Consider the following 43062-nt stretch of genomic DNA (forward strand, 5'->3'; position numbering starts at 1 on the left):
ACATTATATTTGGACGCCCTGCAGGCATGGTTGACATGACGAAGGCTGGAGCCTTCCTGGACGTCACGAATGAGACTTTTGTTAAAAGGGTCGACCCAGCCTATATTCCAAATGTCACTTATGAAGGCAAGGTATACGGTTTGCCGATTGACTTGATGACGAATGCCGTCATTTACAACAAGGATTTATTTAAAGAGGCAGGCGTTGAGGTGCCGAAAACCTATTCGGAGCTACTGAAGGCTGCGGAGACGCTGCAATCCAAAGGGATTACGCCATTTGCAGCCTCATGGAAGGATGGAGCTTCCTACATGAGCTTTATGTGGCCGGACATGTGGGGGACGCTGCTCGTGAACAACCCAGATTATGCGAGCAAAATTATAGCTGGCGAAAAAAGCTTCTCGGACGTTGCTGGCTATAAAGACTTCCTGCAGCGCGTAAACCAGCTTAGCGCCTATGCGAACAGCGACGCGAAAGATATTGATTATGACCGTTCCCTGCAATATTTTGCACAAGGCAAAGCAGCGATGGATATTATGGGCAGCTTTGCGATTGGCAGCATTCGCAGTTACAATCCAAGTGGCAATTTCGGAGTGTTTATGTACCCGGCGACTGATAATCCAGAAGACAACTACATGACGTATTCCACGGATGACACATGGATGATCGGGGCCAAGTCGGCGAATGTCGAGCTGGCGAAAAAATTCTTTGATTTTATGGCCTCCGATGAGGGAGCGCAAATTTGGGCGGATGGCGTACAGACCATCAGTACGATATCCAAAGATATTAAACCAGCGCAGCAGGACCCGATCTCGGCTGAGTTCCAAGCCGTTTTCCAATCCGGAAAAATTGTCAACAATCAGGTGAAGCCGCTTTGGTACGGCCAATATGACGATACATGGCAAAAAGTGATGACCTTCTTCCTCGTTACCGACCCTGCCGAGCGCAATGTGGATGAGACGATTAAGAAGCTGGATGATGGCTTTGCAAAAATCAATAAAATGAATTAACAGCTCTAGCTTTTCGGCGCTTGAATCGTATAGGGGCGCCGAAAAGCTCTACATTCTTATTAAAGATTTGGCGGTGAGTGGATGAAGAGACTATACAAAAACAACCTCGTAACCTTTACGTTCCTGATTCCGGCTCTTTTATTTTTTTCTTTAGTTGTCATTTTCCCCTTTTTCCGCGGGCTGAACATTGCGTTTACCAATTGGGATGGCATCAGCCCAACCTATGACTATGTTGGCTTGCGCAACCTCAAGCTGCTGTTCAGCGACACCGATGCTATCGAGCCGATTAAAAATACGTTGTTTTTCGCTTTTTCAACGACAATTCTCGTGAACGTATTGGGTCTTTTGCTAGCCGTGGCGCTCAATACCAAATTCAAAGGGGTCAACCTGTTAAAGACGTTTATTTTTATGCCGATGGTCATCAGCCTTGTGTTGGCCTCCATTATTTGGCGCTATATTTACAGTGATATTTATCCGATTTTATTCCACACCGATAGCGGTCTGCTTGGCAATCCTTCAACTGCCATGCTGGGCATTGTCATCATTGCTGTTTGGAAAGAGGTAGGTCTTGCGATGGTCATCTATTATGCGGGCCTGCAAACCATTCCCAAAGACATGTATGAATCGGCCCGCATTGATGGCGCTGGCATCGTACAGCAGTTCCGCAGCATTACAATCCCATTGCTGATGCCTGCCTTTACGTATTGCATTCCTTTGTGGCTCGGTACGGGGTTGAGGCAATTTGATTATTCGATGGTTGCGACAAAAGGTGGTCCAGGAACGTCTTCCCAGACGATGGCTATGTATGTCTACAATTACGAATTCCCTTATTTCAAGGCAGGCTACGGGCAGATGTCCGCCATTGTGCTTTTCGCGTTCATTCTCTTTATTACCGTTCTCGTTACCGGCTATTTCCGCAGAAGGGAGGTGGAATATTGAACACATCGCGAGCAACCAAGCGCTCTAAGTGGGTGGAACGAATTCGCATTGCTATCCTTTATGCAATCGGCCTGCTGTTCTTGTTCCCCTTCTATATCGCAATCGTCTATTCCATTAAGACGCCGATGGAGACGGCCGAAAGTCCGCTCAGCTTTCCCAAGCACATTTCCTGGAGCAATTATGCGGATGCCATTGAAGCCTCCAACTTTTTCCTTGCGCTGCGCAACAGTGTGGTGACAACGTCGGCGACGGTTGCTCTGACGATTCTCGTCTGCTCCATGGGAGCCTACGTCATTGCCCGAAACAATAACCGCTTTTATACGTTTTTCTATTATTTATTTATGTCGAGCATTATGCTGCCGTTTCAGGTGCTGATGTTTCCACTGTACAAAACCTGGGCGGACCTTCATATTTTGAATACGCTGCCGGGGCTCATCACCTCGTTGACGGGCGTGCAAATCGGTTATTTTTGCTTCCTTTATGTCGGCTTTATCAAGACGGTTCCGAGGGAGCTGGAGGAGTCGGCTTTGCTGGACGGAGCTTCACGGTATCGTACGTTTTTTAGTATTATTTTTCCGCTGCTGAAGCCTATTAACATGACGATCATCGTACTTAGCGCCCTGGGGGCGTGGAACGATTTTGTTGTTTCTATGGTGCTTGTGCAGAAAAAAGCGGTTTCCACGCTGCCGCTCGTGCAATTCCAGTTTTTCGGCGAATATACGTCTCAGGTGAATATGGCATTCGCAGCTATTATCCTGTCCATGATTCCTATTATGATCTTCTACGGATTCGCTCAGCGCTATATTATTGGCGGCGTAACGGCGGGCGCGGTAAAAGGCTAACGACGAAATGAGGCTCACAACGATGAAAGATGCAGCTAATCCAGTAAATAAACAGCTTTTTCCTAATCCCTTTATCGAACAAAGAGCGGACCCGTGGATTTACCGGCATTCGGACGGATATTATTATTTTACAGCATCCGTGCCTGAATTCGACCGAATTGAGCTGCGCAGGGCAAAGGGGCTGACGGAGCTTGCCGAAAGTACGCCAGTCGTTGTATGGACGAAGCCAGGCATTGGGCTAATGAGCGCTTTAATCTGGGCACCGGAAATTCATTTTATTGAAGAAAAATGGTATATCTATTTTGCGGCGGCGCCTTCCGAGGAAATCGTTGACGGCTTATTCAACCATCGCATGTTTGTCCTTGAAAATGCTTCGTCCAATCCGCTGGAAGGCAATTGGACGGAGAAGGGAAAAATCCATACCGCCTGGGACACGTTCGCGCTTGATGCGACCAGCTTCTCTCATAAGGGCAAGCAGTATCTGGTATGGGCGCAGAAAGCGCCGCATATTGCAGGCAATTCCAATTTGTATATTTCAGAGCTGGAAAATCCTTGGACGCTGCGCGGCGAGCAGGTGCTTCTGACGAAGCCGGAGCTTTCATGGGAAATCATAGGCTTCAAGGTGAACGAAGGGCCAGCCGTGCTAGCGCGAAACGGCAAGCTGTTTATCACCTATTCCGCAAGCGCAACGGATCATCATTATTGCATGGGACTTCTGACAGCAAATGCGGACTGTGATCCGCTTGATGCGGCTGCTTGGAGCAAATCGCCACAGCCGGTGTTTCAGACGAGCGAGCAGACAGGGCAATACGGACCTGGACATAGCTGCTTCACGGTTGCGGAGGACGGGCTGGAGAATGTACTTGTCTATCATGCGCGGAGCTATAAGGAGATTGTGGGCAATCCACTGTATGACCCCAATCGCCATGCCAGAATAAAAAAAATCGACTGGGATGAGGATGGGAATCCGGTATTCGGTGAACCGGAAGCTGACGATCCTTCCTAATGCCTCTGTCATGATCAAAAAATGAAGTTAGCTAGGGAGTGTCTTCAAACAGGGCGATTCACAAACGATGATAGGGCAAAAGCGGCTTATCCGTCTAGAACGGCTGGAATCACGCTATCAATCCCTCGTTTAGTGGTTTAGCGGTTTGAAGACACTTCTTGTTTTTTTGATTGCGGAATGGAGCGATAGGTTTTGGCGCGGCGACCAGTTTCAACCCTTTATTGACGAATGGCAGATAGTTGTGATTAAATTGTTTCAAGGGAAACAATTTACACGAGGTTTCGGAATTTAATTCTCTTTCTATAGTTGGATTGTTTCCTTCGAAACAAAATTTCTGGAGCGAAAAATAAAATGAAGGAGGGCATTTCAATGAGCATTGCAGTTACGATTCGGGAAAGACGGAGCATTCGGCAGTTTAACGATAAACCGATTGCGACGGAGCTGCTTCTCCAATTGTTAAATGATGCCGTGTGGGCACCTAATCATGGATTGCGGGAGCCTTGGCGCTTTATTGCAGCCCAGCGTATGGAGGCCAAAGCCAGGATGGTCGATCTCATGATGGAATCGATGTCCCATCTGAAGCGCCTTAAGCTGATGCCAGGAAAGATGAAGCAAATGATGTCGCAGCATTACAGCAAAACCCCGGCCTTTTTAATTGTTGTGATGAAAGCAGACAAAGATGCCCATAATCAGGAGGAGGATTTTGCGGCTGTCAGCTGCCTTATCCAAAATTTTCAACTGCTCGCTTGGGAGCAAGGGATTGGGATGGTTTGGTCGACGCTTGAATGTATCCATTCTCCGTTGTTTTGTGAAGGCATCGGCGTCAAGCCGGGAGAGCGAATAGTCGGTATACTGCATATGGGCTATTATGATAAAATTCCGAAAGCGAAGACCCGGACACCTGCTGAAAAGAAACTAACCGTTCTGTAATCTGCTGCTGCGGGACATTTTTTATTGGTCAAATTGTTTCCTTTGAAACAATTTATGCGTTATACTGAAAGGAGTGAAGCTAAAAAGGATGGGTTACGCGTGGAAAAACATCAAATGAACAAGCAATATGTTTATGAAATGCTGATAAAGCTGCTGCATCAGCAGGAGCAGTTTGAGCAGGAGGAAGGTAGCTTGTTTTTACAGGAGCTGCGCAAAAGCATTGAATTCGATACGCCGCTTAATATGACGGAGATTCATGTGGTAGCCTGCATCGGGCAGCATGAGCCGCTTAATTTGACGGCAATTGCTGATAAAATGGCACTGAGCAAAGGAAATATCTCCAAGGTGACGAATCGCCTTCTCAAAAACGGCTGGGTACGTAGGACACAATTAAACGACAACAAAAAGGAAGTTTTTTTTCGTCTGACCTCGCCGGGCAAGCAGCTGTATGCCATTCATGAAGAGATACATGATAAGGCGCAAGCGCAATTTATGGGGATTTTGCATGCCTATAGCGAGGCCGAGCTTGAAGTGGTCAAGCGGTTTCTGCTGGATTTGATCGGTTTTTATGAGCAAAGCATTGCAAAGATAACGGAGCAAACCTGATGAATAATCGATGGAAAGGTGTGATGAAAGATGCATTATGGCGTAATTGTGGTAGGAGGTGGACCGGTCGGCTTGATGGTAGCCTCTGAACTGGCATTAGCTAATGTAAAAGTGTGCTTGCTGGAGCGTTTGAAGGAAACTACGCCTTATTCCCGTGCATTAACGATTCATCCCCGCACATTGGAGATTTTAGATATGCGAGGCATGACGCCGGAACTGCTGGAGAGGGGGAGGCCGATTCCAAGAGGGCATTTTGCCGGCCTCCCAACGCCGTTGGATTTTTCGATTTTGGATTCAGCCTCGAACTATACATTATTTCTGGCGCAAAGTGAAACCGAGAAGCTGCTGGAGGAACGGGCAAAAGTGCTAGGGGTAGCTATTTTCCGGGAAACGGAAGTGAAATCGATCCGCCAGCACGACGAAGGTGTTGAAGTGACGGCGATAGGAGCGGAAGGGGAATATAGGCTGACTTCTGAATACGCTGTGGGCGCTGATGGCGGGGGGAGCCTTGTCCGCAAACAACTGGGGATCGCATTTCTAGGAACGGATGCTACTTTTACCTGTATGCTTGGAGACGTCAAACTGCCCGATCTTGAGCCAGGCAAAACCGTATCCCAATTTACGGAGCAGGGCGGCATCATGATTGTACCTGTGACTAAGCACATTTACCGGGTTATTGTGTTTGATACCGAGCGGATGGCGATTCCTAAAGATGAACCAGTAACACTGGATGAACTGAAGTCCAGCATGCTGCGTGTTTATGGACAAGATTTTGGTATTCGAGAAGCGCAGTGGCTCTCGCGATTCGGCAATGCAACTCGCCAGGCTGAGCATTTTAGCAAAAACCGGGTTTTCCTGGCCGGAGATGCGGCGCATATTCATCTCCCAGCAGGAGGGCAGGGGATGAATGTCGGTTTGCAGGAGGCTGTGAATTTGGGCTGGAAGCTGGCTGCCAAGCTGAATGGCTGGGCCCCGGACTGGCTTTTGGATAGCTATCATGAGGAACGTTACCCTGTCAGCACGGCGCTGCTCCGCAATACCGAAGCGCAGGCTCTATTAATTAGACAGCTTCCGGGCGTAATGGAATTAAGAAAGCTAATGTCATCCCTTCTGCAAATTCCCGAAGCCAATGCGTTGCTGTCTGACCAAATTTCAGCCTTTAATGTGGGCTATGCGCCCGACCCGCACTCTCCGCCGCATGCCCTGAATGGACGCCGATTCTCGGAGCTTACGTTGAGGCTGGAGAGCGGCTCTCTTCTGAAATCTTATAAGCTCATGCATGCTGGCTCCTATGTATTGCTACACCTTGCGGGTGATCCCCAATTTGGCGAGCTAGTCGACTGGGAGAAATATGGGCATGTGGAAGGCGTGCAAGCTTCTATAGCAGAAGCGGCTACCGATTGGGAAAATGTCCATACGGCATTGATTCGCCCAGATGGCTATATTGCGTGGGCGATTGACCGTACAGAAACGGCGCCGCTGGAGGCGGTCAATGCAGGACTTGCCCGCTGGTGTGAGCCTGGTTAAGTAATCATTGAATGGCTTGTCTAATTCCCCTGTCTCGCTGCCGAGATAGGGGTTATTTGATTTTTCTATCGTTATATCAATTAATTTTATAATTCCGATAAGATTAGTTGACTTTAAAAAAATCGACTTGTATAATGCATAAAAAGGTTGAAACATCCTGAATTTTACATGGAATGAGATTCCTTTTTATTTCTAGCATTTGGGGAGGAAACCTTGTTGAAAAAAGTAAAGATAACAATCGCCCTATTTTCGGTCCTTTTATTATTAGCAGGCTGCACAAGCGCAAAGCAGAGCTCGGGTACGACGCCCGCTTCAGCTGAAAGCTCTAGTGCCCCTTCAGAGAGCCTGGCGCCAGAAGCAAGTCCTTCACCACTGAAGGTGCTTAATTTGGGGAAAGATGTGGAGCTTGCGTCGATGGATTCCGCCATTGCGACAGACGGGCTGTCCTTCGAAGTGATTGCCGCTACAACAGAAGGCTTGTATACGATTGATGAGGATCGCGTGCCCCAACTGGCTTTAGCTGCAAAGGTAGATTTGAGCGAGGACGGCCTCCATTATACGTTTACGCTGCGAGATGCGAAGTGGTCCAATGGCACTCCGGTTACAGCGCATGATTTTGAATATGCATGGAAGCGCCTTGTTAATCCGGAAACGGCTAGTGAATACAGCTTCATCGCAGGAGTAGCCGGTTTGAAAAATGCCGATGCCATCATTGCCGGCGAGAAAAGCTTCGACGAGCTTGGCGTAAAGGCTGTTGATGACAAGACGCTGACGGTGGAGCTTGAACGCCCCATTCCTTTCTTTAACTCTATAATCGCCTTTCCTTCTTTCTTTCCTGTAAATGAAGCCTTCTTGAAGGAGAAAGGCACGGAATATGCATTGACTCCAGAAGCGCTGCTGGCCAATGGCCCGTTCAAGCTGAAGACATGGGAGGTCGGCGGAACAACCTTTTATTTGGAAAAAAATAACGAATACTATGATGCAGCCAGTGTAAAGCTGGATGGCCTGAACTATAAAATTATTAAAGATACCCAGCAATCTGTCCTTGCCTACGAAAATGGAGACATCGATTACGTCGCCCTCTCTGGCGAACAAATTGCAAACTATCAGCAAAGTTCGGAATACCATAGCGTGCTGACAGGCTTCTTATGGTATTTGTCACCGAATCAGAAGGTTCCCGGTCTTGAAAATGTCAATTTGCGCAAGGCGCTCTCGCTTGCTTATGACAAAACAGCGGTCGTGGATGAAATATTGAAGGATGGCTCCATCGTAGCTGATTTTGCCGTTCCGCAGCTTCTGGCGACCGGGCCGGATGGGAAGGACTTCCGGGAAACGGCAGGCAGCTATCCATCAGGCAATAAAGAAGAAGCACTGAAATATTGGGAAAAAGCGAAAGCCGAGCTTGGCATTGATGCCATTGAGCTGGAGCTGCTGTTTGAGGATACGGAATCCGCGACGCTGGTGTCGCAGTTCATTCAGTCAGAAATTGAGACAGCGCTGCCTGGCGTAACCTTCGCGCTCAAGTCCCAGCCGAAGAAAAATCGCGTCGAGCTGATGTACAACGGCGAATATGAAGTGGGCCTGACCAGATGGGGGCCAGATTATAACGATCCGATGACCTATTTGGCGATGTGGACGACGGACAATCCGAACAATTTTGGCAAATGGAGCGAGAAAGCCTATGATGAGCTCGCGGATCGGGTGAGCAGAGGCGATCTGGCCAGCAAGCCTGAGGAACGGTGGGAAGCGTTAAAGCAGCTGGAAGCGAAAGTGCTGGAGGAAGCGGTTATTTTCCCTGTGTATCAGAAGGGCAACGCCATTTTAATTAAACCGGAGGTAACCGGTATTAATCTTGGCGCTATAGGTGGCAGTATTTCTTACAAATTAGCTGACAAACAATAACGGGCTGTTTCCTTGAAGGGCCGGATCGCAGAAGCGGAAGTTCAAGCAGCTGTGATCCGGCATTTCATCGCGAAACGATAGCTTTGCCGCCAGAGGACGGCGACAGCCGTTTACGCTTGAGAGGTGAAACGATTGAGAAACTATGTGTTAAAAAGATTAGGCTTAGCCGTTGTGACTTTGCTCGTTATTTTGCTGATGCTCTTCCTTATGCTGGAGCTTATGCCGGGCTCGCCGTTTAACGATGAGAAAATCACCCAGGCGCAGCGGGCCGTGCTGGATGCCAAATATGGCCTGGATCAGCCCGTGTTTAATCGCTTTGTCCATTATATTAAAGCGATGCTGAGCGGTGATTTCGGAGTTTCCTATGTCATTCAGAAAAATATGCCGATTTCCGCCATGCTGGAGGCGCGCCTGCCTGTATCCATACAAATCGGGTTTCAGGCCGTGCTGCTGGGAACGGCGATTGGATTGCTTCTCGGCATTGTAGCCGCTCTTAAGCACAATAGCTTTGCCGACAGCCTGACGACTTTTGTTTCGGTCATTGGTGTCAGCTTTCCCTCTTATGTATTTGCCCTTGCCTTGTCGTATTTTTTGGGATGGAAGCTCAAGTGGTTTCCGCTCTTATATAGCTCTGCATCGCCGTTTGTGTCTACCGTGCTGCCAACGATTGCCCTTTCGATGTTTACGATTGCGACCGTTGCCCGTTTTACTCGCTCTGAAATGATTGAAGTGCTTAGCTCAGAATACATACGGCTATCGGAGAGCAAGGGAGTGGGAAGCGTGAGGCTGATTATTGTTCATGCGCTGCGTAATGCGCTCATTCCCATTATTACGGTGCTGGCGCCGCTCGTTGTCGCTTTAATGACCGGCAGTCTCGTTATTGAGCAGATTTTCGCCATTCCCGGCATCGGCAGTTTGCTCGTGACGGCGATTCAAATCAATGACTACAACGTCATCATCGCCGTATCCTTCCTTTACAGCATGATGTTTATTGCGATTATGCTGGCTGTAGATATTTTATATGGCGTCATCGATCCGCGCATTCGTTTGGCGAAGGGGGAGAAGCATGGGTAATCCGGTTCAATCTTATACAGGTACAGGTGGCGACTTCGAACTTGCTGGCAATAGCGAGCGCGCGCAAATCGATTATACCTATACAAGCCAATCGTATGGGAGGGACGCTTTTCTGCGGTTTAAGGCGAATAAAGGTGCGGTTATTGGCCTAGTCATTATTATTATCATTTCTTTTTTCGCCGCCTTCGGGCCGATGATGAATGAGCACACGTATAAATCAATCCATATTAAGCATAAAAGCTTGCCTCCGCGCATTGAAGGCTTGGATACCTTTTTTATTTTTAATGGAGTAGCCCATGGGGTTCATGTGTACGAGGAGAAAGGGCTGACCGATGTTTATTATATTTTCGGCACCGATACGTTGGGGCGCGATTTATGGACCCGTACCTGGGAGGGGACGCGCATTTCCTTGTACATTGCGGTAATTGCCGTTGCAGTAGATATGATGATCGGCATGTGTTATGGCCTTGTTTCCGGTTATTTTGGCCGTTCGGTTGACAATGTCATGCAGCGATTTATTGAAATTTTAAGTGGCATCCCGAATTTGGTCATTGTGACGCTGCTCATTGTCGTGCTAAAGCCGGGGTTTGTAACGATAACGCTCGCCTTAATGATTACAGGCTGGATTGGGATGAGCCGGGTAGCACGGGCGCAAATTTTAAAGCTGAAGGAACAGGAGTTTGTGCTCGCGTCCCGAACGCTCGGGGCGGGTCATTTCCGTATTATTTTCAAAGATATTTTACCGAATATTTTCGGGCAAATCATTATTATGTCGATGTTTTCAGTTCCTAGCGCGATCTTTACCGAAGCTTTTCTGGCGTTTATCGGTCTGGGCATTCCTCAGCCCATGGCGTCATTAGGCTCGCTCATTAGCGAAAGCTTCAAGTCGATGACGATTTATCCGTATATGATTGTCGCCCCGGTCGTTGTACTGGCGCTGCTGATGCTGAGCTTCAATCTGCTCGCAGACGGGCTGCGCGATGCGCTTGATCCGAAAATGAAAGAAAGCTAGGAGGGGGAAGCAGATGAGCGAAACGGTGCTTTCAATCCGTAATTTATCGATCTCGTTTCAAACGGCGAGTGGGCTCGTAAATGCCATACGCGGAGTGGATCTTGAATTGCGCAAAGGGGAAACGGTCGCGATTGTTGGGGAATCTGGCAGCGGAAAGTCCGTTACGGTAAAGGCAATCATGCGAATCTTGAGCAGCAATGGGCAAATTAATGCCGGCTCTATCCTATTTCACTATGAGGATAATGGCAAGCGTGTGACCCAGGATCTGCTTAAGCTGTCACAAAAGGAAATGCGCTCGCAAATCAATGGCAGGCGAATCGCCATGGTGTTTCAAGATCCGATGACGTCGCTGAATCCGACGATGACTGTCGGCAACCAAATTATGGAAAGCATATTCATCCATTTGAAAAAAAACCGCTTCGAAGCGCGCAAGCGGGCGCTGGAACTGCTGCATCTCGTTGGTATAAGCGATCCTGAGAAGCGGATGAAATGCTACCCGCATCAGCTGTCCGGCGGCATGCGTCAGCGTGTCGTCATAGCGATTATGCTCGCCTGCGACCCGGAGGTGCTCATTTGCGATGAGCCAACGACGGCGCTTGATGTGACGATTCAGGCTAAAATTTTAGAGCTGATCAAAACGATTCAAGCGAAAACGGGCATTTCGGTCATCTATATCACGCATGATTTAGGCGTCGTTGCGAAGGTAGCCGACTATGTGACGGTCATGTACGCGGGAAAAATGATTGAGCGGGGGACGGTGGAAGAAATTTTTTACGATCCTCGCCACCCATATACATGGGGGCTGCTTTCCTCAATGCCGGACATGGGTTCGCCGAATGAAAAGCTGTACACGATTCCCGGCAGTCCGCCGAATTTGCTTCATCCCATTACTGGGGATGCGTTCGCACCGCGAAATGTCCATGCGCTAAACATTGATTTTAAGCTGGAGCCGCCCATGTTTAAAGTTACGGACACGCATTATGCGGCGACCTGGCTGCTGCATGAGAATGCGCCGAAGATCGAAATGTCAGAGACGCTGAAAGCAAGATTGGGCAAGGTGGCGAAGGAGGTGGGGAGCGAGTGGGAAGAGAAACCATCTTACGAGTTGCTGATCTGAAGCAGCATTTTAGAGTAAGCAAGCATTATACAGTGAAGGCGGTAAATGGGGTTTCCTTTGACATCCATAAAGGGGAAACCTATGGGCTCGTAGGAGAGTCAGGCAGCGGCAAGTCGACGATTGGGCGAACGATTATTCGGCTGTATGAGCCAACGGCGGGCGCGATTGCTTTTCAAGGTGCGGATATTTCCGGGACGCTGAGGGAGAAGGAGCAGACGCTGCTGCGCACCAAGATGCAGATGATTTTTCAAGATCCGATGGCCTCGCTTAATCCGCGGAAAAAAGTAATCGACATTATTGCGCAGGGGCTGGACATTCATAAGCTGTACCGAACGAAGCAGGAGCGCCAAGAGAAGGTAGAGCGCATACTCGAAAAAGTAGGGCTGTCGCGCGAGCATGCAAACCGTTATCCGCACCAGTTTTCGGGCGGACAGCGGCAGCGCATAGGCATAGCCCGGGCACTTATTATGGAGCCGGGGCTTATTATCGCCGATGAGGCGATCAGCGCCCTCGATGTGTCGATTCAGGCGCAGGTTGTGAATTTGCTTAAGAGCATTCAAGAGGAAACAAACACAGCCTTTTTGTTCATTTCCCATGATTTATCGATGGTCAGATATATTTCTGATCGAATCGGTGTGCTGCATTTAGGCTATTTAGTCGAGACGGGAACGACGGAGGATATTTTCGAGCGCCCCGTACATCCGTATACGAAGTCGCTGTTGTCGGCGATTCCCCATGCCAATCCGTTGAAGGAAAAAACGAGAGTCACCCTCTCCTACGACTATGCAAGCAGCGGGATCGATTATGCGAGAGGGACGGAGCAGGCCGTTTCGGCGACTCACAGCGTGCTTGCTACCGAGGAGGATTTTTCATTGTGGATCGGCAGATAAATGAATGCAAGCGGCATGCGATAAAAGGGGCTGGCAGCATAGTTAGCAATGAGATGTTTGTTGTTTTTATGGTTTGCTAATGGTTGTATGTTTTTTGTGCTCAATCGGTTAGCGTTTGCTAATTCTCGGTTGCTTACAGCTGTTATCCCCTTAGCTCAGAAGAGCCGCATGTGCAGGTTAACACGTCTTACCCCTCGTAATTAACCTCTTCTTTGTTCATTTTTGTTGTTGGGAGGCAGGCTGTTGGTATCTCCAGCCGCAGCCTTCAAGCTTTCTGAGCTAAGGGGATAATGGCCCAAAGCGCCGCGAAGCATGTATCTATGCTGGAAGGGAGAAAGGGAGTTGTCTATTAAACAACTCCCACATTTAATTACAATTGAAAAGGCGAATTTTATGTTTCATCTATGCGCATTGGATTCGGTATTTCCACGTATAAGGGCGTTTCGCCGCGCTGGTGAAAACGGCTGAGCAGATTTGCCTTTGCCGGGAGCGTAGCGCTGGTTAATAAATCTTGAATAAGATTGTGCAAAAGCGCATGGGAGGATGCTTGCTTGATTTCTTGCAGCACGTCGCTTGCGATCGCCCAGTACACCTGCTCTTCCTGACCGCTATAATACGAAATTCGTGCAATTAGATGGGAGAGATGGTTAACGAAAAAATAATATTTTAAGCGATGGCGCGCCTGCTCCTCGGAATAGAGGACAGGGCTGTCTTCCCGCAGCAAGGTGTTAATCCAGCCCCGCTGCTTGGCCAATTCAACGTAAATGCTAATGCCCTCAAGATCTCTAACATAAAAAGTGCTGGGCATGCCTTGGTGCAAGCGGAGCATCGCATTTTGCACATGCGCTTCCAGGCTTATGCCCGTTTCCGCGTATAAATGCAGCAGCGGCTTCATCGACAAGTGCAAATATTGGCGCAGCCAATTTGTCCAGTCAGGCTGCAAATGACTCCGTCGTATACTCCTCTCGAATAGCATCAATCGCCCTTGAGGCGTCAAGCGTTCGCAGCAGCTGCTCGGGCGTATTCTCACGAATGAAATTCGTAATCCGAATGTGCAGCGACAGCTTGTAAAAGCAAGCTTGCTCCGGGTTCCATACCGTTCGCACAGATGAGGTCGGGTATACGAGTGGCCCGGTATCCCCTAAATCTACAAGCATTCCTTGCTCCAGCAATTTTTGCACAGGCGCAAGGCTGCGTACATATTCTGCCTGCCAAGGATGGCAAGGCAGAAGCCTATAATCGCCGCTCGCCGCGCCAAGCTTCGCTTCGGCTGCCGCTTTCATCGCAGGCGGAATCCACGCGAAGTGCTTCTCATTCGATTGTTCGCCAAGCCAATCCTCTGCAATATATTCAGCTGCCGCAGCAAAGCAGTGAAGCGTGAAGGCGGCGCCGAATTCTGGCGAATAAGCCTGTGAATCGTTATCGGTGAAGCCTTGCAGGCTTTTTGGAGTCGGATGAAAGGGATGTCCGCAAAGTAGCGCCTGCTCCAAATAGCGGAAATCAAGGAGCCGCTCCCCTTGTTCGCGCTCCTGCTCAGCGGCATAAGCCAAATAGTGATTTAAACGCTGCTGGCTGTTATGAATAAGGGCTTTCAGCTCCGCCCGTTTTTGCGATTTAGACGCTGAGTCTGCCTGGGCGAAGCAAATTTCATCCAGCACAAGCTGAATCACTTCGGCGAACGAGTTTTTTTCCACTGCTGTGCTTCTTTTGTATAAAAGTGCTCCCCAAACACATGGTGGCCGCCCGCAGACAAATGCAGAACAGTTCCATAGATTCCAAGCTTCGTGTGCGGGAGCCAAATGACTTTCGTTATTTCAGGATGAAAAAAGGAAACATCGCTAGGCTCGAATTGCCCCGATTCGCGAAGATAGGCATTTAACAAGCGGCTGATGCTTTCTTTTTCCGAGAGCTGAACGGATGGGCTAGATAAAGTAACTTGGTTTATTTGAGCTTGCGGCATGTTGGATTAGCTCCTTTCAAACGCTGATTTATTGGGCGGAAAAATGTTTTTGCTGCCGAATATGGGCAGCGGGAAACCAGACAAGCATAGAGGCGAGCAGCATGAAGCCTCCCATCACCAAAAAGACAGAGGACAGGCCTAGCTGAGCGCCAATAAAGACACCGATGGTTGGCCCGGAAATTTGTCCTGCCATGAGGAGGCTGTTTGTTGCCCCGATTTTAACGCCTCTGTCATGGTCGGATGAGGTTTTGAGGACAGAAAGCATGACGGTTTGCAATAATGCACTGTAAAAAAAGCCTTGCAGAAAACGGACAATAAAAAGCCAGATCAAGCCAAAAGGCAGCGTCTGTGCGATGATGCAAAGGGCGCATAGTAGCCCGGCTGCGGTGAAATTGCGTGCGGGCCGATAGAAGAAATTGTCACGGTTTTACGAAAGGTCGGTGCTAAACCGAATGCCGTTGCGTTCTTCGAAGACGAATCAGCTCTATTTATTTTCATCCTTGCGGAAACGGAAGTTTCCCGTTCATCAAGGAGCAGGCAGCCATCGGATAGGCGTGCATGTGCTGTGTTTTATTTTAGAAGGCGAAGCAAGCCTCTTAATAGATGGCGTATTGTGCAGAATTCGCCCCTTCGAGCTGTATTTATTAGTGCCGGGAATGATCATTGATGTTCCGGACCGCTGCAGCCTGATTACGTATTACGGTCTTTTTTTCCAGCCTGTGATGCTCGTGAAGGAAGGCAAAAAGTTTGAAGGGGTAAAAGCATTATCGCTGTCTGGCGCTTTTTTGCCGGGCCATATTGCTATTCGCCAGCCGCAGCAGGTGCTTCAACGATTGCTGCATATGTATGACCAAAGCAAAGGAGCAGCGAGGGCGGATGCTTTTTCCTTGCGGCTGTTGTTAGAAGAATTTATTAGCTTTATTATTGCAAATGCACCGGAGCAGCGTGAAGCGAGCGATGAGCGAATTGAGCGCAGCATTATTTATATGAAAGAAAACTATATGGGAAAAATAAGCATTGACCATTTGGCTGAGGCTGCCGAAATGACGACAACCACTTACTCCCGCCTTTTTCGCAAAATGAAGGTTGCAAGCCCTATTGAATATTTAAATCAAATCCGGATGGATAAGGCGAAGCAAATACTCGATCAGGAAGATCGGCGCGTGAAGGAAGTGGCTGATTTCGTCGGCTTTCGCAGTGAGTTTTATTTTAGCCGCATGTTTCAGCGTTTAGTCGGCGTATCGCCAACCGTTTATATGAAGCGCGGAACGATGAAAATCGCGGTCGCTTCTTCACTTGGCTTTCACGAGCATTTGCAGTCCATCGGCATCGAGCCTGTATGCGTCGTCGATTTGTTTCAATATCCAGGGATAGGGGAACAGGCGTATAGCAAACAGTTGATTGAGCAGCTTAGCGAGCTAAAGCGTTCCAAGTGCGATTTAATTATTGCAGATCATTACCATTTGCATCTTAAGGACAGCTTTAAGCAAATCGCAACTCCGTATTTTCTCGATTTTTCCGTGTGGGATTGGAAACGAAACTTTGTGAAAATTGCCGAGCTTGTAAACCGGGAGCGTGAAGCCGAAGCGGTGCTGACCCGTCTGGATTTGAGCATTGAAGATGCCAAACGGCTACTGCACCATTCGATGGGCGAGGAACGTATTACGATTATGCAGGTTAGTCACCGGGCGGTTGGCATTCAAGGAAAAACAGCCCATCCACTCAATGAACTCATTTATAAAGAGCTTGCTCTAAAGCCGGGTGGACAAGTGCCTGAAGAGATGTGGAGGCTGGAAATTCCGCCGGAAGCGTTGCCTGTGCTGGACACCGAGCATTTGTTTATTCAGAAGCATCATGTGCTGGCAGGCAGCGAGGAAATATTCAAGCGGATGACACAAACAGCCGCGTGGCAGGAGACAGGTGCCATTCAAGAGGGAAATATACATGCGATTCCTAACTGGTTCGTAATGAGCTGGACACCATTAGGGAGGCAGCATATTATAAAAAAGCTCATTGATTTGCTGGCTAAATAGCCGATCAATGAGCTTTTTTTCGTGTATATATTAGTGGGATTCCGATTTCAAGCGGCGGCCGCTTATGCTTACAACCGCAGCAGCGGCAAGCAATAATAAGGCGCATATGCTGTACATAACGGAGTAGGATAAATGATCGGCGACTGGCCCCATCGCCATGTTGCCGAGCACAACGCCGAGGTCGGACATGGCAATAAATAAGCCAATGAGCGTATTTCGGGAGGCGGCTGGCAGCACAAAGGTCAAATAGGTCATTAAGGTTGGATAAAGCAGAGCCATGCCAAGCCCGATTAATCCGGCTGCCACATACATATAGGCGGCTCCCCAATGGATGGACAAGGCTAGCAGCTCGGTACCTATCGTCATACACAGCAGCAAACTAATCGTTAAGCCCGCAGGCCACTTGCCATCGGAGGGCAGCTTTGTCCGCAGTGCAAAGCGGGAAATGACGATGATGCCAGCCTGAATCATGAGATAAATGCCGGCATCGCCGACCCCACTTTGCTTCGTATACAGGGCAACAAAGGTGACGACAGCACCGAAGCCAATAGAAGCAATGAGCATGGCCGAGCTGCACACGAGAAAAGCCCGATTGCTCCATAATTGGTTAAGCTGCGCCAGTGTAGAGCTTGTCTTCACACCAGTGCTAGAACTGCCCAAGCGGGAAGGAAGGGGGGAACTATACCCCACAAAGCCTGCTGTAACGCCAATAATAAGCAGGATAGCTGCGAAAGAGTACAGTTCGCCCCAATTCCATAAATAAAGGGCAGCCATAGGCAGGACAACGGTTGGCAGCATGCCAGCTAACAAATACAGCGACAGTCCTTGCGAACGCTCCTTTTCAGGCAGCGTATCGACAATACCCATTTGCAGCGCCAAGGAAAAAAAGGCGGTCGTCACGCCCTGCAGCGCACGCAGCAGAAAATACCATTCCAGGCCGAGAAGCGCGTACAATGCCAAAATAATAAAGTTTGCGAGCAATAATAAACGCAGCACAAACTGTGGGCCAAAACGGGCGACCACATTGCCTGCCCAGGGCCGAAGCAGCATGCTGGTAAGCATATAAGCGCCCATCATCATGCCAATTTCGGCATTGCTTGCTCCTTCGGCTTTCCCACGAAGTGGAACAACGATATTAATAATCGGATTCGCGCTGAAAAATAAAAAGGTAACAATATAAAGCCGCATAAAAGGCGGGGATACGGATACAGCTATGCTTTTGCCCATTTTACGGATTCAGTTCGAGCCCTTCAAAAGGATGATCCCAACGGCTGGCGGGAAATTTGAAGTTTTTCAAGTTTTTCTGGTAAACGACGGTTTGTTTAATATAAGAGATTGGCAAAATAACCGACTGTTCATTCAATGTTTTTAAAATGGATGTATACAACTGCTGGCGTTCCGCTTCGTCCGTGGAAGCGAGTGCGGTGACAATTTGCTGATCCAGTTCCGCCTTCATGGGGAGGCTGCTATGTGCTTCCGATATACCGAAGCCCGGCTCCCTGACCGAATTAATAAGCGTATGCGGATCATAAGGCACGCCATAATTGAACCAGAAGTGGATGTCAAAGGTGCCTTCCCGCAAGCGCTGAGGAATCATCGCGAGTTCAACAGCATTGAGGTTCAGCTTGACTCCAATTTCGGCCCACCCGGATTGAATCGTTTCGGCCATCGCTTTCTGGATCAGATCGCCCTTATCGTACATTAACTCAAGCTCGAGCTGCTGGCCGTCTTTTTCCCTTACCGTTTTACCAGCTTCGAGCTTCCACCCGGCTTCATCCAAATAGGCATTTGCTTTCGCCACATCGTAACCGATAGGCTCAAAGTCGATATTGGAATAAGGATAGTTTTTGGATAAAATGTTGTTGGCAGCTTCCTCAACGCCACCCGTTACGCCATCTACCATGGTTGCTTTGTCAAAGCCTTGCTGAAGCGCAAGGCGCACCCGGTGGTCAGCCAGCTTGTCGTTTAGCGTATTGAGCAGCAGGCTTCTTGTGCCAACAGGCTCGGATAGCCCAGTCTCATATTTGCCTGAATCCTTTAATTGCTGGAAAGCGTCCATACTGATTGCGCCCTCGCCAAAAATCAGATCCAGCTCACCTTTCTCGAAAGCGAGAACCCGTGTTTCACCATCCGGTATAATTTTGACTGTTATTTTGTCGAGCTTCGGCATTTCTCCCCAGTAATTCGGATTTCTGGTGAAAACCGCATATTCATCTTTCTTATAATCAGCGAGCTGCCAAGGTCCGGTGCCGATCGGCTGCTTGATATCTTTCGTCGTATCTCCGTCATCCGGGAACCCGGCTTCGGCGAGAAAACGGAAAGGCCGCACAATCGCCAAATCCTGCAAGGTTGGATAGTAGGGAGAGGTCAGCGTTATTTTAAACGTAAATTCATCGACAGCTTCCGTTTTTTCAAGCACTTTGACGAGTCCAATCCAGCTGTGGACGCTTTTGTTAAGCATGATTGCATCAAAGTTTTTCTGGACAATGGCTGCGTTAAACGGCGTTCCATCCGCGAATTTAACATCTTGGCGGAGCTTGAACGTATATTCCTTGCCATCGGTTGAAATGACCCATGACTCAGCCAGCAGCGGTTTAAGCTCTCCGCCTTCGTTGTAGCTGACCAATGGCTCATAGAGCATGGACTGTGCAAATAATTGCGATGGATAGTAGACATGAGGATTAAGCGGACCTATATCTCTTAGCCAAGCAACGGTAATCGCTTGTTCCTGCGGTGCGGCTGTGCTTGTTCCCGCCTCGTTGCCATTAGAGGCCGCCTCTTGCTGCGAGCATCCCATTGCGAGCATGACTAATACGAACAGAACGGAAATCGTCTGCAGGGTGGTATTTCTTTTTATTCTGGACATCTTTGCAGGTACCCCTTTTCATCTATTGAGAATGATTATTACGTTCAATAATACTAAGGATTCTTCACTTGGCTAGCAATAGAGAAATGTCTGTTTTTTTATTGGACAAAATGAAGAGCGGGCGCGGATGTTTCTTGATAGCCCAGTTATATTCCGATATACTAATACAATTATGATGAGAAGGGAGCACGCCGATGGATGAACATCCCTTGTTAAAACCTGATGAAACATCAGCTTCCCTATCGCTGCCTTACTTGTATATTCTTACGTCTGTTAACATAGTAGATTGTGCAATTGACCGATCGATTCATACATTAGAAAGCGAAGGACATCGCCTCATTGCTTTTGCGCAAAGCGGGGGCAAGCTCCATCTGGAGGGCCATTCTATTTATGCCGAAAAAGGGGCGTGCTTTCTTCTTGCTCCTGGGGCAAAGGCGCAAGTGGAAGGAAGTGAGCCAAGCGATCATCGGGGAGCGGTATATGTGATTGCTTTCGATGCTTATCGAGTAGGAGAACGGGAACCAGCGCAAGAAATAGGCTTAACCTTGCCCTATGAGACGAGAATTGATGTGACTGCAATGGCGCGGCTCGTTGATTTGCTGGAGCAAGCTGCTGAGGGAGCTGCAAATCATCAAAGCTGCAAGCAAGTGGACCAATTCAAGCAGCAGATTAGGCTGCAGGAGCTTCTTGTGTTGCTGATGGAGCATGTGGCAGCTTCACGTTCCTCATCGGATGCTAAGCTGGCCGTTCAGGAAAGCATCGCTTATATGGTAGAGCATTACCGTGAGGAGATAACCGTGGAGCAGCTGTCGAAAATGTCCGGTGTAGCCCGCTGGCAATATAGCGCATTGTTCCAAACGTTAACTGGCAAAAAGCCGCTCGATTATTTGACAGAGCTCCGTTTGAATCGGGCGAAGGAACTGCTGCTGCTGACCAATGATCCTTTACGTGAAATTGCCCGCCAGGCAGGGTTCAAGGATGAATATTATTTTGCCCGCAGGTTCCGGCATGCCATGGGGCTGACTCCGAAGCAATATGCCAAAACTCGCGGCGTCAGCCATCCGACGATTAAGCAGGAAGTTAGCCCTTTTTCACGAATCGTTGTAGTTGGTTATGTACTTGGCGATTTGCTTTCTCTGGGCATTAGGCCAGTAGGAGCCGACATGACGGTTATTGGCCGAAAGGTCGTTTATCGCAATGAGCTGAAAAATATTTCAGATATTGGCTTGCTGGGGGAGCTCGGCAAGGTGAAGGCGCTATGCCCGGATTTGATTCTCTACAGCAGCTTCCGGCAGGATCGAATGGAGGAGCTGTCCAAAATAGCATCTACCGTATCGATTGATCGCTTGCAGCCAACCTATGACCGGCTCATGCAGGTGGCGGAGCTGTTCGGGAAGGAAGAGCAGGCCAAGCAATGGATTGAACATTATGAGCGCAAAGCCGGGGAGATGTGGCGGCATTTGGCTTTATATACGAAGGAAAGGGAAACGGCTGCTATTTTTGTCCTAGTAGATGGTGATTTGTATGTCATGGGCATGAGAGGCATCGCCTTGACGCTTTACCATCCGATGGCATTTGAACCAGCAGACAAAGTAAGGCAATTAATTGAAGCGGGAATTCTTTTCCAAGCGATTGCTCTGGAGCAAATGAGTGAATATCATGCTGACCGCCTATTCTTATTAGTAGGGGAGAGCGAGCGATCTAGAACCGAGGCGGCGCGCATTACAAAAAGCGCGTATTGGCAGTCGTTGGACAGCAGCCGGGTTTATGTAACGGAAGCCAAATGGAATTTCGATGATCCCATTACAAGGGACAGGCTTTTACCCGCGCTGCCGCGAATTTTCCGCTTGCCGTAGCAGATGTGGTACAATATTTTCAAAAACGTAGGGGGAACTATCGATGTATGCTCGCACTTCAAAAGGACGGCTTTGGACATCATGGATCATGAGCGATTTGGTTATTTTGTTTATGCTGTTTGATGGCATTATGAAGCTGATTAAGCCTGCGGTTGTAGTGGAATCAACACTCGAGCTCGGGTTTCAGGAGCATCATATTGTCATTTTGGGCGTGCTTGCGCTCATTTCCACGATTTTATATGCGCTGCCGCGTACGTCGTTCCTCGGCGTTGTGCTGCTGACCGGTTATTTCGGCGGGGTTATCGCGACGCATCTGCGTTTGGATGCCCCATTGCTGAGCAACACATTATTTCCAGTATATCTTGCTGTGCTTGCTTGGGGTGGCATTTGGCTGCGGAACGAGCAGGTGCGTAAATTAATTCCTTTTCAAAAATAAAAGAGGAATAGGATGTAGTCGCTTGTCTAAACAGCCTTATTTGCTCGCGCCCAGAACGATTACGGTTCTGGGTCGCCGAGAAAATAAGGCTGTTTTTGTTTGCAGCCCATCTATAAGGGCGATCCATCGAAGGCAAACCGTCTAGTAAAACTTGCCTGGTTGGCTAGGCAAGCTGATGAGTCAAATCATAGCTTTAAAGAATAGATTATCGAGAGGGATATTCTAAAACGATTAAAGCCTTTATGAACCTCATGGATGATTATAGTGTTATTATATCTGACATTATTTGAATGGAGATAGGAGTGGGTGTTTTGTATTTTGAGCGGTTGGAGCAATATGGGATGGAGCAGCTCGTTTTTGGTTATGATCACAAATCGGGCTTAAAGGCGATTATCGCTATTCATGATACGACGCTTGGACCAGCGCTTGGCGGTACTCGCATGCATCCCTATGCAACGGAGGAGGCCGCCGTCCACGATGTCGTCCGGCTTGCGCGAGGCATGACCTATAAATCGTCCGTTGCAGGGCTTAATCTGGGAGGAGGCAAGGCGGTCATTATCGGCAACCCCATGACGGATAAAAGCGAGGAGCTGTTTCATGCGTTTGGACGATTCATTGGGACATTGAACGGCCGATACATCACGGCGGAGGATGTAGGGACGACTGTGGCGGATATGGATTTTATTCGTGAGAAGACGAAATTCGTTACGGGAGTATCGCCAAAGTTTGGAAGTGGAGGTAATCCTTCGCCTTTTACGGCACTAGGTGTATTTCATGGTATTCGAGCTGCTGCCCTTGAAGCTTTTGGGACAACTGAACTAAAGGGAAAAACGATTGCGGTACAGGGTGTAGGCAGCGTTGCCTATCATTTATGCCGCTATTTGCATGAAGCGGGTGCAAAGCTGATTGTGACCGATGTCGTGCAAGCAAATGCAGAGCGTGTTGTGCTTGAGTTTGGGGCAATAATGGTCGGCGTGGATGATATTTATGGCGTCGAATGCGATATTTTTTCTCCATGCGCGATGGGTGGGATTATTAATGATGATACGCTTCCGCTGCTTAAGGCGAAGGTGGTTGCTGGTGCTGCCAATAATCAGCTGAAGGAAGAAAAGCATGGCGATCAGCTCGCGGCCCAAGGCATATTATATGCTCCAGACTACGTCGTCAACTCCGGCGGCTTAATGAATGTCGCTGACGAATTGTATGGCTATAACAGGGAGCGAGTGCTGAGCAAGGTAGAGGGAATTTACAGCCAACTCCAGCGTATTTTTGAAATATCGAAAAAGCAGCAAATCCCTTCTTTCCGTGCAGCGGATCATCTGGCGGAGATGCGGATAAATAAACATCGGGTCTCTGTTTAGTGGTGAAATTCCGCGAACGCAATGGATAGAGTTGCAACCGTCCCGGTGTGCTTGCCCAGTTTGCACCAATCGTAACGCAGCCCCTATGTGGCTCATATGCTGCTGATTATTCCGGGAGTGGTTGCGTTCATGATGACCCGGGTGAGAATTTGAAGTTAATCACTGGGAAAACTGAGTTTTTCAAGATGTTTAAAGGCATTCGCAAGCTTCTTACGATAGCCGTAATATTTTCCTTTATTTCCTGGGGAATTATTAGCTTGTGCACATCAGCTATTCCTATGTATTTAGAATTCATACTGATTTCGTTGTGCGTCTTTCCGCCGCAATTGTATCATTCATGCGAAATGCTGATGCTGTTTTTTTGCGCTTTGCTAAGTTATCCCCTCAGCTCAGAAGCGTTGTGCCAAATGGTGCGCCGATATTTTTTTCTGAGCTAAGGGGATAACGGCCTAAAGCAATGGAAACCCCAATACAATTGGCGGAAACGTCGTTGAAAAAGGGGAGAGCTAAGCAGAAGATTTCGGCAATCGGGTTGCCGCCCAAAAAAGGAGTGCTTGGCGCTAACGCCTGCCCCTAGCAAGCATACACCGCTCCAGCCTGCATAAGCGTAAATGCTAGTAGAAGCAATAGAGCCGGCTGCGCTGCCAATGGAATAAAATACCATATAACCGGCAGTCAGTCTGCTTCGCGCCTCCGGTCGAATGCTGAGGATCATGCTCTGATTGGTGACATGTATGGCCTGTACGGCTAAATCCAGCAAGATAATACTTATTATTAATGGAAAAAGAGATTGGTCGCCATAATGAATGGCCAGCCAGGAAATAAGCAGCAGCGCAAGCGCGATGCCTGTTGTTCGTTGGCCAAAGCCGCGGTCAGCAAGCCGTCCTGCTCTCGCTGCGGCTAAAGCTCCGGCCGCGCCGGCTAGACCGAAGGCGCAAATAGCGGTGTGCGAAAGTGAGAAGGGCGGTGCGCTAAGCGGCAGTACCAAAGACGTCCACAATATGCTGAAGGCGGCAAAAATGAGCAGCGCTAGCACGGCACGGACGCGAAGCACCCGTTCTTCCGCAAATAAGGTGAGTACAGAGCGCAGCAGCTGCCAGTACGATAGGCTGTCACAGACGGTGTTCTTTTTTTCATCATCAAAAATAATTCCTTCATGCATTCAGTTTTGTAAGGGTTTTTCCTTGCCTAATATAAAATACTGATCAGTACATAATTATGCTTGATTACTATAATTTTAAATCCATACACTTGTCAAGGTTTGAATGCTTCTACATTGACAATATGCCTATTCGATTTTAAAATAATAGTATACCGATCGTTATTAAATTGGAGGTTGCTATGGCCCGAGTGTGGGTGCTTTTGCCTCAATACGACGGTGGAGCTGTCCCCTCATGATGAGAAATTCGAAATTTTGACGAGAGAGCATCAGATGTATCTCTCTGTTATTTTTGAGGAGACGATTGAACGAGGCGTTAGTACGGGCGAGCTTGATTCCAATATCAACGCCAAGGGATTGGCCCAAACGCTGGTTGTGTCTGATCGTTCTTTTGTTGACAATAGCATGAATATGATATTGAGCTTGCTAGATTCATAGCCAGTAGGGGAAGAGGGATGAGGATGTCGGCTGCGCAGGTTGTACGTGAATTTTTTGAAAAGGTCCGTTCAGGTAAGGAGCTTGAAGCGGTACATGGAGTAATGGCGGAACGCGTATTGGCCCATCAGGTTCAATCGGAAAAGGAAGTGACGGTAGAGCGGTCGCCAGCGGATTATGCAGCTCATGTCCGCGAAATGATGCATATATATGGGGAGTTTACATTAACCGTTGAACAATTTTTAGTACAGGATGACCAGGTTTACGTGCGCTGGAAGCAGGTGGGCACCCATTTGGGCGAGATAGACGGTTTTGTGCCGACAGGAAAACCGATTGTTGAAATCGCAAGTGCGGTTTATCGGGTTGAAGCTGGAAAAATCGTTGAATATTGGATTCAAATCGATCGTGAAGGCATTCGTGTCCAATTGGAGCAAAATGCTAAACTTTAAGTTAATTGTTAACAGCAGTACGGTGGCCTTCACTGAGGTGAATTAGATGGCGCATAAGAAGCTTTCAGAACCACGGATCTCGTGGGGCTGGAGGCTTTTTTTATATGAGGCTGGCTGGCGTTCGGACGCAATATTTATTTTTTTGTTCAAAATATCCAAAAATAAGGGTTTTCATGTTAGTATATATGACAAGAGTTATATAGTTTATACAACATGGGAAGATGACGCTATTAAAGGAGTGTAGCTATGTATTTGCTGGAGAGAGAGAAGGAAAAGCTGTTTATCGTGCTGGCAGCCGATTTGGCACGGAGAAGGCAAGCTCGCGGCCTGCGTCTTAATTATCCCGAAGCCGTTGCCATTATTACTTATGAGATTATGGAAGGGGCAAGGGACGGGAAGACGGTAGCTGAGCTTATGAGTTACGGGCGTACCATTCTTGATGAGGAAGATGTGATGGAGGGTATCTCGTCGATGGTTCATGAGGTGCAGGTCGAGGCCACTTTTCCAGATGGAACGAAGCTAGTTACGATTCATGACCCCATTGTTCCGCGAAGGAAGGGGAGTGAACAATGATTCCCGGCGAGGTAGTTCCGAAGCAGAATGTCGTTTGGCAAAATACAGGTCGCATAGTAAGAGACGTACTAGTAATGAATCGTGGTGATCGGCCGATTCAAGTAGGGTCGCATTTTCCATTTGCACAAGTAAATCCTAAGCTGGATTTTGACCGTGCCGCAGCAGAAGGCTTCCGCCTCAATATTCCATCTGGAACGGCTGTGCGCTTCGAGCCAGGCGAGGAAAAGCCGGTTCAGCTCGTAGCTTATGGCGGAGCGGCCTCGCCGTTAAGTACTGAGGGTGAGGATAAACAGGTGGGCTTGCCGATTTCTAGAGAAGCCTATATCAGCATGTTTGGGCCGACGATAGGCGATCGAGTGAGGCTCGCTGATACAGAGCTGTTTATAGAAATTGAACGCGATTATGCCCATTATGGTGATGAATGCAAGTTCGGCGGAGGCAAGGTGCTGCGGGATGGCATGGGGCAGTCAGCCTTTCGTACTCGGGATGAGAATGTGCTCGATACGGTCATTACCAATGCCGTCATTATTGATTACGTCGGTATTGTGAAGGGTGATATTGGCATTAAGGATGGGAAAATCATCGCTATTGGTAAGGCGGGCAACCCAGATACGATGGAGGGCGTTCATCCTGAGCTCATCGTAGGCGCTTCCACAGAGGTCATTGCCGGAGAAGGGAAGCTTATTACTGCGGGTGGAATCGATACGCATATTCATTTTATTTGCCCGCAGCAAATCGAAACGGCGCTGTCTTCAGGTGTAACGACGATGATTGGCGGAGGAACGGGGCCTGCAGAGGGAACGAAAGCAACGACCTGTACACCGGGCAGCTGGCATATTCATCGCATGCTGGAGGCGGCTGAGGAATACCCGATGAATATCGGTTTTCTTGGCAAAGGCAACTCATCCGGCCTGGAGACGCTGCGCGAGCAAGTAGCGGCAGGGGCGATTGGCCTTAAAATTCATGAGGATTGGGGCTCAACGCCAGCTGTTATCGACGCGGCGCTCACGGTCGCGGATGAAATGGACGTCCAGGTAGCGATTCATACCGATACGCTGAATGAAGCGGGCTTTGTGGAAGAGACGATTAAAGCCATTAATGGACGGACGATTCATACGTACCATACCGAAGGGGCGGGTGGCGGCCATGCGCCGGATATTATTACACTCGCAGGGCATTCGAACGTCATTCCGTCTTCAACGAATCCAACAAAGCCTTTTACGATTAATACAATAGAAGAGCATTTGGATATGCTGATGGTTTGCCATCATCTTGATCGCAACATCCCCGAGGATGTCGCTTTCGCTGACTCACGCATACGTCCTGAAACGATTGCAGCGGAAGATATTTTGCATGATTTGGGGGCGCTTAGCATTATTAGCTCTGATTCACAGGCGATGGGCCGAGTGGGAGAGGTCATTTCCCGTACATGGCAGACGGCCGATAAAATGAAACGCCAGCGCGGCCCATTGGCTGGAGATGGTGGGGCTGGCCAGGATGGCAAAGCGGGAGAGGCGAGTGCCAACGACAACAGCAGGGTAAAGCGTTTTGTAGCTAAATATACGATTAATCCAGCGATTGCACATGGCATTTCAGAATATGTAGGCTCGGTAGAAGCGGGGAAATGGGCGGATCTCGTCTTGTGGAAGCCGGCATTTTTCGGGACAAAGCCGGAGCTGGTGCTGAAGGGCGGAATGCCTGCCTTCGCGATCATGGGTGATCCTAATGCCTCGATTCCAACGCCGGAGCCCAAAATCGGTCGGCTCATGTTCGGAGCGCATGGCAAGGCGAAATACAGCAGCTGTATTACCTTCGTATCGCAAGCAGCAGCTGAAGCTGGAATTAAGCAGCAGTTGGGCCTTGGGAAGCAGGTGCTGCCGGTATCGGGCTGCCGCACGATTGGCAAGCGCGACATGCTGCTTAATAACTTAACGCCGGAAATTACCGTTAATCCAGATACGTACGAGGTGCTGGTCGATGGCGAGCAGGCGATCTGTGAGCCGCTGAGCGTGCTTCCGATGGCGCAGCGGTACTACTTATTTTAGAAGCTCGCTTGGAGGGAGAAGCCAAGGATGATGTCTTTTTTGCAAGTGGCACAATTAGTAGATTCGGCTTTTCCGACAGGGGCATTTTCCCACTCCTTTGGCCTAGAAACGTATGTGCAGGAGGAGCGAATTCGAACTATTCCCGATTTTTTAACATGGATGGAAGGTTATATTCAAGGCACCGTTGCCCCTATTGAAGGCACTGGCGTGTATTGGAGCGCCATTTGGGTGCCGGCCTACTTGCAGCAGTCCAGGCAGCAGTCTGAGAAGCAGGAGCAGGAAAAGATAAAGTCGAAGCTGCTGGATTTATCGCGCAGGATGACGGGCACGCGCCTGGCGCGGGAGTCCAGAGAAGGGGCAAGCAAAATCGGCAAACGGTATTTGCATACCGTGCAGGCGGTATACCCCGAATCGCTGCTGGGCGATTATGCGGCTTGGATCAAGCATGAGCGCGGGGACGCGAACGCGGCGATCGTTCATGGCTGGATTTGCGCGTTTTTGCAGCTGACGCCTCATATGGCGGTGCTCAGCTTTTTATATCAGACGGTTAACAGCATGCTGCAAAATTTAATTCGAATGTGGAGCCTGGGCCAGACCGATGGTCAAAAAATAATGACCGCCTTGTTTCCGCTTCTGGAGCGCGAGGCGGCGGCGATAACAGCGGAGCCGCTTTTGCCAAGCCAGATGTATACCGCGAACGTCATGCAGGAAATTGCAGCTATGCGCCATGAAAGTCTGTATTCCCGCTTGTTTATGTCTTAATGGTGGATGAAGCTAGCCGTCGCGTTGGCAATTAAAAAAGATGAAGGAGAGATGAGCATATGTGTGGAGGAGCAAATCATAGCCATGCCCATGACAGCTGGAACAGCACGCCGTTTCAAGGAGGAAGAGCGCTTCGTATCGGAGTAGGCGGTCCTGTCGGCTCGGGGAAAACAGCGCTGCTGGAGAAAATCAGCGAAATCATGTATCCGGACTACAGCATCGGCATAATTACTAATGATATTTATACGAAAGAGGATGCGGTCATTTTGACCAAAACAGGCGTTTTGCCGCAGGAGCGCATCATTGGAGTGGAGACAGGGGGTTGCCCGCATACCGCTGTGCGCGAGGATGTATCGATGAATATGGAGGCGGTCGAGGATCTAGAGGAGCGTTTTAGCGACCTGGATCTGCTGTTCATTGAAAGCGGCGGCGACAATTTGGCGGCAGCATTCAGCCCAGAGCTGGTTGATATGTTTATCTACATCATTGATGTTGCCCAAGGCGAAAAAATTCCGCGCAAAGGCGGGCCGGGCATTACCCGCTCCGATCTGCTCGTCATTAATAAAATCGATCTCGCCCCCTATGTTGGCGCTAGCCTTGAGGTGATGAGCGAGGATTCCAAGCGGATGCGCGGGGACCGTCCATTTGTAATGACCAATCTCAAAAGCGAAGAAAGTGCCGCTAAAGTCGTGGAATGGATTATCGCAGCTTGCCCAGCCCTAAAGCATAGCCATACTCATCACCACCATCACGAGCATCATCACGACCATGCATAGCCGATGGCAGGGTGAAATTGACTATATTAATGGAAAAAATGTTTTAAGCTATTCGGCTCATCAAGCACCGCTGAAAATTACCCGCCCGTTCAAAGGGCCATCCGGCGAGATGATTATTTATTTAATGGAATCATCTCCCGGCCTGTTCGGCGGGGATGTTCAGGAGCTGGATTGCCTAGTAGGGGAGAACGCACATCTGCTGCTTACGACACAGTCTTCGTGCAAGCTGCATCCGGGAATGGGCGAGGCGACGAGCGGACAGAACAATCTTTTTCGAGTCGGGAAAGATGCTGTACTGGAGTATTTTCCAGGGCCGCTCGTTCCTTATAAGGATGTCCGTTATAAGGGGAATACGGTAGTTCGTCTGCAGCGGGGGGCACAGCTTTTGATGAGTGAGATCATTACGCCTGGCCGTGCGGGTTACGGAGAAACGTTTGAATACGAGATGCTGCACAGCGAGCTGGCGGTGTATTGGGAGGATCGGCTTGTCGTATGGGACCCATTAAGGCTGGAGCCTCCGAAGTTTCCGCCCCAATCGGTGCTTGGGGGTTATTCTCATTTTGGGAATTTTTGGTTTTTGTCTGAAAAGATTACAGCAGAGCATGTGGATGCGGTGCGGCGTATACTGGACAGTTATTCGAATGTGAAGCCGTCAAATAGTAGTAGATTAGGGCAGGAGATATACGGCGGGGTGTCGCTCTTGGAGGCGAATGGCCTAGTCGTGCGCTGCCTTGGCAATAGCGGAGCAGAGCTTGAGGCGCTGTTCCATGTCATTTGGAGCGAGCTGCGTCCGCTGCTGTTAGGTAAGGATGCTTTTCAGCTGCGCAAGTAGTGGATATAGAAATTAAAAACAGGGGGTTTTAGGATGGATGCAGGTATACTCTCTGTACTGGCTATCGGGTTTCTGCTGGGCATTAAGCATGCGCTTGAGCCGGATCATGTCATTGCGGTATCCACAATTGCGATTAAAAGCAAGCATATTGTTAAGTCCGCTTTTTCTGGCGTGTTTTGGGGGATCGGGCATTCGCTGACGCTGTTTATTGTCGGCTTTATCCTCATGGCCATGAGAAGCGAGATGACGGAAAAATGGGCGATGTCGCTAGAATTTCTTGTCGGTGTCATGATCGTCGTGCTGGGCGTAAATACGATGATTTCGCTTAGAAACAGGCGTGCGATTGCGGGTGCGAAGGATAGTCAGCATTTTCACGGCTCCTATCGTAAATCTTTGCTGATTGGCTTCATTCATGGCCTCGCTGGCAGCGGAGCGATGGTCGTTTTGACGATGAGCACCGTAAATAGTATTAGCGAAGGGCTGATCTATATCGTCGTATTTGGCGTTGGTACGGTAATCGGCATGTTATGCTTTACTACCTTCATTAGCATTCCATTTATTCTTTCTTCCAGCCGCTTTAAGCTGAATCGCGTTCTAATCGGGGCAACCGGCGTCGTTAGCGCTGTATTTGGTTTGTATTATATGTACAACCTAGGCGTGAATGAAGGATTGTTTGGATTATGGGTGTAGGTAGTACAAGGTATGGCGTATTTGTATGTGAAAAGTATTGATTCAATTAAAAGAGCAGCCATCCATGCAAAAAAAATCACCACATTTTTATGGTTTAATGACAACGCTGAAGAGGCTATTGCGTTTTATATAGTAAGCGGTACGACTACAAGGGAATGTGAGGGGCTGACCGATGCTCCGAGGCATTCCCGTTTTTCTTTGTCCATTTATATAGCCCTTACATTGCAAATGTAAGGGTTTTCCTGCCATCTTTTTTTGAATTAAGCTTTGTTTTCTCGATATATCTGATACAATGTTAGAAAAGCTGCCATTAACAGGGCGTTTGTAAGGAATAATCGCATGGCAATTTCGATGCTGTCAGATTTGGAGTGAGGCATATGTCAAAAAATTGGTATCGCAGATTGCTATTTTCGTATTTTCCGATTTTTATTTTAACGATATCTATCGTCATTTTTCTCTCCTTCCTTATTGTGAATGAGATTTCACGGAATGAAACCGAGAAGGCGGGCCGCATTTCCACTTCCTATGTCGTCGATAGTCTGGACAGAGCGCTCAATCAAGTAGAGATGGAAATTTTGCGCCAAATGGAAAATGATCCGATTTACGGACAATTTCTTGCGGGCGATGTGGAGAAGGGTAGTCCTGAATTTATGGAGCTCGCCAAAAAGCTATGGGTCATGGAAAGCAACAATGAGCTGCTGGATTCCATGTATATATACCGTCTGTCCGATCAGCGAATCGTTAGTAAATATGGGTTTACGACGCAAGAGGTGTTTGCTGATCGCGCTTATTTGGAGCAGGCGCTGGATGAACCAGCTTTTCAGGGCTGGTCGCAAATTCGCTCCTTTAAGCTGCTGGAATCCGACAAGCCGGAGGAAGTAATCAGCATGCATAAGCGATTGCCGCTTCCGTTCGGCGAGGAGGGGGTTTTGGTCATTAATTTGGGTGCTTATCCGATAGGCCGGATGATTGATGATATGACGCGCAGCAACGTTTCCTTTTTTCATGTGACGGGCAAGCAGGGCCAAACTATTTTTCCGAAAGGCAATTTAGGAACGGGAAGTATCGACGAGAAGGGTACGGTGTTAACGACGCTAGTATCTCCAAAGCTGGGCTGGACGTTCAGCAGCGGCTTGCGCGCGGGGCAGCTGTTTGCATGGGTATCCGTCATTTCTTATGTATGGATTATTATTGGCCTGGCTACCTTATTGCTAGCCGTCCTCTATATCATTTATATTACGCGCAAAAACTATAAGCCCATTCAGGTGATGATGAGCCGTATTCAGGCGCTTCCCGCGCGCTCCGCAGATGTCACGACCAGGGACGAGCTGGCGTTAATTGACCACGCGCTGGAGCAGCTTATTCAGCAGACCGCAGATTATGAGATGCAGCATCATGAGAATCTGCTTATACGCAGGCGGCAGTTTTTTATCGATTTAATCGAAGGCAATGCTCAAGGGGATAGGGTTGAAAAATGCCGCTCTTTAGCCGTGCTGCAAGCGTCGGAGCATGCGGTGCATGCTGCGGTCGTCATTGCGGAAATGCATGATTTTGATGCCTCCTACGGCGATTTCTCCCATCAGGATCAGCAAACGTTCCGTTTGACGCTTATGAACCTTGTTCAGGAGCTGGCACGGGAAAGGGAGCTGGACAGCTGGGCGGAATGGATAAGCAGCAGCCAGTTGGGCATTATTTTTACAAGTGGTGCCGCAGAGGAAGCAGAAGATGATGAAGAAGCTTTCAAAGACAGGCTGCGATTAGCCGTCAGGAGCTCACACCAGTGGGCCGCGAACCAATTCGAGCTGACAATGAAGTTCGGTATCGGCATTGTGGCGAATTTGGATAGCGCCTTAAGCTTAAAGGAATCCTACCAATCCGCCGGATCGGCGCTGCAATATGTATTGTCACTGGGTGAAAATGAAATGGTGTTTGGCTCGGATGTGCCGCTGCAGCCGCATATGGAGTCTTATAAATATTTCCCGATCATGGCTGGCATTGTGAAAATGTTTCGCTTGACCAATCAGGAATGGCGGGAGCAGGTGCATACGCTGTTTCAAATGGTCGGCTCTGAGCTGCTTGCGGATCATGACATTCGCATGCTCATCCATTGGCTGCGCCAAATGCTGGGCAGAGAGCTGATGGACCTCTCTGACAATCTGAAAGATTATTTCGTCGGACAGCAGGCGCAGCTGTGGCGGGCAGAGCTGGATAAAACGAAACGGCTGCCCGAGATGGAAGCTTTGCTGCTGGAAATGATGAATGAGGTTTACCGAGTATATGTGTCGACTAATGAAAATAAAAGCTATCGGGCGATGATTAGTGAGATGAAAGCTTACATTGAAGATCATTATACGAATCCCGATCTGTCCCTCACCATATTGAGCGATCGGTTTCAAGTGTCGGCGAAATATGCGAGCCATTTGTTCAAGGAAGAGTTTCATACAAAATTCGTTGATTTTTTGGCGCAGCTGCGCATTGTGCATGCCCAAAATTTGCTGAGCCAAACCGATGAGGTGATCCAGCAAATCGCCTTGCAGGTCGGCTACGCGAATGCCGTTACCTTCGGACGTGTGTTTAAAAGAATAGTCGGTGTGACGCCGGGAGACTATAGAAAATACGAAATGAAGCCAGAACAAGTGAATGAATAAGCATTAGCTGCTAGGATGGCTCCCGAACAAATTCGGGGGCCTTTTTTAAATATAAGAATGTATAAGTTTCACACGTATAAATAGGCTTATATTTCTCGGACTGAAACACGCCGCACCGCCAGAGGATGGCGACAGCCGTTTCACCTTGGATGGCCAATTCAAGCGAATCGGAAAAAGGTATGTTTACAGGAATAGCGTCACATCAGCGGAAATACGGGGCTTGCGACGATTTTCCACCTATTTTTTGAGGTGGAATTCTGTTTATTGTCAGATTTCCTGTCATCGTGTCATACTTGGCTCATCTCCACAAGCGGCATCGCCAACGAGAGGTTAGGAAAGCTTACCTCAGCAGGCGAGGCAAACCAAACAAAAAGGGGCTGTGAACAAATGAAGCGTAGCAAAAGTAAATTGGCGGTCAGAAAATGGATGGCGGGTACGTTCGCATTAACTGTATTGGTTACGGGCTGTTCGAACGGAGGCGGAGAAACACCTAGCGCAAGCTCAAATACAGGCGGTGGCGCAGCTTCTTCATTAAAAGTAGAAATTTTTGACCGCGGCAATACGCCGCAGGGCTATACGATTACAGACAGCTACTTAACTCGTTACGTGAAGGACAACTTCAGCAAAACGAGCAGCATTGATGTTCAATTCGTGCCGATTCCCCGTTCAGAGGAAATTGCCAAGCTGAATGTGCTGATGGCAAGCGGCGATGATGTGCCGGATATCGTATTTACGTATGATCAAGCGACATTCGAACGGTATGCCGAGCAAGGCGGTCTCACTGATTTGACGGACTTATTAAATGAGCATGGACAAAACCTTAAGACGTTTCTAGGCGACGATACGCTGGAGTATGGACAAGTAGAAGGCAAACAATTTGCCATTCCGGGCAAACGAACGATAACGGCTAGATATTCATCTTGGATTCGCCAAGATTGGCTGGATGCGCTGGGCATGCCGATGCCGGCGACGACAGACGAGCTTTACGAAACGCTTAAAGCGTTTAAAGAGAAGGACCCGGGTCAAACGGGAGGCAGCGTCATTCCGCTCGGCATGACCATTGAGCCTGGACAGCTGGAGCCATTGCTGTGGTCATTCGTTCAGCCGCAAAACAGCCTGACAACGGATGAGCAGCTGGCCAACCGCGATTATTTGCCGGTGCTCCCAGGCTTCAAGGAAGGCTTGCGCTTTATGAACAAGCTGTATAACGAAGGGCTGATGAGCAAGGATTTTGGACTGGATCAAGATAAGAAGCAGCTCACACAGGATATTCAAAGCGGCAAAATCGGCATGTTCAGCGATGACTACGACAACATTTATTATAACGATGCGGCGTATGAGAACCTGCAGGCGAACAACCCGAAAGCGGTTCTCGCTCCAATTGATCCATATACGAATGCGGAAGGACAGCATGCAAAGCCGGAATATGCTTCCAATGGCTTGTACATCATGATTCCCAAGTCAAGCAAGCATGCTGCTGAAGCGGTTAAATATTTGGATTGGATGTCTTCGACCAATGTTCTAATCGATATGCAAAACGGCGTTGTAGGCGAAAACTACGAGCTGAAGGATGGCATTCCAGTGGTGCTTGAAAATGCGTCGCAAGAAGCGAAAGACCGAATTTATAACCTCGGCGATATCGTCATCGTAGCTAATGGCAGAATCGCAGGCGATGACGAGAAAAATAAAGAAGCCTTTATTTACGGGATGCCAACGAAATATCAAGAAGGCGTCCGCCAATCGATGGAATTTGCCGATACGGATACGATCGCGCCGGTCAAATTTGCCCGCCCGATTGAGAGCAAAACGAAATACGGCACTTCGCTTGAAAGCAAGCTTGATGAATTGATCGTAAAAACAACGATGGCTTCTCCAGATAAATTCGACAGCACCTTTGATACGGCATTGGAAGATTACATGTCCCGAGGCGGCAAGGAAGTAATGGACGAGCGTACGAAAGCTTATACAGAAGCGAAGTAAAGCAGCTTACGTTTTAGATAATAGTCTAGGCAGGCAAGCTACTAGCTAGTTAGCAAACTAGCAAGCAAGTAAAAGACAGGAGGACAGTGGGGAGCCGAACTGAACCGATATAGGCGGGGCTCCCTCTGCGCCAACTGTAAATGAAAGAAAGAAGGGGCGAACAACATTGAGCACAAACATTTATTTTCGCAGGTATTGGCAGCTTTACGCGCTGATTTCACTTCCGCTCCTTTATTTTCTAGTGTTCAAATATGGACCGATGTGGGGCGTGCAAATCGCATTCAAGGATTTCAACCTGTTTCAAGGCATTTCGGGCAGTGAATGGATTGGATTTGATGCTTTTGTAGAAGTTTTCAAAATGAAGGATTTTTATTTGACGCTTCGCAATACGTTAATGCTGAATATTTTGGATTTAATCGTCTCCTTCCCGGCTCCATTAATTTTAGCAATCATGCTATATGAAGCAAAATGGGTTTGGTTCAAAAAAATATCGCAAACGATTTTGTATATTCCCCATTTCATCTCATGGGTCATTATAGGCGGCATTGTTTATCAAGTATTTGGCACGCAATCCGGCATGATTAACAATTTATTAAGCTCGCTTGGCTTTGATGCGATTCCGTTTCTGACGGATAAAAAGGATTGGCTTGTGACGTATTTGGCAACTGGCGTGTGGCAAAGCGCAGGCTGGGGCACGATTTTATATTTAGCCGCTTTGACGGGCATTAACCGCGAGCTGTTTGAGGCGGCGGAGGTTGATGGAGCAGGGCGCTTCAAACGGATTTGGCATATTACCCTTCCGGGCCTCAAAACGACAATCGTCACGCTGCTCATTATCAATCTAGGCAATATGATTACGATAGGCTTTGAACGGCCGTATATTATAGGCAATTTGGCCGTTCGCGAATATTCGGATGTGCTCAGCACCTTCGTTTACCGCGTCGGTATCCAGTCTGGCGAATATACGCTGGCGACCGTCGTCGGTTTATTCCAGGCGGTAGTGGGACTCATCTTCGTCCTTGGCGCCAATTATGCATCTAAAAAACTAACAGATGAGAGCATATTATAGCTCTTGCAGAAAGGTGCGGAGGCTCCATGAATGAACGTACGGCAAACCGCGTATTCGATACGGTAAATATTGTTTTGCTTGCCTTGGCAGTTGTAGTTTGTATATTGCCGTTTCTGCATATTATTGCGGTATCGCTCAGCTCCAACTTAGCGATTACGTCGGGCAAGGTAACCCTTTTCCCCGTCGGGTTCAACTGGGATGCGTATGGCAAGGTTTTTTCGGATATGACGATGATTCGGTCGTTAGGGTTTACTGTATTTCTTACGGCGCTGTGCGCTGCGCTATGTATGGCAATGACGATTGTTGCCGCCTATCCGTTAACGAAATCGCAGCTTAAAGGACGCAAGCTGTTCATGATTTTAATCGTCATCACGATGTTTTTCACAGGCGGCATCATTCCGGAATATATCCTCGTGCGTGACCTGAATTTGCTCAATACGGTGTGGGCGCTCGTGCTGCCGGGTCTGATTAGCCCATTTTATCTGATTATTCTGATTTCTTTCTTTAATGGCATTCCGCAAAGCTTGGAGGAAGCGGCTGAAATCGACGGCAGCTCGCATTTTGGAACGCTGATGCGCATCATATTGCCGCTTTCCCTGCCCGTTATGGCGACGCTGTGCCTCTTTTACGCCGTTGGGCGCTGGAATGGCTTTCAGGATACGCTCATGTACATTTCCAAGCCGGAGCTGTATCCGATTCAGCTCAAGCTGTATCAAATGATTCAGAACAATATGGTGTCCGAGCTGTCCAGCCTTGAAGGCAACAGCGGCGGGCCGAAGATTACGCCGGAAAGCTTGAAATCAGCGAGTGTTATTTTTGCTACTGTTCCGATTTTGCTCGTATACCCATGGCTTCAGCGTTATTTTGTCAGTGGCGTAATGCTTGGAGCAGTGAAAGGATAATCAACCTCATCATGAATGACGCGAAAAAAATGCTGCTAAAGCTGCGAGCCTTGTACTTGTTTACAGGGCTTGCTGGCGGTTTGTTCAACCCTTATTTAACGACGCTGCTCGTTCATCAAGGCATGTCGGCGGGTCAGGTAGGCATGATGATGTCGCTGGGCACGCTGCTGTCTATCATCGTTCAACCATTCTGGGGCTACATGGTGGACCGTTACCGCCAGACGAAGCTAGTGCTTGTATGCAGCATCGGCATGCCTGCTGTACTTGCTTACTTTTACAATGTCCACATATTCGCGCTGCTTGTCATCGTGTACACAACGTCGATTATTTTCAGCGTGACGCAAAGCCCAATCGCCGATTCCTATGCCGTTACCGCTGCCCGCGAAGGGCGCACCTCCTATGGGACGATTCGCAGCCTGGGGAGTTTAGGCACGGCGCTTGGCGGTTATGCCGGCGGCTTGTACTTATCTTATTTTCACATTAGCCAGCTGTGGCTGCCGTTTTTTATATTCAGTGCGGCTGGAGTGGCAATGGTGCTGACGCTGTCGAATAAATCGGATAGCTACCGAACGACGGTGAGCTTAACCGAAGGGTTCAAAAAAATGCTCGGCAACCGCAATTTTCTATGGTTTCTTGTAGCCTGCTTTTTTGTCAATCAGACGCTGACCGCCTACAATTCCTTTTTTGTGCTGTCCTTTCAGGAGGCAGGGGGAAGCTTCTCCATGGTCGGCTTTGCGCTGCTGCTCGCTTCGATGACTAATGTGCCCTCCATGCTGCTGGCCGCTAAAATTATTGCCAAGCTCGGCAGGGAACGGACGCTCGTCATTGCCGCTTTCGCCTATGCGCTGCGCTGGGCTGTGCAATGGCTGTTTCCGTACCCGCCTGTCATGATCGGTATCCAAGCGCTGCATGGCTTGTCGTTCGGACTCTTTTATGTCGCAGCGGTCGAGTATGTAGCAAACGTATCGGGCAAGGACATGCAGGCGACCGGGCAAAGTGTATTTAATATGGTTTTTGTCGGTCTGGGCGGCATTATTGGCAACCTGCTTAATGGCTTTTTGTACAATGCGGGTGGCGCACAATTGATGTATCTGGCATGCACGGTCAGTGCTATAATGGGCTTGTTGCTGTTACATGGCGTTAATAAAAGAAGCCGTTCTTTGCAAGGGCATTAATTTAGGGATGAAAACCGGGCGGATAATGGCGGAACTTCTAGGGGGAGAAAGGGCATGGCATGGAAAGAATGGAGCCAGTTGTCGGAGGAGCGCCGTTATTTAGTCGATCAAGCGCTGGCTTATATGGATGCAAAGTATGATGAGAAGGCGAAACTGATTGGCGACAGCGAGGAGCATGGCAAGCACGGCACGAGGGGCAGTGGACATTACGCACTCGGACTGCTGCTGCGCAGCGAGCCGGGCGACATAGAGCGGGCTTGCGAGGTGCTCCATAAAATTATTGATTTGCAATTCGATGCGCCAGATGAAATTTACCATGGCACCTTTAAGAGCACACTTGAGTCAGTCGACCCGCCAGCGGGCAACTACCCTTGGAAAAGCTTAGGGCAGGGCCATGCTTATTTTCTAGCGCAAACCGTTGAAAAAATAACCGAGCGTTTGGTCAGCGGAATAGAAGGCGAGCAAGTGAAAAAGGAATGGGCTGACCGGCTTGTGACGGCGGTAGATGAAGTGCTGCCTCCAGTTTGGAAAAGCTACGATCCGAATTGGCGCGAGTTCATTAGCTGCATTTTTGCTGTCATTTTGGAGCATTTTGCAGGCAAGCTGCCGCAGCAGCTGCTCGGACGTATGGAGCAATCGATGATCAAGGCGGTTACCGGCTCCATAGAACGCCGCTTGTCGGATGTCGTTCCGATGAATTCCAATATTGAGCTGATGCATACGTTTATTACTCATTATTATGGCACGCGCCTGCAGCGCAGCGATTGGCTGGAGCATGCCGACCGCGAGGCGGAGAAGCTTCACGCCCGTTATGCGGAGTTTGGCTCCTTATCCGAATTCAATACGACAACCTATTATGGCGTCGATCTGACGGTGCTTGGTTTATGGCGGCAATACGGAAAGACGGCTGCCTTTAAGCAGCTTGGGCATGCGATGGAGAAGGGGCTTTGGGCCAACATCGCCGATTTTTATAATCCGTATATCGAAAATCTTTCCGGCCCGTTTGCCCGCGCCTATGAAATGGAAATGACCGCCCACAGCTCGCTGGGTGTCATGCTGTATTTGGCGCTCGGCAATGGCTATGAGCATTTTACCGCAATAAACTGTGAGACGGAGCATGATATTATGATCGCGCTTGTCGGTGTAGATGTACCGGAGGAGTTGCTTCCGCAGCTTGCCGAGCATCATCGCGACCGGCTTGTGGAGCAGCCTTTCCGGGAGCTGTGTGAGCGGGACCAGCCGGATGCAAATACAAATTTATGTACAGCGCGGGCTTGGATCGAGAAAGAGCTGATGATGGGTGCCATGTCAGGCAGCAAAAACACGAACGGCCAGCTTCACCCCGCCACGATTCATTGGAAAACGGCGGAGGGGCATAAATACGATCTCCGTCTCATTCGGCGCGAAGTCGGCAAGCATTGGAACACCCATTTGCGAGGTGTCTATTATGAAGCGGCAGTGAATGAACGCGAGCTTGAGGTAGAGGTTCAGTGCGGTGCCGCCGTCGATATTGAATTTTATTTTGAAATTACGGGGCAAGGGGTGGACGCGCGCGGCATTGCGGCCAATCGCTGGACGCTGCCAGGGCTGACGCTTGAAGTTGAGGCGGAGGCTCCAGCTCCTGTTGTGCAAGCTTTTGACAATCGTCTGGAAATCATCTATTTGGTACAAGCGAAAAAATCATTAGAGACACCTGCCGCCCCCAATACAATGAAATTTTTGCTCAGCAGAGTGCAGGGGAAGGTTTAGCACAGTGCCCCCGTTTCCGTTAGAAATGGGGGCACTGCTTCGTTCAAGCGGCGGCATGTTTTACTTCAACTCGTTCACGATCAGCAGCCGATCATCCGTCTCTGCCGGGTTTCCTCTGCCATCGGTGTTATTAGTGATGACATATACACGGCCATCCTTTATTTTCACATCGCGCAGCCGCCCTTCTCCAGCAAAGACGACCGACATTTCCTTTGTTGCAGGGTCATAGCGATACAAGGCACTGCCCACTAGCGTAGCGATCAGCATCCGATTCTGATCGTCAATGGCTGCACCGGAAGGTGCGATAGCCGGCTCGCCAGTATGATAGACGGGCGAGTTCATCCCACTGCCAGTTTGATCGCCATATACGGTGGGCCAGCCATAGTTGCCGCCAGGCTCGATAACGTTAATCTCATCATGACCGCCAGGCGAGCCCGATGGACCATGCTCCGTCACAAGCATGACACCTGTATCTGTCCAGGCCAGTCCCTGTGGATTGCGGTGCCCATAGGAATAAACGTACGAATCCGGGAATGGATTGTCTGCTGGTACCTCGCCATCGAGCGTCATGCGCAATATTTTGCCTGCCAGACTGTCTTTATCCTGTGATAGCTCAGGCTGCTGGGCATCTCCTGTTGTCATATACAGCAGCTTGTCCGGTCCATAGGCCATTCTGCCGCCATCATGATTAAAAGCACCGGGTATTCCCTCCAGCATAACACGTATCTCATCCCAGCTCTCGCCGGTATACTTCAGCTGCACGACGCGGTTGAGCATTTCGCCATTTTCCTCATACGTGTGGTAAGCATACGCCTGCTGCGACTGTTCAAAATCCGGCGCCAGCAAAAAGCCCAGAAATCCGCCCTCGCCGCCGCCATGAACCGATTTAGACAGGTTAACGTTTTGCCTCGTCGATTGATCGCCCTCGATTCGGACAATATGGCCTTCCCGCTCACTAACGTATATAATGTCACCGGCAAACGCAATGACCCAAGGAGCTCGCAGTTTTTCTGCGACAACCTCATAGGGTTCAGTCGATTCGGTCGATGGTTCCGTTGCATCGGATGCAACTGGCACAGCTGTATCCGATGTTGATGCTGGCGATGCCTCAGCGGAGCGCTTAGCTGCCGCCGGATCTTCATTTTGTCCACAAGCGGCCAAAACCCCTAACCATAGGCTCAATATAAGTACAGCTGATACTCGTGTCCATTTCAAGATTCATCCTCTCCTTCTTGTTCTTCTATCACCTATTATTACGCTTCGGGCGCTTCGCCGAAACAGAAAAATGAATAGGGAAAGCTTCAGCCAAGCGATACGTCGAAAGCAAGCCAAAACAGGCGCTGGCTCCAGCACCCGTTTCTTTGGCAGAAGGAATAACATGCCCGTCAGGATACAGACATGATGAAACGCTCCAATATGCAATTAAACGACTCCGGCGCGTCGAGCTGGGCGCAGTGGCCGGCACCGGGCAGCAGCACAAGCTGCGACAGCGTTTCTGCCTTGTGCCAGCTGTGCGCGTGATCCACAAGCACCTTCAAATCTTGATCTCCGTATACGAGCAGCATTTGGTAGGGGACGGGCGTATCTTTTTTTGTGAAAAAATCGCCAAGCCCCGACATGGCTGCAAAAGAGCGCCGATTAAACAGCTTCGCGCCTCGGGCAAATACATCCCGGCCATAGCTGCTGGCGCAGGAAATGGTAGTCACATAACGGCGAAACCGCCCCATGGAAAATAAAAAATAAAACAGCCACCGCAGTCCCTCGCGCTTCTGTTCCTTCCAAATTTCCGCATTTTCGCGATGAATGGAATAACCTCCGACAATCGTAACGGATAGCACCCGCTTGTTAAAACGTTCAGCGAAAGCTTGAGCTGCGAGCGAGCCAAGGGAAACGCCGACCACATGGCAGGCGGCAATGTTGTGCTTATCTAAAACCGCGGCCACAATGTGCGGCATATCTTTTAACGTCACTTTGGTGCCTTGAACTTGGCTGCGGCCATGCCCTGGCATATCAAGGGCTATCACCTGATAGCCGCTCTTGAAATAGCTCGTCTGCTTGCGAAATACCCGATGATCTGCGAACGCCGGGTGGAGAAACAATAGCGTTTGTTTTCCGGGGTTAGGCATGAATTGATATGCTATGCTGCTATTGCGATACGACAGGTGCTGAGCAGTTGCTAGAAGCTCGTTCATAGGAATAGGCCTCCACATTAGGATGCTTATCATTATATTCGAGCTGGCGGGCCGTCATGCCATAAGCATGGATGATGAATAGGGGATAGACTTGCTCGGCGACTGTCTATGCTTCTACTAATTGTAATAGGTAAAAAAAGAACGCCGAAAGTAAAATGTACCCTATAAGATGGACACTTTAAAAAGGTCATCTTGTAGGGTCTTTTTTGTGTACAATAAATAAAAAACGAGCGGTGGTCGAAGCGGATGTCTAAAAAATGCT

General features: G+C 49.0%; 37 protein-coding genes and 3 pseudogenes (1 of these 40 cut by a window edge). 31 read left to right on the forward strand and 9 right to left on the reverse strand.

Features of this window, described 5'->3' with window-relative positions:
* From AC6B99_RS09365 to AC6B99_RS09420, 12 genes are all read left to right on the forward strand, one after another.
* On the forward strand, window positions 1-1007 hold the 3' portion of the coding sequence (locus AC6B99_RS09365; RefSeq protein ID WP_494858047.1) for an extracellular solute-binding protein. Its footprint begins 340 nt before the window's first position; only the last 1007 of its 1347 coding nucleotides appear in the window; its start codon lies beyond the left edge, outside the window; its stop codon occupies window positions 1005-1007.
* A gap of 81 nt (window positions 1008-1088) precedes the next feature.
* Entirely contained in the window at window positions 1089-1946 is an 858-nt protein-coding gene (locus tag AC6B99_RS09370; RefSeq protein WP_494878341.1) for an ABC transporter permease subunit, read from the forward strand.
* On the forward strand, window positions 1943-2788 hold the full coding sequence (locus AC6B99_RS09375) for a carbohydrate ABC transporter permease (protein ID WP_056030015.1): 846 nt from the start codon (window positions 1943-1945) through the stop codon (window positions 2786-2788). The genes AC6B99_RS09370 and AC6B99_RS09375 overlap by 4 nt, the downstream gene beginning before the upstream one ends.
* A 22-nt stretch (window positions 2789-2810) precedes the next feature.
* Window positions 2811-3794 carry a family 43 glycosylhydrolase gene (locus tag AC6B99_RS09380; RefSeq protein ID WP_494858053.1) on the forward strand — a complete coding sequence of 328 codons (984 nt, stop codon included), beginning with the start codon at window positions 2811-2813 and terminating at the stop codon, window positions 3792-3794.
* A 369-nt stretch (window positions 3795-4163) separates the two neighbouring features.
* Entirely contained in the window at window positions 4164-4724 is a 561-nt protein-coding gene (locus AC6B99_RS09385; RefSeq protein WP_496663239.1) for a nitroreductase family protein, read from the forward strand.
* A 99-nt stretch (window positions 4725-4823) separates the two neighbouring features.
* Window positions 4824-5330 (forward strand): MarR family transcriptional regulator, encoded by a 507-nt coding sequence (locus AC6B99_RS09390; protein ID WP_056030006.1) that lies wholly within the window; start codon window positions 4824-4826, stop codon window positions 5328-5330.
* A 30-nt stretch (window positions 5331-5360) separates the two neighbouring features.
* Window positions 5361-6857, forward strand: a complete 1497-nt coding sequence (locus tag AC6B99_RS09395) for a monooxygenase (protein WP_056030003.1) — start codon at window positions 5361-5363, stop codon at window positions 6855-6857.
* A 216-nt stretch (window positions 6858-7073) separates the two neighbouring features.
* On the forward strand, window positions 7074-8759 hold the full coding sequence (locus tag AC6B99_RS09400) for a peptide ABC transporter substrate-binding protein (protein ID WP_496663240.1): 1686 nt from the start codon (window positions 7074-7076) through the stop codon (window positions 8757-8759).
* Between the two features lie 132 nt (window positions 8760-8891).
* Complete coding sequence (locus AC6B99_RS09405; protein WP_496663241.1) at window positions 8892-9833, forward strand: ABC transporter permease; 942 nt, start codon at window positions 8892-8894, stop codon at window positions 9831-9833.
* Window positions 9826-10845, forward strand: coding sequence for an oligopeptide ABC transporter permease (opp3C, locus tag AC6B99_RS09410; protein ID WP_496663242.1), 1020 nt, complete (start codon window positions 9826-9828; stop codon window positions 10843-10845). Before AC6B99_RS09405 ends, opp3C begins: the two co-directional genes overlap by 8 nt.
* Window positions 10846-10858: 13 nt before the next feature.
* Window positions 10859-11962, forward strand: coding sequence for an ABC transporter ATP-binding protein (locus tag AC6B99_RS09415; protein ID WP_496663243.1), 1104 nt, complete (start codon window positions 10859-10861; stop codon window positions 11960-11962).
* Window positions 11926-12852, forward strand: a complete 927-nt coding sequence (locus AC6B99_RS09420; RefSeq protein ID WP_494878328.1) for an ATP-binding cassette domain-containing protein — start codon at window positions 11926-11928, stop codon at window positions 12850-12852. The genes AC6B99_RS09415 and AC6B99_RS09420 overlap by 37 nt, the downstream gene beginning before the upstream one ends.
* A gap of 391 nt (window positions 12853-13243) precedes the next feature.
* On the opposite strand, the gene AC6B99_RS09425 is transcribed toward AC6B99_RS09420, so the two are convergent.
* The 4 genes and pseudogenes from AC6B99_RS09425 to AC6B99_RS09440 form a co-directional block, all read right to left on the reverse strand.
* Window positions 13244-13795 carry an IucA/IucC family C-terminal-domain containing protein gene (locus tag AC6B99_RS09425; RefSeq protein WP_496663244.1) on the reverse strand — a complete coding sequence of 184 codons (552 nt, stop codon included), beginning with the start codon at window positions 13793-13795 and terminating at the stop codon, window positions 13244-13246.
* Window positions 13785-14546, reverse strand: a complete 762-nt coding sequence (locus AC6B99_RS09430) for an IucA/IucC family protein (protein ID WP_056029984.1) — start codon at window positions 14544-14546, stop codon at window positions 13785-13787. The genes AC6B99_RS09425 and AC6B99_RS09430 overlap by 11 nt, the downstream gene beginning before the upstream one ends.
* Window positions 14519-14812: a hypothetical protein gene (locus AC6B99_RS09435; RefSeq protein ID WP_494878324.1), complete on the reverse strand. Its 294-nt coding sequence runs from the start codon at window positions 14810-14812 to the stop codon at window positions 14519-14521. Before AC6B99_RS09435 ends, AC6B99_RS09430 begins: the two co-directional genes overlap by 28 nt.
* Window positions 14813-14840: 28 nt before the next feature.
* A pseudogene (locus AC6B99_RS09440) lies at window positions 14841-15179 on the reverse strand (MFS transporter); the annotation flags it as partial.
* An 85-nt stretch (window positions 15180-15264) separates the two neighbouring features.
* Between AC6B99_RS09440 and AC6B99_RS09445 the strand changes: the two are divergent.
* Window positions 15265-16845 carry a helix-turn-helix domain-containing protein gene (locus tag AC6B99_RS09445; RefSeq protein WP_496663245.1) on the forward strand — a complete coding sequence of 527 codons (1581 nt, stop codon included), beginning with the start codon at window positions 15265-15267 and terminating at the stop codon, window positions 16843-16845.
* A gap of 30 nt (window positions 16846-16875) precedes the next feature.
* Here the strand turns inward: AC6B99_RS09445 and cntE are convergent, their stop codons facing one another.
* The gene (gene cntE, locus AC6B99_RS09450) at window positions 16876-18072 is read right to left on the reverse strand and encodes a staphylopine family metallophore export MFS transporter CntE (protein WP_496663246.1); all 1197 of its coding nucleotides are present in this window, start codon (window positions 18070-18072) and stop codon (window positions 16876-16878) included.
* 1 nt (window position 18073) lies between these two features.
* A complete protein-coding gene (gene nikA / locus AC6B99_RS09455) occupies window positions 18074-19711 on the reverse strand; it encodes a nickel ABC transporter substrate-binding protein (protein ID WP_496663247.1) in 1638 nt (545 codons plus the stop codon).
* A gap of 194 nt (window positions 19712-19905) precedes the next feature.
* On the opposite strand from nikA, the gene AC6B99_RS09460 reads away from it, so the two are divergent.
* The 3 genes from AC6B99_RS09460 to AC6B99_RS09470 all read left to right on the forward strand — a co-directional run bounded on the left by AC6B99_RS09460 (window position 19906) and on the right by AC6B99_RS09470 (window position 23364).
* Window positions 19906-21567, forward strand: a complete 1662-nt coding sequence (locus tag AC6B99_RS09460) for a helix-turn-helix domain-containing protein (RefSeq protein WP_496663248.1) — start codon at window positions 19906-19908, stop codon at window positions 21565-21567.
* A gap of 43 nt (window positions 21568-21610) precedes the next feature.
* Window positions 21611-22003, forward strand: coding sequence for a DoxX family protein (locus AC6B99_RS09465; RefSeq protein WP_496663249.1), 393 nt, complete (start codon window positions 21611-21613; stop codon window positions 22001-22003).
* A 341-nt stretch (window positions 22004-22344) separates the two neighbouring features.
* Complete coding sequence (locus tag AC6B99_RS09470) at window positions 22345-23364, forward strand: Leu/Phe/Val dehydrogenase (RefSeq protein ID WP_496663261.1); 1020 nt, start codon at window positions 22345-22347, stop codon at window positions 23362-23364.
* 506 nt (window positions 23365-23870) lie between these two features.
* On the opposite strand, the pseudogene AC6B99_RS09475 reads toward AC6B99_RS09470, so the two are convergent.
* Window positions 23871-24475 (reverse strand): annotated as a pseudogene (locus AC6B99_RS09475) (MFS transporter); the annotation flags it as partial.
* 234 nt (window positions 24476-24709) lie between these two features.
* On the opposite strand from AC6B99_RS09475, the pseudogene AC6B99_RS09480 reads away from it, so the two are divergent.
* The 15 genes and pseudogenes from AC6B99_RS09480 to AC6B99_RS09550 form a co-directional block, all read left to right on the forward strand.
* Window positions 24710-24961, forward strand: a pseudogene (locus AC6B99_RS09480) (TetR family transcriptional regulator C-terminal domain-containing protein); the annotation flags it as partial.
* Between the two features lie 23 nt (window positions 24962-24984).
* The gene (locus tag AC6B99_RS09485) at window positions 24985-25407 is read left to right on the forward strand and encodes an ester cyclase (RefSeq protein WP_494878294.1); all 423 of its coding nucleotides are present in this window, start codon (window positions 24985-24987) and stop codon (window positions 25405-25407) included.
* Window positions 25408-25653: 246 nt separating this feature from the next.
* Window positions 25654-25980 (forward strand): urease subunit gamma, encoded by a 327-nt coding sequence (locus AC6B99_RS09490; protein WP_496663250.1) that lies wholly within the window; start codon window positions 25654-25656, stop codon window positions 25978-25980.
* Window positions 25977-28025 carry an urease subunit alpha gene (ureC, locus tag AC6B99_RS09495; RefSeq protein WP_494858082.1) on the forward strand — a complete coding sequence of 683 codons (2049 nt, stop codon included), beginning with the start codon at window positions 25977-25979 and terminating at the stop codon, window positions 28023-28025. Before AC6B99_RS09490 ends, ureC begins: the two co-directional genes overlap by 4 nt.
* Window positions 28026-28052: 27 nt before the next feature.
* Entirely contained in the window at window positions 28053-28787 is a 735-nt protein-coding gene (locus AC6B99_RS09500; RefSeq protein ID WP_496663251.1) for an urease accessory protein UreF, read from the forward strand.
* A gap of 59 nt (window positions 28788-28846) precedes the next feature.
* Entirely contained in the window at window positions 28847-29563 is a 717-nt protein-coding gene (gene ureG / locus AC6B99_RS09505; RefSeq protein ID WP_099519519.1) for an urease accessory protein UreG, read from the forward strand.
* The gene (locus AC6B99_RS09510) at window positions 29556-30395 is read left to right on the forward strand and encodes an urease accessory protein UreD (RefSeq protein ID WP_056029942.1); all 840 of its coding nucleotides are present in this window, start codon (window positions 29556-29558) and stop codon (window positions 30393-30395) included. Before ureG ends, AC6B99_RS09510 begins: the two co-directional genes overlap by 8 nt.
* 33 nt (window positions 30396-30428) lie before the next feature.
* Complete coding sequence (locus tag AC6B99_RS09515) at window positions 30429-31085, forward strand: urease accessory protein UreH (protein ID WP_056029939.1); 657 nt, start codon at window positions 30429-30431, stop codon at window positions 31083-31085.
* Window positions 31086-31097: 12 nt separating this feature from the next.
* Window positions 31098-31319 (forward strand): hypothetical protein, encoded by a 222-nt coding sequence (locus AC6B99_RS09520; RefSeq protein WP_496663252.1) that lies wholly within the window; start codon window positions 31098-31100, stop codon window positions 31317-31319.
* 143 nt (window positions 31320-31462) lie between these two features.
* Window positions 31463-33733, forward strand: coding sequence for a helix-turn-helix transcriptional regulator (locus tag AC6B99_RS09525; protein ID WP_496663253.1), 2271 nt, complete (start codon window positions 31463-31465; stop codon window positions 33731-33733).
* Between the two features lie 387 nt (window positions 33734-34120).
* Entirely contained in the window at window positions 34121-35713 is a 1593-nt protein-coding gene (locus tag AC6B99_RS09530; protein ID WP_496663254.1) for an extracellular solute-binding protein, read from the forward strand.
* Window positions 35714-35879: 166 nt separating this feature from the next.
* Window positions 35880-36782, forward strand: a complete 903-nt coding sequence (locus tag AC6B99_RS09535; RefSeq protein ID WP_056029930.1) for an ABC transporter permease — start codon at window positions 35880-35882, stop codon at window positions 36780-36782.
* 26 nt (window positions 36783-36808) lie between these two features.
* Window positions 36809-37684 (forward strand): carbohydrate ABC transporter permease, encoded by an 876-nt coding sequence (locus AC6B99_RS09540; RefSeq protein ID WP_056029927.1) that lies wholly within the window; start codon window positions 36809-36811, stop codon window positions 37682-37684.
* 11 nt (window positions 37685-37695) lie between these two features.
* The gene (locus AC6B99_RS09545; protein ID WP_496663255.1) at window positions 37696-38859 is read left to right on the forward strand and encodes an MFS transporter; all 1164 of its coding nucleotides are present in this window, start codon (window positions 37696-37698) and stop codon (window positions 38857-38859) included.
* A 54-nt stretch (window positions 38860-38913) separates the two neighbouring features.
* A complete protein-coding gene (locus AC6B99_RS09550) occupies window positions 38914-40608 on the forward strand; it encodes a DUF8769 domain-containing protein (RefSeq protein ID WP_496663256.1) in 1695 nt (564 codons plus the stop codon).
* 60 nt (window positions 40609-40668) lie between these two features.
* Here the strand turns inward: AC6B99_RS09550 and AC6B99_RS09555 are convergent, their stop codons facing one another.
* Together AC6B99_RS09555 and AC6B99_RS09560 are read right to left on the reverse strand one after the other, a co-directional pair.
* Window positions 40669-41823: a PQQ-dependent sugar dehydrogenase gene (locus AC6B99_RS09555; protein WP_496663257.1), complete on the reverse strand. Its 1155-nt coding sequence runs from the start codon at window positions 41821-41823 to the stop codon at window positions 40669-40671.
* Window positions 41824-41993: 170 nt separating this feature from the next.
* Complete coding sequence (locus tag AC6B99_RS09560) at window positions 41994-42800, reverse strand: alpha/beta fold hydrolase (protein ID WP_496663258.1); 807 nt, start codon at window positions 42798-42800, stop codon at window positions 41994-41996.
* Window positions 42801-43062: the final 262 nt, after the last annotated feature.

It is taken from the genome of Paenibacillus liaoningensis (assembly GCF_059609455.1).

What these genes read in the sequence shown, in the direction of transcription:
- AC6B99_RS09500 (WP_496663251.1), top strand. Translation starts at nt 28,053, where the DNA reads ATGATGTCTTTTTTGCAAGTGGCACAATTAGTAGATTCGGCTTTTCCG.
- AC6B99_RS09415 (WP_496663243.1), top strand. Translation starts at nt 10,859, where the DNA reads ATGAGCGAAACGGTGCTTTCAATCCGTAATTTATCGATCTCGTTTCAA.
- ureC (WP_494858082.1), top strand. Translation starts at nt 25,977, where the DNA reads ATGATTCCCGGCGAGGTAGTTCCGAAGCAGAATGTCGTTTGGCAAAAT.
- AC6B99_RS09485 (WP_494878294.1), top strand. Translation starts at nt 24,985, where the DNA reads ATGTCGGCTGCGCAGGTTGTACGTGAATTTTTTGAAAAGGTCCGTTCA.
- cntE (WP_496663246.1), bottom strand. Translation starts at nt 18,072, where the DNA reads ATGGGCAAAAGCATAGCTGTATCCGTATCCCCGCCTTTTATGCGGCTT.
- AC6B99_RS09470 (WP_496663261.1), top strand. Translation starts at nt 22,345, where the DNA reads ATGGAGCAGCTCGTTTTTGGTTATGATCACAAATCGGGCTTAAAGGCG.
- AC6B99_RS09490 (WP_496663250.1), top strand. Translation starts at nt 25,654, where the DNA reads ATGTATTTGCTGGAGAGAGAGAAGGAAAAGCTGTTTATCGTGCTGGCA.
- ureG (WP_099519519.1), top strand. Translation starts at nt 28,847, where the DNA reads ATGTGTGGAGGAGCAAATCATAGCCATGCCCATGACAGCTGGAACAGC.
- AC6B99_RS09435 (WP_494878324.1), bottom strand. Translation starts at nt 14,812, where the DNA reads ATGCCGCAAGCTCAAATAAACCAAGTTACTTTATCTAGCCCATCCGTT.
- AC6B99_RS09380 (WP_494858053.1), top strand. Translation starts at nt 2,811, where the DNA reads ATGAAAGATGCAGCTAATCCAGTAAATAAACAGCTTTTTCCTAATCCC.
- AC6B99_RS09560 (WP_496663258.1), bottom strand. Translation starts at nt 42,800, where the DNA reads ATGAACGAGCTTCTAGCAACTGCTCAGCACCTGTCGTATCGCAATAGC.
- AC6B99_RS09465 (WP_496663249.1), top strand. Translation starts at nt 21,611, where the DNA reads ATGTATGCTCGCACTTCAAAAGGACGGCTTTGGACATCATGGATCATG.
- AC6B99_RS09515 (WP_056029939.1), top strand. Translation starts at nt 30,429, where the DNA reads ATGGATGCAGGTATACTCTCTGTACTGGCTATCGGGTTTCTGCTGGGC.
- AC6B99_RS09510 (WP_056029942.1), top strand. Translation starts at nt 29,556, where the DNA reads ATGCATAGCCGATGGCAGGGTGAAATTGACTATATTAATGGAAAAAAT.
- AC6B99_RS09545 (WP_496663255.1), top strand. Translation starts at nt 37,696, where the DNA reads ATGAATGACGCGAAAAAAATGCTGCTAAAGCTGCGAGCCTTGTACTTG.
- AC6B99_RS09530 (WP_496663254.1), top strand. Translation starts at nt 34,121, where the DNA reads ATGAAGCGTAGCAAAAGTAAATTGGCGGTCAGAAAATGGATGGCGGGT.
- opp3C (WP_496663242.1), top strand. Translation starts at nt 9,826, where the DNA reads ATGGGTAATCCGGTTCAATCTTATACAGGTACAGGTGGCGACTTCGAA.
- AC6B99_RS09525 (WP_496663253.1), top strand. Translation starts at nt 31,463, where the DNA reads ATGTCAAAAAATTGGTATCGCAGATTGCTATTTTCGTATTTTCCGATT.
- AC6B99_RS09460 (WP_496663248.1), top strand. Translation starts at nt 19,906, where the DNA reads ATGGATGAACATCCCTTGTTAAAACCTGATGAAACATCAGCTTCCCTA.
- AC6B99_RS09445 (WP_496663245.1), top strand. Translation starts at nt 15,265, where the DNA reads ATGCCGTTGCGTTCTTCGAAGACGAATCAGCTCTATTTATTTTCATCC.
- AC6B99_RS09540 (WP_056029927.1), top strand. Translation starts at nt 36,809, where the DNA reads ATGAATGAACGTACGGCAAACCGCGTATTCGATACGGTAAATATTGTT.
- AC6B99_RS09395 (WP_056030003.1), top strand. Translation starts at nt 5,361, where the DNA reads ATGCATTATGGCGTAATTGTGGTAGGAGGTGGACCGGTCGGCTTGATG.
- AC6B99_RS09385 (WP_496663239.1), top strand. Translation starts at nt 4,164, where the DNA reads ATGAGCATTGCAGTTACGATTCGGGAAAGACGGAGCATTCGGCAGTTT.
- AC6B99_RS09370 (WP_494878341.1), top strand. Translation starts at nt 1,089, where the DNA reads ATGAAGAGACTATACAAAAACAACCTCGTAACCTTTACGTTCCTGATT.
- AC6B99_RS09550 (WP_496663256.1), top strand. Translation starts at nt 38,914, where the DNA reads ATGGCATGGAAAGAATGGAGCCAGTTGTCGGAGGAGCGCCGTTATTTA.
- nikA (WP_496663247.1), bottom strand. Translation starts at nt 19,711, where the DNA reads ATGTCCAGAATAAAAAGAAATACCACCCTGCAGACGATTTCCGTTCTG.
- AC6B99_RS09520 (WP_496663252.1), top strand. Translation starts at nt 31,098, where the DNA reads ATGGCGTATTTGTATGTGAAAAGTATTGATTCAATTAAAAGAGCAGCC.